This window comes from Mesorhizobium sp. M1143 (assembly GCF_040318435.1).
GTDB lineage: Bacteria > Pseudomonadota > Alphaproteobacteria > Rhizobiales > Rhizobiaceae > Mesorhizobium.
In genome coordinates this window covers 114903-161822 of sequence record NZ_JAMYMJ010000009.1, presented here as the reverse complement: position 1 = coordinate 161822, position 46920 = coordinate 114903, and the positions used below count along the sequence as shown (strand labels likewise).

The following is a 46920-nucleotide window of genomic DNA, read 5'->3' as shown; positions in this document are numbered from 1 at the left end:
AACACCACCCCCCCGCCACTTTTTTTCTTTTCGTTTATTTCTTCCCCCCCGCCCGGGCGGCGACCGCCCAAAACTAAAAACGATGGGGGGGCGCCAAGGCAGGCATGAAAATGGCCGATAAACAGCAGTTCGCGTGCGGCCAAACGTTTCCTGCCCCAAAAGCCTTCGGTCAGTTTGACCTCGTCGAGCGAAGCGTTTGAGCCGCGCTTCAACGGGAACAACTGCTTGTCGAGGCAACCGAGGACATGGGCCTTGGCGGAGTCGATGCCGCAGACCTTGCCATTGTTGTTCAGCCTGTCGGTGCGAAGCGCTGATGTCATGTGATCCGTGTTGCGCATCAGAAAGCTCACCTGGGCTTTCGAATAGCCGGTTGCCAGAAGACGGCTCGTCATCGCCAAACGGGCTTCACGATAGGACTTCGGGCTGCACTGGCCGGCGCTAAAGGCCACCGACGGTTGGGTCAGGAACAGGGCCACGCCCGTGAACACAATGACAAGCCGCATTCCGTTCATTCCGGCTCCCAAATGTGATGCTGCCTCAAAGCGCCTTCACCGCCACCTTCACCGGCTGCTCGATCTCCAGCGGGTTGCGCAGCGGCAGGCCGAAATCCCCGGCCTCGATCTCGAACACGTCGCCGGCCTGAGTCTTGATGCCGTCGGCAAAGGACAGCGTCGCCGTGCCGAACATGTGCACATGCACGTCGCCCGGCTGGCGGAAGGCCGAATATTTGAAGTGATGATGTTCGAGATTGGCGATTGTGTGCGACATGTTCGCTTCGCCCGACAGGAACGGCTTTTCCCACAGCAAATTGCTGTCGCGATAGATTCGCGATGAGCCCCTGACGTCGGCCGGCAGGTCGCCGATCAGGATTTCCGGCCCGAACGAGGCGTTGCGCAGTTTGGAATGTGCCAGGAACAGATAGTTCACCCGCTCGGTAACATGATCGGAAAACTCGTTCGACAGCGTGAAGCCGACGCGGAACGGCGCGCCGTCGTCGCCGATGACATAGATGCCGGCGATTTCCGGCTCCTCGCCGGCGTCCTGCGCAAAGGCCGGCGACATCAGTGCGGCGCCCGGCGCCACCGCCATGGTGCCGTTGCCCTTGTAGAACCATTCCGGCTGCACGCCGGTCTGGCCCTTGGCCGGCTTGCCGCCTTCGAGCCCCATGCGGAACATCTTCATGGAATCGGTAAGCTGCTCCTCGCCGCCATCGCTGAGCTTCTTGTGCATGGAATCGCGCGTCGCCGCCGAGCCGAGATGGGTCAGGCCGGTGCCGGTCAGATGCAGATGCGCAGGATCGGGATGGTTGATCGGCGACACCAGCCGGCCCTTCTTGTAGACGGCGTCGAGGTCTATCGCTTCACCGAACCCCTTGCGCTCGATCAGCGCGGCGAGGCCCGTTCCGGTGCGCGCGGCTTCCATGGCCAGCGAATAGACGCTGCGGGCGCCGTTGATGATCCTGGTCTTGCCGCCGCCATTGCGGGCGACGACGCGGATGGTCTCGGCGTCGTCGAGGATCTGGGAGATTAGCATGATGAAATCCTCTCTCATGTGCCTTGGCCGGGTTGCCCCTTGGCAAACCTTGACCTGCGCGGCTCGGACCTCGCCGCGCCACGGGTTGAACTCTTCGTCCGGATTGCGCTCGCGAGCTCCATCCCTCGGGGGACTTCTTATGCCGACAACTTGCCGGCTGCGCCGCGACCGTATGCCTCCTGCTTGCCTCGCCTGAAGCTTGTCAGGCCTTGTTCTTGTTGTAGACGTCGAAGATCACGGCGCCGAGCAGCACCAGGCCTTTGACCACCTGCTGCCAGTCGACATTGACGCCCATGATCGACATGCCGTTGTTCATCACGCCCATGATGAAGCCGCCGACGACCGCCCCGATGACCTGGCCGACGCCGCCCATCGCCGAGGCGCCGCCGATGAACACTGCGGCGATGACATCGAGCTCCGAGCCGAGACCCGCCGCCGGCACCGCCTGGCCGAGACGAGCCGCGATGATCAGGCCGCCAAGCGCCGACAGCACGCCCATATTGATGAACACCATCAGCGTCAGCCGCTCGGTGTTGATGCCCGACAGCTGCGCCGCCTTGGGATTGCCGCCCATGGCGTAGATGCGCCTCCCGATGGTCATGCGCTTGGTGACGAAGACGAACAGCGTGATCAGCACGCCCATGACCAGCAGCACCACCGGCAGGCCGCGGTAGCTGGCAAACTCATAGACCAGGAACAGCGCCAGCGCGCTGGCGACCAGCGTCTTGACCACGAACAGGGTGAAGGGCTCGGCCTCATAACCATGGCGTTCTCGTTTGCGCCGGGTGCGGACCCCGAAATAGGCATAGGCGAGCACGGCGATCAGCCCCAGCACGACCGTCGTCATGTGCAGGGTCACGCCGCTGCCCATGATGGTCTTGCCGGCTGCGTTCACGACCGGCGGGACGAGCGTCAGTGGGCCGATCACATCCGGGATGAAGCCGGAGCTGAGCATCTTGAAGTCGTCGGGAAGCGGACCCACCGACGAGCCGCCGCCAAGCAACGCCTGGCAAATGCCGCGGAAGATCAGCATGCCGGCCAGCGTGACAATGAAGCTCGGTATCCGGTGATAGGCGATCCAATACCCTTGCGCGGCGCCGATCAGGCCACCCGCGACCAGGCAGACGATCGAAACCACCAGGGGATTGCTCAGCGGTCCGAGTTGCCAGATGACCATCATGTTTGCCGCCAGCGCGCCAATGAAACCGGCGACCGATCCGACGCTGAGGTCGATATAGCCCGATACGATCACCAGCAGCATGCCCAGCGCCATCACGATGATGAAGGAGTTCTGCTGCACCAGATTGCTGAGGTTGACCGGCTTGAACAACGTCCCCGACGTGGTGAACTGGAAGAACAGCATGATGACGATCAGGGCTATGATCAGTCCGTATTCGCGTAAATTCGTCGCCAGCGCCGAGACGGCGATGCGCGGGCGCTGTTCGTCGGCGACGTTGCCCTGCGGGGCGGGGGCGCTTTCGGTGCTCATGCTGCTTTTCCTTCTCCCCGGACGATGGCGCGCATTATCTTTTCCTGGCTTGCTTCCGCCGCCGGCATTTCGCCCACCATGCGCCCTTCGTTCATGACGTAGATGCGGTCGGTAATCCCCAGCAATTCCGGCATTTCCGACGAGATGACCACGATCGCCTTACCCTCCGAGGCAAGGCGCGCGATGATCGTGTAGATTTCATACTTGGCGCCGACATCGATGCCGCGTGTCGGCTCGTCGAGGATCAGCACGTCAGGGTCGGCAAACAACCATTTCGACAGCACCACCTTCTGCTGGTTGCCGCCGGAAAGATTGCCGGTCATCTGATAGACGCTTGACGCACGGATATTGGTCTTCTTGCGATAGTCGTTGGCGACCGCAAGTTCGCGCATGTCGTCGATCACGCTGTGGCGCGACACGCCGTCGAGATTGGCCAGCGTAATGTTATGCTTGATATGGTCGATGAGGTTGAGGCCGTAGGTCTTGCGGTCCTCGGTGACATAGGCGATGCCGTGTTGGACCGCCTTGCTTACCGAGGAGACATCGACCGGCTTGCCCTTGAGCAGCACTTCGCCGGTGATGCGGCGGCCATAGGAGCGGCCGAACAGGCTCATGGCGAATTCGGTGCGGCCGGCGCCCATCAGCCCGGCGATGCCGACCACCTCGCCCTTGCGCACATTGATGTCGATGCCCTTGATCACCTGCCGCTCGGCATGGAGCGGGTGATAGACCGACCAGTTCTTCACCTCGAACACGACTTCGCCGATCTTGGGCTCGCGCGGCGGATAGCGGTCGTCTAGCGAACGGCCGACCATCGAGGTGATGATGCGGTCTTCGGAGATATCCTTCTTGGCCAGCGTCTCGATGGTGCGCCCGTCACGGATGACGGTTACCTTGTCGGCGACCCGGTTGATCTCGTTGAGCTTGTGCGAGATCAGGATCGAGGTCATGCCTTGCCGCTTGAATTCGAGCAGAAGATCGAGCAGCGCCTGGCTGTCTTTCTCGCTGAGCGACGCGGTCGGCTCATCGAGGATCAAAAGCTTGACGTCCTTGCTCAGCGCCTTGGCGATCTCGACCAGCTGCTGCTTGCCGACGCCGATATTGGTGATCAGTGTCTTGGGGTCCTCCTTGAGGCCCACCTTCTTCAACAGGGCAGCGGTGCGCGCCTCGTTGGCATCCCAGTCGATGACGCCGTATCGGGCGTTTTCGTTGCCGAGGAAGATATTTTCGGTGATCGACAGCATCGGCACCAGAGCAAGTTCCTGGTGGATGATGACGATGCCCTTGTGTTCGCTGTCATGAATGCCTTTGAACTGGCATTCCTGACCCTGAAAAATGATCTGGCCGTCATAGGTGCCGGCGGGATAGACGCCCGACAGGACCTTCATCAGCGTCGACTTGCCGGCGCCGTTCTCGCCAACCACGGCGTGGATCTCGCCTTCCTCGACGCTGAGGTTGACGTTCGACAGCGCCTTCACGCCGGGGAAGGTCTTGGTGATGTCGCGCATCTCCAAAATCGTCGAGGCCATGGGAACTACCGCTCCTTGAGAGGTTGGCAAACACTGCCGGCGAGGTCGGTAACAATACCGGGCTCGCTGGTGAACGAAAAGGGGCCCTGCGTTGCGCAGGACCCCTGATTTTGTAACCGGGATTACTTCAGTTCGTCGGCCTTGATGTAGCCGGAGTCGACGACCAGTGCCTGGTAGTTCGACTTGTCGACCTCATGCGGCGTCAAAAGGATCGAGGGAACGACCTTGACGTCGTTATTGTAGGTCTTTTCGTCGAGGCCGTCCGGCTTGCCGCCCGAGAGCACCTTGTCGACGAGCTCGACGGTGGCCTTGGCCAGTTCGCGGGTGTCCTTGAACACGGTCGAGTATTGCTCGCCCGTGATGATCAGCTTGACCGAAGCAGTCTCGGCGTCCTGGCCGGTCACGATCGGCCACGGCTGGGCGTCGGTGCCGTAACCCACGGCGCGCAGCGAAGCGGTGATGCCGCGCGACAGGCCGTCATAGGGCGAAAGAACGCCATCGACGCGGCTGCCGTCCGAGTAGTTGGCCGACAGCAGGTTGTCCATGCGCGCCTGGGCGGTGGCGGCGAGCCAGCGCAGCGTGCCGACCTTGTCCATGCCGGTCTGGCCGGACTTGATCTTGATCGAGCCGTCATCGATCAGCGGCTGCAGCACCGAGATTGCGCCGTTGTAGAAGAAGAAGGCGTTGTTGTCGTCCGGCGAGCCGCCGAACAGTTCGACGTTCCACGGCTTGGTGTTCGGGAAGCGCTCCTTGAGGCCCTTGACCAGCGAGTTCGCCTGGATCACGCCGACGCCGAAATTGTCGAAGGTGGTGTAGTAATCGACATTGGCGGTCTTCTTGATCAGGCGGTCATAGGCGACGACGACGACGCCGGCGTCAGCGGCCTTCTGCAGCGCGTCCGACAGGGTCGTGCCGTCGATCGAAGCGATGATCAGCGCCTTCGGGCCCTTGGTGATTTCGTTTTCCAGCTGGCTGAGCTGGTTGGGGATGTCGTCCTGCGCGTACTGCAGGTCGACCGTGTAGCCGAGAGCTTCGAGCTGGGACTTGACGGCATCGCCGTCATTGATCCAGCGCTGCGAGGTCTTGGTCGGCATCAGCACGCCGACAAGACCCTTGTCGGCTGCATGCGCCGAGTAGGTCATGGCAGCGATGCCAAGGGCCGCGACGGCGGCCAGTGTCTTGATGATTTTCACGTAAAACTCTCCCTGGTTGATGGACGCGACACCTCGGGGCTTCGCGGGCCGCGCAGTCGGGCGGATGCGCCAAAGCGCCGCCGCCGTCATAATCGATCTCCGGTATCCTCCCAATCGGCCCTCAGATTTAAATCGATACGATTTTGCTCGTCATCGACCGTCAAGTCTTGAGGACGCGCGAAAGTGTGACCCTTTGCCATAACTGTCAAATGCGATCTTCGGTGGTTGCTATACCAAAACCGGTATATGACTAAACCGGGCTGGAACAGCGGCGGAAGCGGGAAAAGGCATGGCGGCTTTACGAGGTCCTCAGGGAATTTCAAGCGGTTACGATGAATTGCCCGGCGATGGCGAGACACTTCTGCGCAGCGGCTTGAGCCTGCGTCACATGCGCATGATCGCAGCACTCGACGATCACGGTCGGGTGAGCGCTGCCGCCCAGGTGATGAACATCTCGCAGCCGGCGGCCTCGCGCATGATTTCCGAGATGGAAGCGGTGCTTGAGGTCAAGCTGTGCGAAAGGCTGCCGCGCGGCATCACGCTCACCCCTTACGGCAAGGCGCTGGCCCGGCGCGCGCGCTCGATCCTGCTTGAAATGCGCGAGGCCGACCGCGAAATATCGGAGCTCAAGGCCGGCAAGGGCGGCTCGGTGTTCCTTGGCGCGGTGACGGCGCCGGCGATCGAACTGGCGGTCCCGGCGATCCGCGAGATACGCCGCCTCTATCCGCGCATCGAGATTACCATGCAGGTCGAGACGTCGAATGTGCTGGCGCGCGAACTGATCGCCACGCGCCATGATTTCATCATCGCCCGTGTCCCCGAAGACCTCAATCCGCGCCTGTTCGAATCGCGCGTCATCGGCGTCGAGAAGGCCTGCCTGATCGTGCGCCGAGGCCACCCGCTGAGCAACGGCCATCCTCTAAACAATGGGAAGGCGGTGAGGCTGGAGGACACCGCCGCCTTTGACTGGGTGTTCCAGTCGGGCGGGTCGCCGCTGCGCCAGGCGATGGAGAGCAATTTCCTGAACCGCAACATCGCCCTGCCGGACCGCATCCTCAACACCTCGTCGCTGCTGCTCACACTGGTCATGGTGGCGCAGTCCGACGCCATCGCCCCGGTGTCGATCCAGGTGGCAAAATTCATCCAGAACCCCGACGGTCTCGCCGGCGCCATCGATGTCGTCCAGACCGAGTTCGACATCGAGGTCCGCCCCTACAGCCTGATCACGGTGAAGAACCGCGTGCTGTCGCCGGCAGCCAAGATGCTGCACGATTTTATCTTGCGGGAAGTGGGATAGGAACTGGAGCGGGTAGAGGGAATCGAACCCTCGCGTTCAGCTTGGGAAGCTGACAAGCTACCATTACATCATACCCGCGTCGGCCTCTCGATATCATGATGGGCATGCTTCGGGCAATCGCCCTTGGACAGCTCTTCGGAAACGGCTGTTGGAAACCCGACCGATTGCGCCGGTCCGCCTGCCTTGATGCGGGCGCAGCAAGTGCGTATTCGTGGGTTTGTACCCCGAATCCGGGCACACCAATCTGGAGGCAGCCCCTTGTCCACAGTGACGCGCTTTCTCGGTGACTCGCCCGTCAGGGTGATCGTCAAGCTGCTGGTCGTGTCGTTCCTCGTCGGCCTGGTCATGAATGCGTTCGGCTGGACGCCGATGGACGTCTTCTACCGCATCCAGGGTTTCTTCATCGATCTGTGGAACCTCGGCTTCAACGCGGTCTATCGCTTCTTGGGCTATATCCTGCTCGGCGCCGCGATCGTCGTGCCGGTGTTCATCCTGCTCAGGCTCGCGAACTACCGGAAGTGAAGCGGAGGCATGATCCCGAAAAGTGGCAACCGGTTTTCGGAAAAGATTGTGCTCAAACCGAAGGCCACTCAGGCAAAGTCCGACGCCACCTCGAACAGGATGGCGTGGCGCGCGGCCAGCGCTGCGACATCGGTCGAATAGCCGCCGCCGATGACACCGCAGACCGGGATGCCCAGCGCGCGGAAATGACCGATCACCATGGCGTCGCGGGCACGCACGCCGTCATCGCTGAGCGATAGCCGGCCGAGCCGGTCCTCGGCATGCACGTCGACGCCGGCATTGTAGAAGACGATGTCCCAGTGCGCCTTGGCCGAGAGCTCCGGCAGGAGGGCGCCCAGCCGCTCGAGATAGGCGCCATCGCCGGTGCCGTCCGGCAGCGCAACGTCGAGATCGGAGGCAATCTTGCGCACCGGATAATTGCGCTCGCCATGCATGGAGAAGGTGAAGGCGCGTGGTTCGTCACTCAGTATATCCGCCGTGCCGTCGCCCTGATGCACATCGAGATCGACGATCAGGATTTTTTGGGCGGAACCTTCGGCTAGCAGCACCAGCGAAGCGACGGCGACATCGTTGAAAGTGCAGAAGCCCGCGCCTTGCGCATGCCGCGCATGGTGGCTGCCGCCGGCAGTGTTACAGGCAATGCCGTTGATAAGCGCCAGCCGTGCGGCCAGCACCGTACCACCGGCGGCGAGTTGCGCCCTGAGCGAAACGCGCGGACCCACGGGAAAGCCGATCTCGCGCTCGATCTTTTCAGGCACCGAACACGTGATGACTTGGTCGACATAATCAGCCGCATGGGCGAGCTTCAGCCAGGAGGCCGGCGCCGGCTCCGGCATCGACAGCGCATCGGCGTGGATCAGACCACTGATATGCAAGGCCTGCATCAGCAGCGGATATTTGCTCATCGGAAAGCGATGATTGACGGCGAAGCCGGCATCGTAGTCGGGGTGATGGACGATCTGCAGGGGCATGGCTAAAGCAATTCCAGCAAAGTGTGCAGCGGTTTTCGCAGGAGAGCGCGTAGCGCTTCCCCTTGGGAATTGCTTAAAACCAATACTCGGGTCCGGCGGGCTCGCGCCAGAAGAACATTTCGGTTGGCCGTCACGGCAAGAGTGATTGCGCGGTGGCCGGAAAATGGGGCACATCGGCTGTTCGATCAAGCCGCAATCAGCAAGGCAGCAATCCCCTGGACACGGGTGCAACCCCAGCCGACGCGAGACCCTTCGCCGTCACCAACCGTTCGGTGCTCGCCATCGCCGTGCCGATGACGCTCGCCTATCTGACGACGCCGCTGCTTGGCATCGTCGACACGGCTGTGGTCGGGCAGTTCGGCGATGCCGCCCTGCTCGGCGGCCTGGCGGCCGGGGCGCTGGTCTTCGACGTCGTCTTCAGCACCTTCAATTTCCTGCGCTCCGGCACCACCGGCCTCGTCGCCCAGGCGTTCGGGCGCGGCGACGAACTGGAGGAGCAGGCGGTGTTCTGGCGCGCCGTGCTGATCGCGGTCGCCGCCGGCATCGTGCTTGTCGTCCTTGCGCCGCTGATCGCCATCGCCGGCCAGAAATTCATCGGCGGCGAGGCGCGCGTCGGCGAAGCGATGGGCGTCTATATCCACATCAGAATGCTCGCCGCCCCCTTCACGCTGATCAACTACGCCATCCTCGGCTATGTCCTTGGGCGCGGCGAGGGCGGGATTGGGCTGATGCTGCAGGCGGTGCTCAACGGCATCAACATCGTGCTTTGCATCCTGCTCGGCCTGAAGCTTGGCTGGGGCGTCGCCGGCGTGGCCTGGGCGACCGTCACCGGCGAATGTCTGGCCATGCTGTTGGGTCTCGCCATCGTTGTCTGGCGGTTCCGGGCCGCACCCCGCCTGCCGCGGCATCGCCTGCTCGACATGCCCGCTTTCCTGCGCATGCTGTCGCTCAACCGCGATATCATGATCCGCTCGTTCTCGCTGCTCGCCGCCTTCGCGCTGTTCACCCGCCAAGGCGCGCAGTTCGGCACGCTGACGCTGGCCGCCAATGCCGTGCTGATGAACTTCTTTCTCGTCGCCGGCTATTTCCTCGACGGTTTTGCCACAGCCGCCGAGCAGTTGGCGGGACGCGCGATCGGCGCACGCGCCGAGACGGCGTTCCGCCGGGCGGTGCGTCTGACCTTGTTCTGGGGGTTCGGCCTCGCCGGAACCGCCACGCTGATCTTCTGGCTCGGCGGCGCCGGCCTGATTTCGTTGATCACCACGTCGCCGGATGTTCGTGCTGTTGCCGACATCTATCTGCCGTGGGCGGCACTGACACCGCTGAGCGGCGTGCTGGCCTTCCAGATGGACGGCGTCTTCATCGGCGCTACCTGGTCGCGCGAGATGCGCAACATGATGCTGGTGTCGTTCCTGGCCTTCAGCGCCGCATTGTTCAGCTTGGCGCCGTCTCTCGGCAATCACGGCCTGTGGGCGGCGCTGCACGTTTTCCTGCTGGTGCGCGGCTTCAGCCTGCTGGCCGTCCTGCGGCTCCGGTTGCGCACGGCGTTTTAGAGCGGCCTGGCAGCCCACTCATCGAGCCGGCTGTCGCGCAGTTCGCGCAATGATTTCAGCCGCTCCTTGTCGGCAAATCGCACCATCCCGGCAAGGATGCGCCCCGGCAGCGCCGGCCCGGCATAGATCATGCCGGTGTAGAGCTGGACGAGATCGGCGCCGGCGCGGATTTTTTCCAGCGCGGTCTCGGCCGAATCGACGCCGCCGACGCCGATAATGGCGCGCTCCGGCCCGAGCAATTTGCGCATCTTGGCCAGCACGATGGTCGAGCGTTCGAACAGCGGCTTGCCGGAGAGCCCTCCGGTCTCGCTGGTGGTGCTACGCAATCCGGTCCGCGCCAGCGTCGTGTTGGAGACGATGACCCCGTCGATCTGCTTTTCGCTGACCTCGGCGGCGATGTCCTCCAGCTCGGCCTCGACCAGATCAGGTGCGATCTTGAGGAAGATTGGTGGCTGGGCCGATGCCGAGGCACGCGCCGATACGACGCGAGCCAGAAGTTCGCCGAGCTGTTCGCGTGCCTGCATGGTGCGCAGGCCGGGCGTGTTGGGCGACGAGATGTTGACGGTGAGATAGCTGGCGTATTTCGCAAAACGGGAAACGCCCAACTCATAGTCACGGACACGATCGGCGCTGTCCTTGTTGGCGCCGATGTTGACGCCGACAATGCCGACGCGTCCTTTGCGGGCGGCAAGGCGCATCTCGGCCGCTTCGTGGCCCCCATTGTTAAAACCCAGCCGGTTGATCACCGCGTCATCCTCCGTCAGCCGGAAAATGCGCGGCTTCGGATTGCCGGCCTGCGGCAGCGGCGTCACGGTGCCGACTTCGGCAAAGCCGAAGCCGAGGCCAAGCAGCGCGTCAGGCACCTCGGCATTCTTGTCATAGCCTGCGGCCATGCCGAGCGGATTGGGGAAGGCGATGCCACAGAGGCTGAGCTTCAACCTGTCGTCGCGCACCGTCCGCGCGCCGACCGGCAGACCGCATCGCAGCGCCGCGATCGACATGCCATGCGCCGTTTCCGGATCGAAGGTGAACAGCAGTTTCTGGCCGATGCGATCGAACACGATCATTCGGCCTCCAGCGCCGGGAATTGATGGGCGCCGTCGGCCCCGAGCGGCAGTGGCCGCACCCACAGCACGGCGCTCATATCGAGCACGCCATAGAGATGCGGGAACAGCGCGCCGCCCCGCGAGACCTCGTATTTCAGCGCGTCACCGAGCAGCGCCCCGTCGATGGCGATCAGCAGCAAATCCATCTGGCCGGCGAAATGCTTCGCCGCCGTCTCCCTGACCTGATCAGCGGTGGAGAAATGGATGAAGCCGTCGGCGATATCGATCGGAGCGCCGGTGAAACGGCCGTTTTTCTCGGCCTCGCGCCAAAGCGCTTCGGGCGCGATCTTGTAGATAATCTGAGACATGGTTGCGCTATAATCCGAACCGATCATGCGGGGAAGGGCAACTCGTCCGCATTTACGGCGCAAAGCTGTGATAGGTTGCGCATACTGGCTCGTGGAGGATGGAACATGCGTCTGCAGCACATACTGATCCCCGCCGCACTGGTCTCGCTGGTCGCGGCGTCGGCCTGGTCCGAAGAGACCGACCACTACCGGCTGGAGAAAACGGCCAACGGCTATGTCCGCATGGATACCCGGACCGGCGCCATGTCGATCTGCGAGGAGCGCTCCGGCCAGCTCGTCTGCAAGATGGCCGCCGACGAACGCGCCGCCTTCCAGGACGAAGTCGACCGTTTGCAGGCCTCGATGAAGGCAATGGACGAACGCGTCGCCAGGTTGGAGAATTCGCTGTCGGCCCGTCTCGAGTCGAAATTGCCGAGCGAAGAGGATTTCGACAAGACGATGAGCTATATGGAGCGCATGCTGCGTGGCTTCATGGGCATCGTCAAGGAGATGGACAAGGACAATGGCGACGGCGCCAAGCTCAACTCGCAAAAGACCTGAGCTGCCCGGCGCAAAGTGCCGTCCGGCCATTGCCGCTTGAAAACAAAGCGCTTCGCCGCATAATCGTCCGATCCCGTAAAAGCCGTCAATCGATAACGAAGTTTGGGCAACAACGGGATTTGGGGAGGAACATTTGCCGTCGGGCTACACCTTCGTCATTGCCGACGACCATCCGCTGTTCCGCGGCGCCTTGAAAGAGGCGCTTGCCGGCGTCGGCGATGTCGCCGCCATTCACGAGGCCGGCGATTTCGAAAGCGCCAAGGCCCTGGTCGTGGCCAATGAGGATGTCGACCTGGTGCTGCTCGACCTGTCGATGCCGGGCGCCAGCGGCCTGTCCGGTCTGATCGCGTTGCGCGGCATCCACCCGGCGGTGCCGCTGGTGGTGGTGTCGGCGCACGACGACCCGGTGACCATCCGGCGCGCGCTCGATCTCGGCGCGTCCGGTTTCATCTCCAAATCGGCCAGCATGGAGGAAATCCGCAGCGCCGTGCAGACGGTGCTGGCCGGCGACATCGCAGCACCCGTCGGCATCGACCTCGGCGTCGAGCGCGACCCCGAAATATCCGACCTGATCAAGCGGCTGCAGGCGCTGACGCCGCAGCAGACGCGTGTCCTCGGCATGCTGGCCGAAGGCCTGCTCAACAAGCAGATCGCGTACGAACTCAGCGTCTCCGAAGCGACGGTCAAGGCGCATGTCTCGGCCATCCTGCAAAAGCTCGGCGTCGACAGCCGCACCCAGGCGGTGATCCAGCTGTCCAAGATCGGCAGCGATCCGTTGCAGCCAGCAGGCTAAAGCGCATCGCGCTGAACGGATTCATGCGACCCGCTTTAGCTCTTGTTCGATGCATGTCGTGGTCCCAGAACCGGGGCACACTTCTGGGCGACATGCATTGAACCCTACTCGGCCGCCGATGCCAGCGGCCTGACCCTTGCCATCATGGAACGCAGCACGGCCGGCTTCAGCGGCTTGTTGATCACCGGCACGTCCAGGGCGGCGGCAGCGGCACGGACCTCGGTGGAGCGGTCGGCGGTGACCAGCACGGCCGGCAGGTCCGAACCATGGATGTCACGCAGGCGGGCGATGATGTCGAGGCCGCTTCTGCCATCGAGATGATAGTCGGCAAGCACGATGTCGGGACGATCGGCCCTGCCAAAATCCTCCGAACCCGAAAACGTGCCGATGCTGCAGCCCCAGCCCTCGAGCAGAAGCCGCATGCCGTCGAGGATGCGGGCGTCGTTGTCGATGCACATGACGCGCAGGCCGGCCAGCGAATTCGCGGTGCGGGCAGGCGCCTTCGGCTCGACCTCGCGCCGCGGCGCCTCAACCGCCGCAACCGGCAGGATAACGGAAAAGCGCGTACCCTTGCCCGGGTTGGAAAAGATCTGGATCTCGAGCCGCAGCACCCGCGCGATGCGGTCGACGATGGACAGGCCAAGGCCGAGACCTTCGGCCTCGCGCGCGCCTTCGTCCAGCCGGGTGAACTCGTTGAAGACCGTGTTCAGCTTGTCGCCGGCAATGCCGATGCCAGTGTCGATCACCTGGATTTCGGCGAGTTCGCCGCGCCGTCGCACGCCGACCAGGATGCGGCCATGGGGGGTGTACTTGATGGCGTTGGAGACCAGGTTCTGGATCAGCCGGCGCAGCAGGTTGCGGTCCGTCAACACGCTGAGCGACGAGGCTATGATCGTCAGATCGAGTTTCTTTTCGGCGGCGAGCGGCTGAAAATCATTGCCGATCTGGCGCAGCAGCCCGTCCAGGCGGAAGGCGCTGTCATCGGGTTTCATCGCGCCGGCGTCGAGGCGGGAAATGTCGAGCACGGCGCCCAGGATCGTTTCGACCGATTCCAGCGAGGATTCGATGTTGATAGCAGCCTTCCCGGCCGGGCCCTTGCCGGCCTTTTCGATCAGCGACGAGCAGTAGAGACGGGCGGCGTTCAGCGGCTGCAGGATGTCGTGGCCGGCGGCGGCGAGGAAGCGCGTCTTGCCCAGATTGGCCTCCTCGGCCAGCATCTGCGCCTGCGCCAGCTCCTCATTGACCCGGGTCAACTCCTCGTTGACCCTAGTCAGTTCGATGGTCCGCGTCTTGACCCGCTGCTCCAGCGATTCATTGGCCCGCTTCAGCGCCAAATCCTGTTCGACGCGTCCTGATATGTCGGCATAGGTGGCGACGATTCCGCCGTCCGGCATCGGGTTGGAGCGCAGTTCGAGGATACGGCCACTGGTCTTCAACTCCATCTGCCATGGGCTGACGAAGCTGGTCAGCCGGTTGAGCATCGCCACGCGCTGGTCGGCCGGAATATCGCCGCGCTCGGCGAGGTGGCGCAGGATGCGGTCGAGCGACACGCCGACCTGGCCCATCTCGTCGGGCAGGTCGAACAGCGCGCGATATTGTCTGTTCCAGCAGATCAGACGAAAATCGCGGTCGAATACGGTGATGCCCTGCTCCATCTGGTCGAGCGCGATCTGCAGCAGGTCGCGATTGTGCTGCAGCGCTTCGGTGGCGTCGTCGAGCAGGCGAAAGGCGTCCTTGGACTCGCGGTCGTTGCGGCGAAACAGCAGCGACAGGATCAGCCGCGCCGAAGACGAGCCGACCGCGCTCGCCAGCAGCTGCTCGGAAAAGCGGATGACATCCATGCTGGCCTGCTCATTGCCGTGCAGCGAGACGCCATTGCTTTTCTCGAAGGATTGGAAGGAGCGCTCGGTGCGCTCGACGCCGAGGTAGCGCGAGATGGTGTCCTTCAGCACGTTGACGGTGATGGCGGTGCGGAAGCGGCGCAGGCTGGGCATCGGGCCGGATTCGCGCGGCACGAAGATCGACGCCTGGATCCGCTCCAGCGGCACTGACGCGCGCGACAGCGAGCCGAGCACGAAGAACAGCGTGTTGACCGACAGGCTCCAGAGCACGCCGTGGTTCAACGGTTCGGCGACGGTGCCGAACAGAGCCTGCGGCCGCAGCGCCTCGAAACCGAACAACCCCTGCACGACGATGTCCGCGTCGGCTGCCGAGAGCGACGGCAAAAGCAGCGTATAGCCCCAGACGAGGATGCCGGCGACCATGCCAAGGGCCGCGCCGCGGCCATTGGCGCCGCGCCAGATCAGCCCGCCGATCAGCGCCGGCGCGAATTGGGCGATTGCCGCGAACGACATCAGGCCGATCGACGACAGCCGCGCCGAGTTGGTGCTTTCGCGGTAGTAGAGGAAGGCGATGAACAACAGGATGAAGATGGCGCCGCGCCGCACGTTGAGGATCAGCGTCGACCAATCCTCATTCTCAGAGGTCGTGGTCTTGAGCAGGCGGCGCACGAACAGCGGGATGACGAGGTCGTTGGAGATCATGATCGACAGCGCCACGCTTTCGACGATCACCATGGCGGTCGCCGCCGACAGCCCACCGATGAAGGCGGCCATGGCGAGGAAGTCATGGCCGCCGAACAAGGGCAGCGCCAGCACATAGAGGTCACTGGTGGTTTTGGCGCCGACCAGCGCCAGGCCGGCGAAGGCGATCGGCAGCACGAACAGGTTTATCGCCACGAGATAGAGCGGAAACACCCAGGTCGCGGTGCGCAGTTCGGCCTCGCCGCGGTTCTCGACGATGGTGACGTAGAACTGGCGCGGCAGCATGATGATGGCAAAGCCGCTCAGGCAAGTCAGCACCAGCCAGGTGGCGAGCGAGGTGTTGTAGCCCATGGCTTGCCGCACCTGGCTGTTTTCGGCCAGCTTGTCGATCATGTCGCCCGGGCCACCGAAGATCAGGAAGGTGACCATCAGGCCGATCGCCAGGAAGGCGGCGAGCTTGACCACGGTTTCGACCGCCACCGCCAGCACCAGCCCGTCCTGGTGCTCGGTGGCGTCGGCATGGCGGGTGCCGAACAGCACCGCAAACAGCGCCAAGAGCATGGCCACCACCAGCGAGATGTCGCTGACGAAGGGATCGAAGGAGGGCGGCGATCCCGTATAATGCTCGACCATCAGGCCTACCGAACCGGAGATCGCCTTCAATTGCAGTGCGATATAGGGCACCGCGCCGATGGTGGCGATCAGCGTGGCGATCGCCGAGACGGCAAAGCTCTTGCCGTAGCGCGCGCCGAGGAAGTCGGCGATCGAGGTGATCTTCTCGCTCTTGGCCAGCCGCACGATGCGATTGAGCAGCGGAAAGCCGAACACGAACACCAGCACCGGCCCGGTGTAGATGCCCAAAAATTCGAGGCCGCGCTCGGACGACAGGCCGACCGAGCCGAAGAAGGTCCAGGAGGTGCAGTAGATGGCGAGGCTGAGCGCATAGATGAAGGGCCGGGCGCGGCCGGGTCCCAGCGCCGTTGAACGCCGGTCGCCGAGGCTGGCGATGACGAACAGCAGCGTTACATAGGCGACCGCAATGATGACGATGAACCAGCCCTGCACGGCCCGAAAATCCTCCTAGGCCAGCTTTCACCCCGGCCTGCCCAGAGGCAATCACAGCTCTAAGGTCAAGTCCATCGCGGCTTTCCGGCGCATGGCCGCGACGCCGCCCTGTCGAACCGTGACCTAAGGTAAGGAGAAAGCGGTGTTTTCCAGCTTTTGCTTCTGTTGCAACCGCAGGTTTTTGTTATGGTGCGCACGGGCCGACGCCGGAGGGACGGCGGCAGCGCGGTCCGTCATGACAAGGAGGGTCGAATGCTGAAAGAATTCCAGGAATTCATTTCCAAAGGAAATGTGATGGACCTTGCGGTCGGCGTCATCATCGGCGCGGCCTTCAGCAAGATCGTCGATTCTCTTGTGAATGACATCATCATGCCTTTCATCGGCGCACTTGGTGGCGTCGACTTTTCCAACTACTTCATAGGCCTCTCATCAACAGTGCATTCGACCAATCTTGCCGAAGCGCGTAAGGAAGGCGCGGTGTTCGCCTACGGCAATTTTATCACCGTGGCGCTGAATTTCGTCATCCTGGCTTTCATCATCTTCCTTATGGTCAAGGCCGTGAACAACATGCGCAAGCGGCTCGAGCGCGAGAAGCCGGCCGCACCTGCGGCTCCGCCGCCGGCTGACGTCGCACTGCTCACCGAAATTCGCGATCTCCTCGCCAGGAAATAGACAAGGCCAGATTTCTGGACCAAAACCCCGGTCGTTCGCGGCCGGGGTTTTCTGTTGCCGTATCTGCTAAGAGCATCCGCCAATGCATGTCGCCCATAAGTGCGCAGCGGTTCTGGATAATGACATGCATCAAAGCAGACATCAAAACGGACCTGTTCATGACCCTGATCGATAGCTTGCGCGCCGAAGCGGTGGCCGCCCCCGAAAGCGGCATTGTCGCCGTCGTCAATTACGGCCGTACGCGCGAGGGCATGATCCCGCTCTGGGCCGGTGAAGGCGATTTGCCGACGCCTGCCTTCATTTCGGAAGCCGCCGCCAAGGGGCTCGCCAATGGCGAGACCTTCTATACCTGGCAGAAAGGCATTCCGGAGCTGAGGCAAGCGCTTTCTCGCTACTATGCCAGGCATTTCGGCAAGAGCTTCGCCGAAGAGGAATTCATCGCCACCGGTTCCGGCATGCATGCCATTCAGTTGGCATTAGCCGCGGTCGCCGGCAGCGGCGACGAGGTGGTCTATCTCTCCCCGGCCTGGCCGAATTTCGCCGCCGCCGCCGGTATTTCCGGCGCTACCCCGGTTGCGGTCACGCTCGACCAGTCGGGCAATGGCTGGTCCTGCGATGTCGACAAGATTGCAGCCGCGGTCACGCCGCGCACCAAGGCGCTGTTCGTCAACACGCCATCGAACCCCACCGGCTGGACGGCCGATAAGGAAACGCTGCAGGCGATCCTGAATCTCGCCCGCCAAAAGGGCCTGTGGATCATCGCCGACGAGATCTATTCGCTGTTCCACTACGGCCACGGCCGTGCGCCGTCCTTCCTCGACATTTCGACCGCGGAAGACCGCATCCTGTTCGTCAACTCCTTTTCCAAGAACTGGGCGATGACCGGCTGGCGCGTCGGCTGGATCAAGACCCATCCCGAGCTGCAGCAGGTGTTCGAGAACCTGATCCAGTATTCGACCTCAGGCGTCGCCCAGTTCATGCAGCGCGGCGCCGTCGCGGCGCTGGACCACGGTGATGCCTTCATCGTCGAGCAGGTGGAGCGCGCCAGGAAAGCGCGCGACCTGGTCTGCGATATTCTCGGCGCAACCGGCAAAGCGCGCTTCACCGTGCCGCAAGGCGCGTTCTATTTGTTCTTCACGGTAGACGGCATCACCGATCCGCGCCGGGCCGCTTTCGACATTGTCGACAAGGCCAATGTCGGCCTCGCGCCGGGCACCGCCTTCGGCCCTGGCGGAGAGGCGTTTTTGCGCCTGTGCTTCCACCGCCGCCTCGACCAGCTCGAGGAAGCGGCACACCGGCTGGCGGGATGGATGAGGACGGTTTGAGGTTAAATGGGCGGCGGCTTCAGCCGCCCGACTTCGGCACCAGCAGCGGCACAATCCGGTCGCTCTTGGTGACAGTGGGCCGCCCTGCGGAGCCATAGGGAATGCCCAGCGCATCCCATGTCTCGACCAGCGCGTCCTGCAGTCCCGCAATCAGCGCATCGGTATGGAACGGCGTCGGCGTGATGCGCAGCCGCTCGGTGCCGCGCGGCACGGTCGGATAGTTGATCGGCTGGATGTAGATGCCGTGCACGCCGAGCAGACGGTCGCTGGCCATCTTGCAGAGTTCGGGGTCACCGACCAGCACCGGCACGATGTGTGTCGGCGATTCCATCACCGGCAGGCCAGCTGCAGACAGAACCTCCTTGGTCCGCGACGCCTGGTGCTGTTGCGCATCGCGCTCGGCCTGCGAGCGCTTGAGGTGGCGGATGGACGTGGTGGCGGCGGCGGCGACGGCCGGCGGCAGCGCCGTGGTGAAGATGAAGCCCGGCGCATAGGAGCGCACCGCGTCGATGACGGCGCTGTTGCCGGCGATATAGCCGCCCAGCGTGCCGAACGCCTTGGCCAGCGTGCCTTCGATGATGTCGATGCGGTCGGCCAGCCCCTCGCGCTCGGTGATGCCGCCGCCGCGCGGTCCGTACATGCCGACGGCATGGACCTCGTCAATATAGGTCATGGCGTTGTAGCGTTCGGCGAGCTCGACGATCTGCTTGATCGGCGCGATGTCGCCATCCATCGAATAGACGCTCTCGAACACGATCAGCTTGGCGCGTTCGCGGCCCGCGACCTGCAGCAGGCTTTCGAGATGCGCGACGTCGTTGTGGCGGAAAATCTTCTTTTCGGCGCCCGAGCGCCGTACGCCTTCGATCATCGAGGCATGGTTGAGCTCGTCCGAAATGATCAGGCAATTGGGCAAAAGCCGCGCAATGGTTGAGATCGAGGCCTCGTTGGAGACGAAGCCGGAGGTGAAGACGAGCGCGGCTTCCTTGTCGTGCAGGTCGGCCAGTTCCAGCTCGAGTTCGACCAACGGGTTCGAGGTGCCGGAAATGTTGCGGGTGCCGCCGGCGCCCGAACCCATCTTGCCGGCCGCGTTCTGGAAAGCGGCAATGACATCGGGGTTCTGGCCCATGCCGAGATAGTCGTTGGAGCACCAGACGGTGATTTCCTCGGCGCGGCCGTTTGAACGCCAGATGGCGCGCGGAAACTTGCCGACAATGCGCTCGAGATCGGCGAAAACCCGGTAGCGCCGCTCGGCGTGGAGCTGGTCGATCGCTTCCTCGAAGAACCGCTGATAGTTCATGTCGCCTTCCCAGTTTTGCGCGGGATCATAATCGTTGGCCCATTCGTCGTCCACCGGGCCGTTTTGGTCAAAATGCCACGCCCCAAGCCTGTTCCTAACGATGCCAGATCGTGGCCTATTCCCTTGATGTGGATCAATTTTGTGTCCGTACGATGCCACAGGCCGGTGAGACTGTTACGGATTTAACATTCAGGCGTTTCTAATGGCCTTGCCGCAGGCTTTCCAGTAAGGCGGTGATTGAGACAGTTTCCGACAAATTACGAGTAAAAGAGGACGCGGATGACGGTTTTGGTAACGGGCGGCGCCGGCTATATCGGCAGCCACATGGTCTGGGAACTGCTGGATGCCGGCGAGAGCGTCGTCGTTCTCGACCGCCTTTCCACGGGCTTCGAATGGGCGGTGGCGCCGGAGGCCAAGCTGGTCGTCGGCGATGTCGCCGATAGGGAATTGGTCGGCCAGATCATCCGGGATAACAAGGTCGACGCGATCATCCACTTCGCCGGTTCCATCGTGGTGCCGGAATCGGTTGCCGATCCGCTCGCCTATTACGAGAACAACACCTCGAAGACGCGCACGCTGATCGAAACCGCGGTACGAGAGGGCGTGCCGCATTTCATCTTCTCCTCGACCGCCGCCGTCTATGGCGGCGCCGGCCTGGAGCCGGTGCGCGAGGATGCCCGCCTGGCGCCGGAATCGCCCTACGGCCTGTCCAAGCTGATGAGCGAATGGATGCTGCGCGACGCAGCGCTTGCGCATCCCTTGCGCTACACGGCCCTGCGCTACTTCAACGTCGCCGGCGCCGACCCCAGGGGCCGGACGGGTCAGTCGACGCCTGGCGCCACGCATCTGATCAAGGTCGCCTGCGAGACCGCGCTCGGCAAACGCCCCTTCATGCAGGTGTTCGGCACCGATTATCCGACGCCGGACGGCACCTGCATGCGCGATTATATCCATGTCAGCGACCTGGCCGCGGCGCATCGGCTGGCGCTGCAGCGGCTGCGCGCCGGCGGCGGCAGCCTCGTCGCCAATTGCGGCTACAGCCACGGCTATTCGGTGCTCGAGGTCATCGACAGCGTGCGGCGCGCCTTCGGCCGGGATTTCGAGGTCAAGATGGGCGACCGGCGCCCCGGCGACGCCGCCGCCGTGGTTGCCAATTCGGACCTTGCACGCGCCGAACTCGGCTGGACCCCGCAACGCGACGACCTCGACCAGATCGTCGCCGATGCGCTCGCCTGGGAGCGCATCCTCACCGGCAAGAACTCCGCGCGGGGCTGAGCCGGGCACTTCCGAGGGCTCGCAAGGCGCGCGGCGAAGCGCTATTGAAGGCATTGGCGATGCGGCGTGGAGGCGCTGCGCCGCGAAGAGCTTTGGGGGGTGGCATGAAGATAACGGTGCTTGGAGCCGGTGTTGTCGGCACCGCGGCCGCGTATTATCTGGCCGCCGACGGCCATGAGGTCACCGTTATCGAGCGCCATCCGGCGCCGGCGCGCGGCACCAGCCAGTCCAATGCCGGTCTGGTGTCGCCGGGCGACGCCACCGCCTGGGCCTCGCCAGCGGCGCTGAAGACCTTCCTGCGCGCGCTCTGGAACCATGATCTCGGCATCAAGGTCAGGCTGCGCTTCGATCCTTATTTCCTCGCCTGGAGCCTGCGCTTCCTGCGCCAGTGCACGGTGGCGCGCCTGCGCGCCAACAGCCAGGTCAAACTGCGCCTGGCGCTCTATTCGCGCGACTGCATCAACGCGCTCTCCGACGCCACCGGCATCCACTATGACGAGCGCAAGAAGGGCATTCTTTATTTCTTCCGCTCGCAGCACAGCCTCGACACCGGCACCGACAACTACCAGTTTCTGGCGAAGCATGGCCTGCCGATCGAGATCGTGGGCCGCGACCGGCTGGTCGAACTTGAGCCCGGGCTCGCGGGCGTGAAGGAAAAGATCGCCGGCGGCGTTTATTCGCCGATCGACCAGACCGGGGATTCCAGGATATTCGTCGACGGGCTCGCCGCCTATGCTGCCGAAAAGCTTGGCGTCAGATTCCTGTTCGACACCACGGTCGAGGGGCTCGACATAGAGGGCGACTGGGTACGTGCGGTCATGACATCGGCCGGCCCGGTGACGGGCGACGCCGTCGTCATCGCCATGGGCCCCGAGAGCGGCCTGATCGGTCGCCGCTACGGTATCGACCTGCCCGTCTATCCGGTTAAAGGCTATAGCGCGACCATCCCGCTGGAGGACGAGAGCAAGGGACCGACCATGGGCGGCGCCGACGAGGACCGGCTGGTTGGCTACTCCAGGCTCGGAAACCGCCTGCGCATGTCCTCGACAGCCGAGTTCACCGGCTTCGACCGCAGCTTCAAGCCCAGCGACTTCAAGTCCATGCTGAGCACCGGCAAAGACCTTTTCCCTGGCGCTTTCGACGAGAAGAAGGCGCTGTTGTGGGCAGGTCTGCGGCCGATGATGCCCAACTCGGTGCCGGTCATCGGCAAGGCGAAATACAAGAACCTTTACCTCGACACCGGCCACGGCCATGTCGGCTGGACCATGGCCTGCGGCTCGGGCAAGTTCCTGGCCGACCTCGTCGCCGGCCGCAAGCCGGAGATCGACCCGCAAGGGCTGGTCTACGGGAACTGAGGGAGCTCTAGTCGTCGTGTTGGCATCGAGTCCATTCGCCGTGCACCCATTCGGCAAGCCATCCGCGCTCAAGCTGGCCAATCTGTGCCAAGTTTTCCTGCCTGGAGGTCAAATGGCCGAGACCGATAACTTCGAAATCTCCACAGTCCGCGGGATGATCATGTTCGCCGCAGGTCAGTTGCCACTCACCATCGAAATGATGAACGACCAGCGTCACCGGCCTCTCCGATCGAAAGACGTGCCCACATACAATTGCTCTGGTTTCCAACATTGAGGCCGTCACTGCGCAAAGTTTGACAAATATCGTACGACGATCTGGAAGATGCATCTGGCTGACAGATTCTACAAACCCTGAGTGACGAAATGTCGGGACCGCAAGTCGCTATCGACCTTGGCCGCATCGAGCGCAACGCCCGCACCATCGTCGAGCGCTGCGCGCTGTCCGGCATCAAGGTGTTCGGAGTTACGAAGGGCACATGCGGCATGCCGCAAGTGGCGCGGGCCATGCTGCGCGGCGGTGTTGCCGGCATCGCGGAATCGCGCTTCGAAAACATCCGCCGGCTGCGCGACAGCGGCATCAATGCGCCGGTCATGCTGCTGCGCAGCCCGCCCATGGCGCGCGTCGAGGAGGTCGTGCGCACCGTCGACATCAGCCTGCAGTCGGAACTGACCACCATCCGCGAGATATCGCGCATTGCCGAGCGCATGGGCCGCGTCCACGACATCATGCTGATGATCGATCTCGGCGATCTCCGCGAAGGCATCTGGCCAAGCGACCTGATCCCCACCGTCGAGCAGATCCTGGAATTCAAGGGCGTGCGCATCGCCGGCATCGGCACCAATCTCGGCTGCTTCGGCGCCATAATGCCGACCCCGGAGAACCTTGGCCAACTCGTCGCCCATGCCTACAAGACCGAGCGCCTGTCCGGCAAAAGCCTCGACTTCATTTCCGGCGGCGCCTCGTCATCGCTGACGCTGCTGCTCGAAGGCAAGCTGCCGCCCGGCATCAACAATCTGCGCGTGGGCGAGGCGATCCTGCAAGGCGGTGTCGAAACCTTTCGCGACGTGCCGTGGCCCGAACTCGAACCCGATGCCTGCCGGCTGACCAGCGACATCATCGAGGTCAAACTCAAGCCTTCGCGGCCGATCGGCACATCCGGCTACGACGCCTTCGGCAACCAGCCGGTCTTTGCCGACGAGGGCGACCGGCTGCGCGCCATCGCCAATATAGGCCGCGAGGACGTGCTGGTGGAAGGGCTGACGCCGATCGCCAAAGGGGTGAGGGTGCTCGGCGCTTCCAGCGACCATCTGCTGCTCGATGTGCAGGATGCCGATCCGCGACCCACCGTCGGCGACCGCGTCGCCTTCCGCATGAATTATGGCGCCATGCTTCTGGCGATGACCTCGGAATATGTCGAGAAGGCGCCGATGCACGACGTCGCGGATTTCTCCGGCCGCAAGATGGTGTCGATCTCGGCCGAACCGGGAGCCGGCGGGATTATCGCCCGCGAGGGAACCGGCGCGCGGCTGGAGGCAATGAATTTCGACGTGGTCGAACTCGCCGACGTCGAGCGGCCGCCCTCGGGCCTCGTCCGTCTCGCCGCCGGCGCAGATCGCCGTATCGCCCACAAGGCGCTGACCGCAACGGCGCGCGCCACGCATTCCTTCGGCCTGATCTGGATCGATTCCCTCGCCGCCCTGATGCCCGAGGACGAGGAGGCCGAAGACATGCCTGAAGTCTCGGTGCTGGCCCGCGCGCTCGGTCTCGATCACAAGCCCGGCGCGCTGCAGCCGCAGCTGTCGCCGGAAAATGTCGTCATCGTGGGCCTGCGCCATGCCGATCCGGCGGAGGCAAGGGTGCTCAAGGATTCGCGTGTCTCGGCCTTCACCATGACCGACATCGACGCCATGGGCATGCGCGACCTCATGCACGAGGCGATCCGCATCGCCACCTCGGGCACGCAAGGCTTCCATCTCAGCTATTCGCCGACGGCGACCGAATTCGCCGGCTGGGCTGCGGGCTCGGGCGGGCTGACGGTGCGCGAGACGCATCAGGCAATGGAGGCGATCTCGCTGTCCGGCGGTCTGCTGTCGATGGATGTTTCCGGGCTGACCGCCGGTCTGGAGCCGCGGATCGGCGCCGACGCCATCAACTTCGTCATGTCGGCCTTTGGCAAGCGGATTTTGTGATCAGCCTTGCGCGTCGACTGCCGCGCGCCACGCGGTGACATAGGCCGCCCAGACCGGGTCGGTCTGCGGCTCAATTCTTTCGCCCTTGCCGTGCGTCACTGGCTGATCGGATGCGAGCAGTGCCGCGCCGATGCTGGTGCCGGTGGCCGCCTCGGAGGCGATGACGATGCGCGCGGTCGCTGCCGCCAGCATGCCGACAAAGAGCCGGTTGCGAGCAAACGGTCCTTCCACGGTGGTCGGGCCGTCGGCGCCGATCAGCTCGAGGCAGGTCGCCGTCATCAGTGCTAGATAGAAGGAAATGGCGGCGAACCGCTCGCCTTTGCTGATGCCCTCGGCACCAAGCCATGCCGCGGCATGGTGCGGGAACGGTCCTGATCCCTGCTGGGTAGAAGGCAAAAGCAGCATCTTTTTTGTCAGAACGGCCAGCACCTCGCTGCCGCTGCAGTCCTGCGGCTTGTCCTTGGTCAGCTGGGAAAACTCACGGCCACCCATGAAACGCGCCGAGGGCACGGGGTCGCCCAGCGCGCTGACATTGACCAGCGTGTCGCGCGCAGCATCGAGCGCAATCTCTCTGCCGCCGACCGCCATCGATACCACCCAGGTGCCGGTCGAGACGACCGAGAAGGGCGGCTCGTCGGACAGAAGATGCGGCAATAGGGAGGCGTTGGAATCGTGCAGTCCGCAGAAAACCGGGGTCTGCGGATCGAGCCCGGTGCGCGCGGCAAGCGCCGGCAGGATCGGGCCGAGCTGGTCCCTGGCCGGCCGCACCGGCGCCATCAGCCTGCGCCAATCCAGCCTGTCGACCATCGAGGAAAAGTCCGCCTCCCAAGGGCTCCACAGATCGGTGTGGCAGCCGAGCGAGGTCACCTCGTTGGCGGCAACGCCGGTCAGGCGCAGCGCCCAGTATTGCGGATACATCAGCATCGCGGCGGCCCTGGCGAATTCGGTGGGAAAACGCTTCTCAAGCCAGAAGAATTGCGCACCGAGATTGAGGCCGAGCGGCAGGCGCGGCGTCCCAGTCTCAATGAAGGGCGGACGGATCGCACTATACTCTGTAGCCAGCCTGTCGGGGCCGTCGAACTCATAGTCGAGGACAGGCAGCACCAGTTCGCCCGCTGCGTCGACCAGCACGCCGGTCGCACCATGCGTGGTGATCGAAATCGCTTCGATACGCTGTTCGCGGTTGAGGCTGGCAAGGCTGTTGAGGATGAACCTCCACAGCGACTCGACATCGTGATGCGGGTAGGGCGCTTGCCGCAGCGGCGCGTTCGCCATGCGGCGCAACCCCACTTCGCTCAGCGTGACGAGATCGACCAGCGCCACCTTGGCGTTGGTCTTGCCGATGTCGATGACGGCGATGTGGCGCAGCGCACTCATGCCATATGGAACATTGTTTCCAGGGGGATGGCCATTGGTTGGTTGTCCGGCCTGGTCTCCATGATGTCGGCCATGTGCGCCCACCAGCGCTGCATCACCGGGTGCTTCGGCAGGTCGGCCATGCCATGGTCGTCGCGCCGCCACAGCACGCCGAACAGGATGTTGGTGTCTTCATCGAGATGGATCGAATAATCGGCGACGCCGGCCTCTCTCAGCAGCGCCACCAGCGACGGCCAGATCTCATCGTGGCGCTTTTTGTACTCGGCTTTCATGCCGGGTTTGAGCTGCATCTTGAAGGCGTATTTCTCAGGCATCAGCCGTTACCACGCAGCCGCCGCCAGACGATCGGCAGCGCGATGACGACGATCAAGAGCAGGCCGATGAAGATCGACATGACGATGCCGGGCACGTTGAGCAGGCCGAGGCCGAAGGTCACCAGCCCCATGATGAAGGCGGCGAGCACGACGCCTAAAATGCTGCCGGAGCCGCCCAGAATGCTGACGCCGCCCAGCACCACCATGGTGATGACCTCAAGCTCGTAGCCCTGCGCGATGGACGGTCGCGTCGAGCCGAGCCGCGAGGTGATCAGCACCGAGGCGATGCCGGCCATCAGCCCTGTCAGGCAAAACAGGATGAATTTGATGCGGCCGACACGAACGCCGGAAAACTGTGCCGCGACCGGATTGTTGCCGATGGCAAAGACACGGCGGCCGAAGCTGGTGCGATGCAGCAGGAACCAGTAGGCGACGGCCGCGATGAGGAAGAGCACCAGTTCGAACGACACCACCCACCAGACATAGCCCTGGCCGAAGAAAGCAAAACTCTCGGGATAGCCCTTGTAGGCCTGGTCACCGAGGATGATGAAGGCAATGCCGCGAAACAGGCTCATCGTGCCGATGGTAACGACGATGGACGGCAGGCCGAGCCTCGTCACCAACAGGCCGTTGAAGGCGCCGCAACCGAGCCCGACGACGATGCCGATAGCCACCAGCACCGGCGTGTCGGCGCCGGCCTGTACCGCCATGCCCATCATGGTCGAGGCGAGCGCGATGATGGCGGCGACCGACAGGTCGATCTCGCCCGAAATGATCAGCAGCGCCATGGCGAAGGCGATCAGGCCTTTCTCGGTGAAATTGAAGGTCAGGTCCGACAGCGAATAGGCATCGAGGAAATAGGGCGATGCGAAACTGTTGATGGCGAAGATGGCGACCGCCACGACGACCAGCAGCGCTTCCCAGGAAAAGATCGCTGAAGAGAGCGGCTTGTCGAGCCGGTCTGGAATGTGGCGCGGGGCGGGGGTGTCGGTCATGCCGCCTCCGCCTTCCTCAGAATGATCCGCCCCTGCTGGCGTTCGCCGCGCGCGTTGAGCACGACGGCCAGGATGATGGCGCTGCCTGAAATCGCCATCTGCCAGAATGGCGAGATGTTGATCACCGGCAGTGCGTTGGAGATGATGCCGAGGAACAGCGCCCCTAACACCGCGCCCCCGACCGAGCCGATGCCGCCGGCAATCGAAATGCCGCCGATGACGCAGGCGGCGATGATATTGAGTTCATAGCCATTGGCGACCTCGACCGAGGCGATGACATAACGAGAAATCCAGAGATAACCGGCGAGCCCGCCGATCATGCCGGAAATGCAGAAGACGATGAATTTGGTTCGGCCGACATCGATGCCGGCATAGACCGACGCCGTCGGGTTGACGCCGATGGCATAGATCGAACGGCCAAGCGCGGTTCGCGTCATCACCACGAAGAACAGCGCGATGACCAGTATGGCGATCCAGGACAGAACCGGAATGCCCAGGAAAGCTGCGCGCTGGAAGCCGATGAAGTCCGGGCTCATCTTGTCGGCATTGACCCAGGCGCCGCCGGAGAGGACGAAGGTGGCGCCGCGATAGATGGTGAGCGTGCCCAGCGTCACCACGATCGACGGAATGTTCAGCCGCCACACCAGCAGCCCGTTGATGGCGCCGAGCACCAGTCCGACGGCCAGCGCAATGACGATCAGCAGCGGGATAGGGATCGCCGGATTCGCGGCGTTCAGCATCGCCACCACCATGCCGGTGAAGCACAGGTTGGAGGCCATCGACAGGTCGATCGAGCGGGTCAGGATGACGACCATCTGTCCCAGCGCCAGGATCATCAGGATCGAGGTGTCGTTGAACACCTGGGCGAGATTGCCGGGGTCGGCAAAGGCCGGGAAACGCGTCGAGATCAGAGCAATCAAAACGACGATCGCCGCTGCCAGCCAGATCTCGCGGTATTTAAGGAGAGCCTTCATGCCGCGATCCCCGCTGCCGTCCGGACCAGCGTTTCGGCGTCCAGCCCCTTATTATCGTAGACCGCCGCAACCAGCCCTTCGCGCATGACGACGACGCGGTCGGACATGCCCAGAATCTCCGGCAGTTCCGACGACACCATGATCACCGACAGGCCCTGCGCGACGAGCTCGGCCATGAAGCCGTGCACGGCGGCCTTGGAGCCGATGTCGATGCCCTTGGTCGGCTCATCCAGGATGATCACCTTGGGCGCCGTCGCCAGCCATTTCGCGATGACGATCTTCTGTTGGTTGCCGCCCGACAGCGTGCCGACATCCTGGCTGAGCGAGGAGGCCCTGAGGTCAAGCCGCTCGGTGTAGGAGCGGGCGAGCGCGAATTCTTCCGACAATCGCAGCAGGCCGGATTTGGAGGTGCGCTTCAGCGAAGGCAGCGAGACATTCTGGAAGATCGGCAGGCCGATCACCACGCCCTGCTTGCCGCGCTCTTCCGGCACATAGACGATGCCGGCTTCGATGGAATCCGCCGCCGATTTCGGCGTGATCGTCTTGCCTTCCAGCGTGATCGTTCCACCCGATATGCGGGTGATGCCCGATATCGCCTGCATCACCTCTGACCGCCCGGCGCCGACAAGGCCGTAGAAACCGAGGATCTCGCCCTTGTGCAGTTCGAAGCCGATGTCGTTGAATTCGGTCGGGTGCGAAAGGCCAGCGACCGACAGCACCGGCGCGCCGATCTCGGCGTTGCGTTGCGGAAAGATGTGATCGACCGAGCGGCCGACCATCATGCGCACGATCTGGCTCTGGCCGGCATCCTTGATAAGGCCCTCGCCAACCATCTCGCCGTCGCGGAACACGGTGTAGCGATCGGCGATCCGATAGATCTCGTCGAACTTGTGGCTGATGAACAGGATCGCCTTGCCTTCCTCCTTGAGGAATTCGATCAGCAGGAAAAGCTCCTCGATCTCCTTCATCGAAAGGGCTGCGGTCGGCTCATCCATGATGACGATCTGCGCATCGATCGACATCGCGCGAGCAACCGCTACCAGATGCTTGTTGGCGATGCCGAGGTCTTTCAGCCGCGCATCGGCGTCGATATGGCCGGCATGCATGGTGTCGAGCACTTCGCGCGCGTGTTTTCGCATGGTGCGCCAGTCGATGGTGCCTAGCCGCGTGCGCGGCGCATGGCCGAGAAAAATGTTTTCGGCGACGCTCAGATCGTCGAACAGCACGGTTTCCTGATGAATGGCAGTGACGCCGTGGCCGAAGGCGGCATGCGCGCTGGGCAGGGTGACGGCCTGGCCGTCAATGCTGATCGTGCCGGCGTCCGGCTGGTAGATGCCGGTCATGATCTTGACCAGCGTCGACTTGCCGGCGCCGTTTTCACCGATCAGCGCCGTAACCTGGCCGGGGTAAAGCGACAGGCTGACATTGTGCAGCGCGCGCACGCCGGGAAAGCTTTTGGAGACGCCGGACAGCGTCAGGCGCGGGGCAGGACCCGTGGGCTCCTCCTTCGCAATGCCGTGCTGGGCTGTCGTGTCCATATCCGTATCAAGCCCTGAAACAAGGTCCGTTTAAAGTCGCGGCGGGATTTTGGTCCCGCCGCGCTTGGTCCGAGACGTCCGAGATCAATAGATCTTGGAGAACTTTTCGATGTTGGACTTGTCGAACTGGAAGGGCGGAGCCATCGCAGCCGAGTTGCTGTCATCGAGCGTGACCTTGCCGACGCGGCCGATCGACAGCGTTGCGCCCGGCTTTGCCTCTTCCTTCTTCACCGCCAGATCATGAGCGAGGTAGACGGCGGAGTAGCCGAGGTCGATCGGATTCCAGAGGGCAACCGCCTGGCTGGAACCGTTGTCGATGAACTTCTTGAACTCCGACGGCAGCGCGAGACCGGTGACATTGACCTTGCCGATCAGGTTCGCGTCGGTGACGACCTGGGCAGCGGCAACGACGCCGACGGTGGTCGGCGCGATGATCGCCTTGAGGTTCGGATAGGATTTCAGCAGGCCCTTGGCTTCGTCGGTGCTCTTGGCCGAATCGTCATCGCCATAGACGGTGGCGACGAGTTTGATCTTGGGGAATTTCTCCGGCAGGATCTTCTTGGCCGCGTCGATCCAGGCGTTCTGGTTGGTCGCGGTCGACGAAGCCGACAGAATGGCGACTTCGCCGCCTTCCGGCAGATAGTCGGCGGCCAGCTTGATGATGGTCTCGCCGATCAGGCCGGTGTCGGACGGGTTGAGATGCAGCTGGCGGCCTTCCTTGGCGACGCCCGAATCCCACGAGATGACGGTGATGCCGCGCTCCATCGCCTTCTTCAGCACCGGCACCAGCGCGTCAGCGTCATTGGCCGAAATCGCAATGGCGTTGACCTTCTGCGCGATCAGCGAATTGACCACTTCGATCTGCGCTTCGGCGGTCGCCTTGGTCGGGCCGGTGTAGATGATATCGACATCGCCGAGTTCCTTGGCCGCCTCTTCGGCGCCCTTGTTGGCGGCGTCGAAGAAGCCGTTGCCGAGCGACTTTACCACCAGCGCGATCTTGACGTTCTCGGCATAGGCGGCATTCACGAACATGGCGGCCGAGAACGCGGCCGTCACCATCAATTTCTTCAGAAAGCTCATCGTATTTCCTCCCTTGAGCGTTGCATTCCATCGTCGCTGCGGTTGGCCTCAGGCCTGCAGCGAGGATTCTTCCTTCGCCGATCTGCGGGCGACGATCAGCGTCACACCCGCGGCCTCCAGCATGTTGGCTTCGCGATCCTCGATGCCGTCATCGGTGATGACGGTGGCGATGCGCTTCAGCCCGCACAGGATCAGGCTCGAGCGCTGGCGGAATTTCGATGAGTCGACCAGCACCACCAGTTCGTCGGCCTGGTCGATCAGTTTCTGCTCCGCCTGGATCAAAAGCGGATCGCCTTCCATCAGGCCAAGCGGCCCCAGCCCTTGAGCGCCCATGAACATGCGGCGCGCGTAGAAATTACGCGTCACGTCATTGTCGAAGGGCGAGAGGATGATGTTCTGCTCGCGGTAGATGGTGCCGCCCGACAGCATGACGGTGTTCTTCGAATGCTTGAGCAGGTGCTCGGCGATGGGGAACGAATTGGTGAAGATCGGCATGCGGCGCCCGGTCAGGAAATGCACCATCTGGAAGGTGGTGGTGCCGCCATTGATGATGATCGGTTCGCCGTCCTTGCACAGCTCCACCGCTTCGCGCGCAATCGCGCGCTTCTGCGAAGCATTGAGCGTTTCGTTGACGGAAAAGGGCCGGCCGGCGAGGCCGATGAACTGCGGTGGCGAGATCGCCTCGGCGCCGCCACGCACGCGACGCAGGCGCTTTTGCACATGAAGAGCCGCGATATCGCGCCGGATCGTCGCCTCGGAGGAGTCCGTCAGGTCGACCATCTCCTGCACCGTCACCACAGGCTTTTCCTGGACGGCGGACAGAATGATCCTGTGGCGCTCTTTTTCGTGCATGGTTCCTCCCTGCATGGTCATGAGGCACTAGAAAACCACCAGTGTCAATCATTTCCGCTCATATAATTTCATTGTGCAGTGCAATATGATCGATCTTGATCGTTTATGATTGACAACCGAGATGCTTGCGTAGACATTTCCGGCAAAATGGACCGCGCCTTTTGCGTCCCAGGGAGGATAATCATGCTCGACAAGCGCTCCGGCTCGCGCCTTGCCAACCTTTGGGACGATGCTAAAGCCAAGGGGCTGAGCGAGCCTGAGCTTCTGGTCTATCGCTCCAACACGCTCGGCTCCGACAAGCGTGTCACCAATTATGGCGGCGGCAACACCTCGTCCAAGATCCGGCAGAAGGACCCGCTCTCTGGCGCCGAAGTCGAAGTGCTATGGGTCAAGGGCTCGGGCGGCGACAGCGCCTCGATCAAGCTGGACGGTTTCGCCACGCTTTACATGGACAAACTGCAGGCGCTGAAAGGCCTTTATCGCGGCGTCGCGCATGAGGACGACATGGTGGGCTATCTTCCCCACTGCACCTTCAATCTCAACCCGCGCGCGGCCTCGATCGACACGCCGCTGCACGCCTATGTGCCGAAGCCGTTCGTCGATCACATGCATCCCGATGCCATTATCGCGATTGCCGCGGCCAAGGATTCCAAGGCGTTGACCAAGGAGATATTCGGTGACGCCATCGGCTGGCTGCCGTGGAAGCGGCCGGGCTTCGAACTTGGCCTCTGGCTGGAGAAATTCTGCGTCGAACACCCCGAGGCCAAGGGCGTCATCCTCGAAAGCCACGGCTTGTTCACCTGGGGCGACACACCCAAGGAGTGCTATGAGACGACGATCTCGGTCATCAACCAGGCGATCGAATGGTTCGAGCGCCGCTCCGAGGGTCTCGCCATCTTCGGCGGCGAAGTCGTCAAATCGCTCGACGCCGCTGAGCGCCGCGCCATCGCGGCGAGACTGATGCCGAGGATCCGCGGCCTGATTTCGGAGAAGAGCCACAAGCTCGGCCATTTCGACGATTCCGCCGCTGTGCTCGAATTCGTCAACTCCAGGGATTTGCGCCCGCTGGCGGCACTCGGTACCTCATGCCCGGATCATTTCCTGCGCACAAAAATCCGCCCGCTGGTTATCGAGTTCGACCCAGCGAAGCCCGACGTCGAAGCCGTGATTGCGCGCCTCGCCGACGATATTGCTGAGTACCGTGTCGGCTACCAGGCCTATTACGACAGCTGCAAGCATCCGGACTCGCCCCCGATCCGTGACCCCAACGCCGTGGTCTACCTGATGCCCGGCGTCGGCATGTTCACCTTCGCCGGCGACAAGGCCACCGCCCGCATCTCTGGCGAATTCTACGTCAACGCCATCAATGTCATGCGCGGGGCCTCGACCGTTTCGTCCTATGTCGGCCTGCTGGCGCAGGAGGCCTTCGACATCGAATACTGGCTGCTCGAGGATTTGAAGCTGCAGCGCATGCCGAAGCCGAAGTCGCTCGCCGGCCAAATCGCGCTGGTCACCGGCGGCGCCGGCGGCATCGGCCGCGCCACCGCCAATCGCCTGCTGCGCGAAGGCGCCTGCGTCGTGCTGGCCGATATCGACGAGACCGCACTTGCCAACGCCAACGACGAACTGGCGAAAGCCTATGGCAAGGACTTCGTCCGGCCGGTGCTGATCAACGTCACCGCGGAGGAGCAGGTGATTTCCGGCTTCGCCCAGACAGCCGTCGAGTTCGGCGGCATTGATATTCTCGTCTCCAACGCAGGCCTCGCCTCCTCGGCGCCGATCGAGGAGACGACGCTGGCGCTGTGGAACAAGAACATGGACATATTGTCGACCGGCTATTTCCTGGTCTCGCGCGAAGCCTTCCGGCTGTTCCGGGCCCAGAAGATCGGCGGCAATGTCGTCTTCGTCGCCTCCAAGAACGGTCTTGCCGCGTCACCCAATGCCGCCGCCTATTGCACCGCCAAGGCGGCCGAAATCCATCTCGCCCGCTGCCTGGCGCTGGAAGGCGCGGAAGCCCAGATCCGGGTCAACGTCGTCAATCCGGACGCCGTGCTGCGCGGTTCGAAGATCTGGACCGGCGAGTGGAAGGAACAGCGCGCCGCCGCCTACAAGATGTCGACCGACGATCTGGAAGAACACTACCGCTCGCGCTCGATGCTGAAGCGCTCGGTGTTTCCCGAAGACATCGCCGAAGCGATCTATTTCCTGGCGTCCGACATGTCGGCCAAATCCACCGGCAACATCATCAACGTCGACGCCGGCAACGCGCAGAGCTTTACGCGCTGAGTTAAGGGCGGAGCGCTTCTCTTCTCCCCGTCACTATACGGGGAGAAGGTGGCCCGAAGGGCCGGATGAAGGGCAGCGCTGACTGAACGCATTGGGAGGAATAGCACTTGTCCGAAACCATCATCGCCGCCGATCTCGTCTCCAGCCACAACGCCCAGCGCAAACCCGACCTCGAGCGCGACTACGCGTCGCTCGGCGAACGCCTCGACCGCCGCGGCATCGCCATCGATGCCATCCGCGACAAGGTCGAGAAATTCGCCGTCGCCATTCCGTCCTGGGGCGTCGGCACAGGCGGCACGCGGTTTGCCCGCTTTCCCGGCGCCGGCGAGCCGCGCGACATTTTCGACAAGATCGAGGACTGCGCCGTCATCAGCCAACTGACACAGGCGACGCCGACCGTCTCGCTGCATATACCGTGGGACAAGGCCGATCCGAACCGGCTGAAGCAGGCGGCCTCGCGCTTCGGCCTCGGCTTCGACGCCATGAATTCCAACACCTTCTCGGATGCCAGGGACCAAAAACTGTCCTACAAGTTCGGGTCGCTGTCGCATGCCGATGCCGGCACGCGCCGCCAGGCGGTCGAGCACAATCTGGAATGCATCGAGATCGGCAAGACGCTGGGGTCCAGGGCGCTAACAGTGTGGATCGGCGACGGCTCGAATTTCCCCGGCCAGGTCAATTTCGCCAAAGCCTTCGAGCGCTATCTCGACGCGATGAAGGAGATCTATGCCGGACTGCCCGCCGACTGGAAACTGTTCACCGAACACAAAATGTACGAGCCGGCTTTCTACTCCACGGTCGTGCAGGACTGGGGCACCAACTACCTCATATCCAAGGAGCTGGGCGACAAGGCCTACTGCCTAGTCGACCTCGGCCACCATGCGCCCAACGTCAACATCGAGATGATCGTGTCGCGGCTGATCCAGTTCAAGAAACTCGGCGGCTTCCACTTCAACGATTCCAAATATGGCGACGACGATCTCGATGCCGGCTCGATCGATCCCTATCGGCTGTTCCTGGTCTTCAACGAACTGGTCGATGCCGAGCTGTCCGGCGCCGAGGGTTTCGATCCCGCCCACATGCTCGACCAGAGCCACAACGTCACCGATCCGATCGAAAGCCTGATGCTGTCGGCGGTCGAGGTGCAGCGCGCCTATGCGCAGGCGCTGCTGGTCGACCGCAAGGCGCTCGAGGGTTTCCAAGACGGCAATGATGCGCTGATGGCGACGCAGACGCTGAAAGCTGCCTACCGCACCGATGTCGAGCCGATCCTTGCCATGGCGCGGCTGAACACAGGCGGCGCCATCGATCCAGTCGCCGCATATCGCGCGGCGGGCTACCGGGCGAAGGTCGCGGCGGAACGGCCGGCGGTTGTGGGCGGTTCAGGCGGGATTGTTTGAGATTGGCTAATCTCCACCACAGGGGGGAGATCAGCTTGCCTCTGCCGGCAGGCGAACATCAATATGTGTTCGCTCATATTGATGATGGACTCGGCCGCTCCATGTAGCTCTTCTAGGCACCGCACTTGGAGCACCGCCATGCCCTTGACCCGCCGGACGCTGATTGGCGTCACCCTTTCGCTCGCAATTGCGCTCGCGCCATCCGGCGCGCTCCATGCCGCCTCGCCACAACCGGCGAAGGGCGAGCACGGCATGGTCGTCACCGCCCAGCATCTGGCGTCGGAAGCCGGCGTCGAGGTGCTGAAGAAGGGCGGCAATGCCGTCGATGCGGCGGTCGCCGTCGGCTATGCGCTCGCCGTCGTCTACCCTAATGCCGGCAATATCGGCGGTGGCGGGTTCATGACCATCCGCTTCAAGGACGGCAAATCGACCTTCCTCGATTTCCGCGAGCGCGCGCCGCTGGCGGCAACCAAGACCATGTATCTCGACAAGGACGGCAATCCGGTGAAGGGCGCCAGCCTTGATGGCTACCTTGCGGTCGGCGTACCGGGTTCCGTGGCAGGGTTCGAGATGGCTCGTGAAAAATATGGCACGCTGCCACGCCAGGATTTGATGGCGCCGGCAATTGCCTATGCCAAGGATGGCTTCATCCTCGACCAGGGCGACGCTGCTTCATTCGCGAGCAATGCCGCACGGCTGGCGAAGGACCCTGCCGCCGCCGCCATCTTCCTGAAGCCGGACGGCAAACCCTATGGCGCCGGCGAGCGTCTCCTCCAGCCCGATCTTGCAGCCTCGCTCGCCGCCATCTCCGAAAAAGGCGCCGACGCCTTCTACAAAGGCGCCATCGCCGACGCCATCGTCAAGGCGAGCGGCGCCAAGGGCGGCATTCTGGCCAACTCAGACTTCGAGCAATATAAGGTACGCGAGCTGCAACCGGTGAGCTGCACCTATCGGGGCTATGAGATCACGTCCTCGCCGCCGCCAAGCTCCGGCGGCGTCATCATCTGCGAAATCCTCAACGTGCTGGAGGGCTACCCGCTGTCTTATCTCGGCGCCCGCTCGGCCGAGACCGTGCATGTCATGGTCGAGGCGATGCGCTACGCCTATGTGGACCGCAACTCGGCGCTCGGCGATCCCGATTTCGTCGACAATCCGGTCTCGAAACTGCTCGACAAGGGTTACGCCAAGGAGATCCGCGACAAGATCGACCCGTTCCGCGCCGGCGTCTCGCAGGATTTGATGCCGAAGGGCTTCGGCGAGTCGAAGGAAACGACGCACTATTCAATCATCGACGATGACGGCAATGCGGTCGCGGTCACCTATACGCTGAACGGTTCGTTCGGCGCCGGCGTGGTCGCCGACGGCACCGGCATCCTGCTCAACAACGAGATGGATGATTTCACCCAGAAGCCTGGCGTGCCCAACCTCTACGGTCTCGTGCAGGGAGAGGCCAATGCCATCCAGCCGAAGAAGACGCCGCTGTCATCGATGAGCCCGACCATCGTCGCCAAGGACGGCAAGCCGTTCATGGTTATCGGCAGCCCCGGCGGCTCGCGCATCATCACCATCACGCTGGAAGCCATCGTTAACGTCATCGACCACGGCATGAACATCCAGGAGGCGATCGACGCATCGCGCATCCACCATCAATGGCTGCCCGACACGATCTATGTCGAACCGTTCGGCCTGTCGCCCGACACTGAAAAACTGCTGGCCGGCATGGGCTACCACCTCGATCTCGCGGATTCTACCTGGGGTCAGGCGGCCGGCATTCTTGTCGGCGGCAAGAGCCTGGCGGAAATCGAGAAGGGCGGCGGCGCCCGCTACAACGGCGCCATCGACAGCCGCGCCGCATCCGGCGAGGCGATTGGCTACTGATCAAAACAAGAGATTGATCAGAGGACGAGCGTAAGCGTCGACCCGACGAGCATCAGCGCCGCGATCACGACGAACGCCGCGTAGATGCGGGGACGGTCGAGGAGCAGCGCATTGCCCGATATCCAGGCCGCGGTTGCGCCGCCAAGCGCAAACAGGAAGCCGTTCCGGTGACCAAAGGTCATGGAAGCGGCCATCAGCCCGCCAATGATCAGCGCGCCGAAGACGATGATCACGGCAACGGCGTATTTCTCGAAGTCGTTGCCGCCGCCCATGGCCGGGCCGATCGCGTTCAAATTCGTCAGATCGTCCGGATCGAACGGGTTGGTCGATCCATATTCATCTTGACCGACAGGTTCTCGCATCATTCATTCTCCGCTGACCGGCAACAAATCATCAACATCTGCCGAGCGCAACCGGATCGCGCCGTGCCGAAGGCCGCCGATGCGGTCTTCAACACTTTCTGATGCCGACTTGCCACGGTTTTTTTGCGCCGGTTCACAAAATCTACCCTGCTTTCGGGTCCACACGCCTGAATACCTGGAAAATGAATTACCTGGAAAAATCGCTGCGCACGATGCGGTGCCGCTGCAGCTTGTCGTAGAAGGTCTTGCGCGGAATGCCGAGCGCTTCAATCGTGCGCCGGACATCGCCGTCATTGCGGCCAAGCGCCTCGCGGATGACATTGGCTTCATAGCGTTCCAGCCGTTCCGGCAGTGAGCTGGCGTCATCCGGCTCCGCCGGGGCGGAAGGTGGCGCTTGCGCCGCTTCCTCGAGTCCCAGCACGAAACGCTCGGCGAAATGCGCGAGTTCACGCACATTGCCCGGCCAGTCGTGCTGGCTCAGATGGCGGTGCACTGAGGCAGGCACGGCTGGCATTTGCCGGCGGAAGCGGCCGGCTGCACGCTCGGCGAAGTAGAAGAACAGCAGGGCGACGTCGTCGCGGCGTTCGCGCAGCGGCGGGATCGAGATCGTCACCACATTGAGCCGGTAGTAGAGATCCTCGCGGAAGGCGCCGCGCCGGCTGGCGTCGCCGAGATCGACCTTGGCGGCGGCGACGACGCGCAGGTCGACCGGCCGGATTTCATTGGTGCCGAGCGGCGTCACCTCGCGCATTTCCAGCACCCGCAGCATCTGCACCTGGGTCGAGGCCGGCATGCTTTCGATCTCGTCGAGGAACAGCGTGCCGCCGCTCGAATGCTCGATCCGGCCGATGCGCTTCTTCTGTGCGCCGGTGAAGGCGCCGGCCTCATGGCCGAACAGCTCGCTTTCGATGACCGTGTCCGGCAGCGCGCCGCAATTCAGCGCCACGAAATTGCCCCTGGCGCGGCGGCTCCAGCGATGCAGCAGGCTCGCCACCACCTCCTTGCCGGAGCCGGTCTCGCCGGTCACCAGAACGTCGACATCGGTATCGGCGATTTGCCGCAGCGTCCGGCGCAATCGCTCCATCGCCAGCGTCTGCCCGATCAGCGGCAGGCCGTCCTGCGCCTGTTCGGCGCTTTCGCGCAAGGCGCGGTTCTCCATCACCAGCCGGCGCTTTTCCGCCGCCCGTGCCACACTTTGCGCCAGCCGGTCGGCGGCGAAAGGCTTGGTGATGAAGTCGTAGGCGCCATCCTTGATCGCCTTGACCGCAACCGCGATGTCGCCATGCCCGGTGACCAGGATTACCGGAATGTCGGCATCAAGCTGCAAGACGCGGTCGAAGAGCTGCAGGCCGTCAATGCCGGGCATGCGGATGTCGGACACCACCACGCCGGGAAAATTGGCGTCGAGCCCGGCCAGCGCCTCGTTCGCCACCGCAAAGGCCGAGACGGAAAAACCAGCGAGTTCCAGCGTCTGCCGCGTGGCCCTCCGCAATTCGCTATCGTCGTCGATCAATACGACCGGTGCGGTGTCCATCATGCTGCCCTGGCGAGGTGAATGGTAAAGCGCGTGCCGGCCTGGTCGCTCGCCACCTCGATGCGTCCGCCATAGTCGGCGACGATGTCCTGCGAGATGACGAGGCCGAGCCCGAGGCCTTTTTCCTTCGAGGTGTTGAACGGCGTGAACAATGACTTGAGGATGGCAGGCGAAATGCCCGGCCCATTGTCGGCGACGGCAAGCGCCACGCCGTCGGCCGTCTCCTGGGCCGACACCTGCACCCTGGCGCCGTCGCGCCCGTCCAGCGCTTCCAGCGCATTCTGGAACAGGTTGATCAGCACCTGTTCGAGCCGCAGCCGGTTGCCCATCACCTTGAGCGTTACCGGCGGAAGCGTGATATCGAGTGCGTCCAGCCGACCGGCAAAGCGGCTTCTGAGCAGCACCACGGCGCCCTCGATGACGCCGCGCAATTCGACCGGTTCGGCTGCCGTGCGCCCCTTGCGGGCAAAGACCTTCAACTCTTCGGTGATGCCTCCGATGCGCTCGGTCAGCGCGGCAATCGCGCCAAGGTTCTCCTCGGCCGAGGCGGTCTGCTTGCGCTCCAGGAACACACGCGCATTGTCGGCATAGGCGCGGATCGTCGCCACCGGCTGGTTGATCTCATGCGCGACCCCGGCGGCAACCTGGCCGAGGGTAGCAAGACGGTTGGCCTGCACCAATTCCTGCTGCATGACCTGCAGCTTGGCTTCGGTGCTGCGGTGATCGGTGATCTCGGCCTGCAGCCGGTCGCGCGCCAGGCTGAGGTCATGCGTACGCTCGACGACGCGGCGCTCAAGCTCGATGCGCGCTGCCTGTTCGGCAGCGATGCGCATCTGCGCCGACTGACGGCGCCACAGGAGATAGCCGGCCAGCGCCAGCAACGGCACCACGACGCCCAGCGCCAGCAGCCGCATCTCACGCACCGCAGCCGCGATCGGCGCTTCGACCGGCACGAGATAATCGAGCCGCCATGGCGTCGATTGGACCAGTGTCGAAAGCCTGAGATATTCGGCATCGCTGCCGCCCGGTGTTATCGCATGCACCATCGACACGTCAGGGCTCAATGCCTCGGGGCGTGTGATCGGCAAGGGGATCAGCGGCGCGTTGCCGAATTGCTGGCTGCTCCGGATGGCGGCAGCCACCGGGCCGGTCAGCGGCGCGGTGGTCATGAAGCGCCAGGACGGCACGCTGGTGATCAGCACGACGCCGTGGTCGTCGCTGACATAGGCCGGCCGGTTGGCCTCATGCCAGTCGGCTTCAAGCTGGTCGAATTCCATCTTAACGACGACGACGCCGAGCGGTGCCGCCGCATTGCCGACGCGACGCGAAATATAGAGGCCCGGGCGCTTGCTGATGTTGCCCAGCGCAAAATATTCGGCCGTTCTCGATTGCATGGCGCCGGAGAAATAGGCGCGGAAACCATAGTCGTTGCCGACGAAGCTGGTTGTTTCGCGCCAGTTGCTGGAGGCGATCGCAAACCCGTCGACGCCGGTGACGTAAAGCACCGAAGCCTTGGTGCCGGAGACCAGCCCTTCGAGCTTGCGGTTGAGCACGTCGATCGTGACAGCGCCCTTGTTCTGCAGGGCGTCATGCACCTGCTGGTCCTCGGACAAGAGCAGCGGCAGCGCCCGCGGGCTTTCCAGCACGGCGCGCAGCAACGCAACCTTCAGATTGGCATCGGTGCGGCCTTGCGCCGCCAGTGCCGCGACCTCGGCGCGGCGCGCGTAGAGGCCGGCGCCGGTGAGCGCCGTGGCAACGATCACCAGCGCGATCGCCGCAAACAGCAGCCAGGCGCGACGCGCGCGTTTGCCGAGTTGCTCGGGCGTCGGCGACAGGACCGCGGCAGGGCGTTGCAGCATTCCCTATTTGTGCATGATTTCGCACAAAGCACAATTCAGTCATGCGGATGTCCGCACTTGCGTTGAGCGGCAGCAGCCTCGATCGGACGAATACCCAACAAAATCAACGGCTGCGGTATGCCGCACAGTCTGGCACGGCAGTTGCAGTGACCAATACAGCAGTCGCAAGGCTGCGGAAAACAACTGCCCCGGGAGGTCGAGCTTTCGATCGGGGCGCCATGGAGGACGTCATGCAGCCAGCATTCGCTGCCGCCGAACCGCGCGGCAAGCTACCCTTTTACCGTCATCTCTACGTGCAGGTCCTGACGGCGATCGCCGCCGGCGTGCTGCTCGGTCATTTCTATCCCGAACTCGGTGCTTCGCTGAAGCCGCTCGGAGACGCCTTCATCAAGCTGGTCAAGATGGTGATCGCGCCGGTCATCTTCCTGACGGTGACGACGGGCATTGCCGGCGTTTCCGACCTGAAAAAGGTCGGCCGCGTTGCCGGTAAGGCGATGATCTATTTCCTGGTCTTTTCGACCCTGGCGCTGATCGTCGGCCTGGTCGTCTCCAACGTCGTCCAGCCCGGCGCCGGCATGCACATCAATGCGGCGACGCTCGATCCCTCGAAGGTCGCGACCTTCACCGAGAAGGCGCATGACACGTCCATCGTCGGCTTCCTGCTCAACATCATCCCCGACACCATCACCGGCGCCTTCGCACAAGGCGATATCCTGCAGGTGCTGTTCTTCTCGGTGCTGTTCGGCATCTCTCTCGCTCTGGTCGGTGAGCGCGGCCGCCCGGTCGTCGATTTCCTGCAGGCGTTGACCTCGCCGATCTTCCGCCTGGTCGCCATTCTGATGAAGGCCGCCCCCATCGGCGCGTTCGGCGCCATGGCCTTCACCGTCGGCAAATACGGCATCGGCGCGATCGCCAACCTCGCCTTTCTGATCGGCACCTTCTACCTGACGTCGCTGCTGTTCGTGCTGGTCGTGCTCGGCACCGTCGCCTGGTACAACGGCTTCTCGATCCTCGCTTTGATCCGCTACATCAAGGAAGAGCTGCTTTTGGTGCTCGGCACCTCGTCGTCCGAAGCGGCACTTCCCGGCCTGATGGCCAAGATGGAGCGCGCCGGCTGCAACCGTTCGGTGGTCGGCCTGGTCATCCCGACCGGTTATTCCTTCAACCTCGACGGCACCAACATCTACATGACGCTGGCCGCTTTGTTCATCGCCCAGGCGACCGACACGCCGCTCACCTATGGCGACCAGATCCTGCTGCTGCTCGTCGCCATGCTGAGCTCCAAGGGGGCGGCCGGCATCACCGGCGCCGGCTTCATCACGCTGGCCGCGACGCTCTCGGTCGTGCCTACGGTGCCGGTCGCCGGCATGGCGCTGATCCTCGGCGTCGACCGCTTCATGTCGGAATGCCGGGCGCTGACCAACTTCGTCGGCAATGCAGTGGCGACCATCGTGGTGGCGCGCTGGGAAGGCGAACTCGACCAGACCAAGTTCGCCGCCGCCATGGCCGGCACATTGTCCGAGGAAGCCGACCTGGCGCTGTCGGGCGATCTGCAGCCCGCCTGACCGCTCCGGGCACTGACGTTTGAGCACAAGGCCGCAGCCGATTCGGTTGCGGCCTTTCCTTTTCCGCCTGCACGTGGCTGGCGCTGGCCGGGCCCTCCCGGGTAGGGTGCGGACGTAAAACCGAAAGGCCGGCGCATGAGCAATCCGTACCCCGAAATCTACCTCGTCCGTCACGGCGAGACGGAGTGGAGCGCTTCGGGAAAACACACCGGCCGCACCGACATACCGTTGACGGCAAAGGGCGAGGCGGCAGCTCGCGGCGTGGCGGACCGGCTCAAGGATCTGTCCTTCCAGGCGGTGTGGTCGAGCCCGTCGCAGCGAGCCTTCAGCACCTGCACGCTTGCCGGCTTCGGCGCTGCTGCCGTCAAGAAGGACGACCTGCAGGAATGGGACTATGGCGCCTATGAGGGCGTTAAGACCAAGGAGATTCTTGTGCAGCGCCCCGGCTGGCAATTGTTCCGTGACGGCTGTCCCGACGGCGAGTCGGTAGCGGATGTTGGTGCCAGGGCCGACAGGATCATCGCCGGGCTGCGGGCAATCGAGGGCAATGTGCTGGTGTTTTCAAGCTCGCATTTCCTGCGCGTGCTGGCCGCGCGCTGGCTCGGTCTGCCACCCGAAGGCGGTGCGCACTTCGTGCTTGATACCGCGAGCCTCAGCATCCTCGGCTATGAGCACGATCTGAGCGAGCCGGTGATACGCAGGTGGAACCAGAAGTAGGGTTTCGCGGCAAGCCTGCCTCCTAACGCGCGAGCACCGCCAATTCCTCCGATGTCAGATGCCGCGCCTTGCCCTTGGCGAGCTCGCCGAGCTGCAAACCGCCGATCGCCACCCGAACCAGCCTCAGCACCTCGATGTCGAATGCCCCGAGCAGGCGGCGGATCTGGCGATTGCGGCCCTCGTCGAGCACGATTTCCAGCCAGGCAGTGCGGCCGCCGCTGCGCAGCAGTTCGATCGAACTTGCGGTCAGCAGTTCGCCGTCGACGATCGCTCCGTCGCGAAAGCGCGCCAGCATCGCTTCGTCGGGCGCGGTGCCGATCTGGACATGATAGGTCTTGGCGACATGCGAGGCCGGATCGAGCAGGCGGTTGGCCCAGCGCGTGTCGTTGGTCATCAGCAACAGGCCTTCGCTGGCCTTGTCGAGGCGGCCGACCGGCGACACGAAAGGCAACTCCAGTTCCACCAGGCAGTCATAGACGGTGCCACGATCCTGCGGGTCATCGCGCGTGGTGACCTGTCCGCGCGGCTTATTGATCATCAGGTAGACTTTTGCCTTGCCGACGATCTGCTCGCCGTCGACAGCGATGCGGTCGCGGCCGAGATCGACACGCAGCGACGGATCGCGCACCACCTTGCCGCCAACCTGCACGCGCCCTTCGGCGATCAGCAGCTCGGCCTGCTTGCGCGAACACAGGCCGAGTTTGGAAAGCGCCCGGTTCAGGCTGACGCCTGCGCTCGGGGCCTGGTGTTGGGCGATGTCTGGTGGCCGTGCCATGTCCTGCTTGCCATCCCAATGATCGGCATCGACAAATGCCACGCCCCGCATTGGCTTCGCAACCTGCCGCGGCACCAACATCACGGGTCGCGGGAGCGGGGCTGTTCTCAAATACGATGTGTCAGGGGGTCGGGCTCAACAGCCGGCCAGGGAACGCTGCCCCGCGACGGACGTTGTTGCCGACGAGCGATTTGTCGCGAAAGGCACCGCCATGAAGAAAATCTACCAAAAACCGACGCTCGTGAAGCGAGGCAGGCTCACCAGCCTGACGGCTCAGATCGTCGCTTCTGGGGTCATTCTGGGTGAATAATCCCCAGATAACGGAAGGGATAAATCGATGAGCGAGCGCGGCGTTGATTTCCTGCAGGGCTGGATCCACGAGCACCTGCCGGGCGAACTGCCTGCCGACAAGGCAACGGCTCGAACCCTAACCACGCGAGCTGCCCTGGATGCTCGGCATTTAGGCCTTGAGGTCAGCGAGATCGAAGAGGATCTCGGTCCGCTGGAACGGGTGATTTTCGAGGCGCTGGATCAGCCCGATATCTGAGCCCCGACATCTGAGCCCCCGATATGAGGCCATTGCAGGCGATATTGGCCCATCGCCATCTTGGCGGGGGCTTTTCCGTGATGGCATCCGTGGGTGCGCAGCCCTAGGCAGCCCGCGCAGCTGACGCTCCCCGTGCCGGCGGCAATTCGAACACAGTGGCGCCGTTCTCTCGGCCGCGTTCGACATAACCGATGACACGGAACCATTTGCCGACGTCGGCCCGCTGCAGCCAGCTGCGCGAGTGGATGGGAAGGTTGCCGGCCAGCGCCTGAATGTGGCGGATGTGGCGCCTGCAGAAGCGGACCGTCGCGGCGCTGAAGAAACCCTCCTGCGCAGCAAACAGCGTGTCGGCGGCGTCGCTGTTCTCGTGCCAGGCGACGATCGCCACCGTCTTGTCGCCCTCGACCAGCGCGTGCGCTCGGCCTTCCTTCAAATTCATCATCAGATTGTCGTAGGCGACCTTGCTGTCCTTGCCGGCGGCCACATACTCGTCCGACATCCGCGTGGACAGATCACGGAAGACACTTTCGAGATCGCCGATCGTAGCTGCGCGTGCTCGCATTTCTCCTCCTGCAGCCCCGGCAGGCAGTTTGCCCCAGGGAGAGGCGATCACCAAGCAAATCAAATCCGCCATTTGGCCGATGCGCGCAAAGTGATTTCAGAAGGCGGTTTATTGCGTTGGCAAATCGCTCCCGTGGAACCGAACTTGCCTCCCCCGAATTGACTCGCGATCGCGTTCGGGAGGGGAAGCATGCAAGATCAGCATTTCGATGAGCCGGTTCGCGTGGCGCTCGGCAGGTCCAGAAACACGATCTACAAGGTGGAGCGTGTCGCGCAGGCCGCTGACATCCTCATGGACCGATGGCCCGTGAAGACAGGCGGCTATCACGTCGCCGCCCGCAAAGCCTGCCTTGGCGTTCTGGAAGGCCTTCAAGAGGCGCGCTATGCCCGCGCCGCCTTCGTCAACGCGGCGATCGAGGCCGATATACTGGTCGAGCGCGACCGCGAGGGTTGAGCGGTCCATCGCCTCTTTGTTTGGCGTGGGGTAAACTGGCAGACCGGTCGGGAGCCTTCCATGTGCAACGACTATGAGCAGCATATTCTCTGGGCTGAATATTGCCGGATGCTGGAGTCGCTGGCACTCGAGATCCCGACCCATCAGACCGAACTTGACCTGCCGCGGGTTGATGACATCCATATCAACGATCCAGCCCCGATCATGCGCGCCGCCGGCGACACTGGCGTTGTTGAACTGACGTCGATGACGTTTGGATTTCCGCCGGCCGGCCCGAAAGGCGGACCAGTGTTCAACTTCCGCTCCGAAGGCCGGCAATTCGCCGGCAGCAAACGCTGCCTCGTGCCGGCATCCGCCTTCTTCGAGTTCACGGGCACGAAGTATCCGAAGGCAAAGCATCGCTTCACGCTCAACAGCTCGCCGTTCATGGCCATCGCAGGGCTTTGGCGTGAAGCTGCCGGCAACAAGCCGCCAACCTTCACCATGCTGACAACCGAGCCTGGACCGGATATTGCGCCCTATCACAGTCGGCAGGTCGTGGTGCTTCGGCCCGGCGATTGGGCGGCTTGGCTCAGTCTGACGAAGCCGGAAGCCGAACTGCTGCAGCCGCTTCCAGCCGGCTCGCTGCGCGTGGAGACCGTGCGCCCCGAAAGTTCATAACTCGGTTGCGCAGGCTTGCCGGCACAGCCGGCAGGCCGAAATCAGGAAGCCGTCGGTGCGGCGCCAGGAAGTCAAGCCCTTGATGTTCAGAGAAAACTGGTGCCCAGAGGCGGATTCGAACCACCGACACGCGGATTTTCAGTCCGCTGCTCTACCAACTGAGCTATCTGGGCCTCGCCGGCAAAACGAGACATCGCCTGACCGGATTTCAGGAAAGCGCCGTGGGGCACCCCTTGAAAGCGCGTGGGTTATAGCACGGGAATCCGGCCTGTCCAGCGCCTAAGCGCTGATTTTCCGGGGCAATTGTCGCAGACAATACCGACGCCGGCAAAGCAGCAATTGCGTAAGGTCGGCGAAGTGGAATTGCGCGGCCGGCACCGCCCAAACCCTAGTTCGGCTCGTCGCTCTCGTCCTCGTCATCCCGCGCGGTGATGACATAGGCGCCCTTCAGCCAGCGGTTGAGGTCGATGTCCTTGCAGCGCTTCGAGCAGAACGGATAGGTCTCGCGCGCCGACGGCTTGCCGCATTCGGGGCAGGGGCGCTTCGGGCGCAGTGGTGTGACCTTATCGTCCAGGCTCATGGCCGCGCGGTATGCCAGCTGGTGTGGACCTTGAAGCCTTCGCCCGAAAGCAGCGC

The 46920-nt window shown here is 63.3% G+C and carries 44 protein-coding genes and 2 tRNA genes (1 of these 46 cut by a window edge); 19 read left to right on the top strand and 27 right to left on the bottom strand.

The window, feature by feature from the left end:
• From NKH35_RS10245 to chvE, 5 genes are all read right to left on the bottom strand, one after another.
• Window positions 1-512 (bottom strand): hypothetical protein (locus NKH35_RS10245; protein ID WP_352914351.1); only part of this gene is annotated, 512 nt, incomplete at its 3' end.
• 25 nt (window positions 513-537) lie between these two features.
• Complete coding sequence (araD1, locus tag NKH35_RS10240; protein WP_023669636.1) at window positions 538-1533, bottom strand: AraD1 family protein; 996 nt, start codon at window positions 1531-1533, stop codon at window positions 538-540.
• A gap of 202 nt (window positions 1534-1735) precedes the next feature.
• The gene (mmsB, locus tag NKH35_RS10235; protein WP_023669637.1) at window positions 1736-3022 is read right to left on the bottom strand and encodes a multiple monosaccharide ABC transporter permease; all 1287 of its coding nucleotides are present in this window, start codon (window positions 3020-3022) and stop codon (window positions 1736-1738) included.
• Window positions 3019-4551: a multiple monosaccharide ABC transporter ATP-binding protein gene (gene mmsA / locus NKH35_RS10230; RefSeq protein WP_023696689.1), complete on the bottom strand. Its 1533-nt coding sequence runs from the start codon at window positions 4549-4551 to the stop codon at window positions 3019-3021. The genes mmsB and mmsA overlap by 4 nt, the downstream gene beginning before the upstream one ends.
• Window positions 4552-4673: 122 nt before the next feature.
• Complete coding sequence (gene chvE, locus NKH35_RS10225) at window positions 4674-5744, bottom strand: multiple monosaccharide ABC transporter substrate-binding protein (RefSeq protein ID WP_023681943.1); 1071 nt, start codon at window positions 5742-5744, stop codon at window positions 4674-4676.
• A gap of 289 nt (window positions 5745-6033) precedes the next feature.
• Here chvE and NKH35_RS10220 point away from each other — a divergent pair, with 289 nt between their 5' ends.
• A complete protein-coding gene (locus NKH35_RS10220) occupies window positions 6034-7041 on the top strand; it encodes a LysR family transcriptional regulator (protein ID WP_023681942.1) in 1008 nt (335 codons plus the stop codon).
• 4 nt (window positions 7042-7045) lie between these two features.
• On the opposite strand, the gene NKH35_RS10215 is transcribed toward NKH35_RS10220, so the two are convergent.
• Window positions 7046-7119, bottom strand: a tRNA-Gly gene (locus tag NKH35_RS10215).
• 180 nt (window positions 7120-7299) lie between these two features.
• On the opposite strand from NKH35_RS10215, the gene NKH35_RS10210 reads away from it, so the two are divergent.
• On the top strand, window positions 7300-7563 hold the full coding sequence (locus NKH35_RS10210) for a DUF6460 domain-containing protein (RefSeq protein ID WP_023696688.1): 264 nt from the start codon (window positions 7300-7302) through the stop codon (window positions 7561-7563).
• A gap of 68 nt (window positions 7564-7631) precedes the next feature.
• Here NKH35_RS10210 and NKH35_RS10205 read toward each other — a convergent pair whose 3' ends face one another.
• On the bottom strand, window positions 7632-8534 hold the full coding sequence (locus NKH35_RS10205) for a histone deacetylase family protein (RefSeq protein ID WP_023732406.1): 903 nt from the start codon (window positions 8532-8534) through the stop codon (window positions 7632-7634).
• Between the two features lie 215 nt (window positions 8535-8749).
• On the opposite strand from NKH35_RS10205, the gene NKH35_RS10200 reads away from it, so the two are divergent.
• Window positions 8750-10087, top strand: a complete 1338-nt coding sequence (locus tag NKH35_RS10200; RefSeq protein WP_352521692.1) for an MATE family efflux transporter — start codon at window positions 8750-8752, stop codon at window positions 10085-10087.
• Here NKH35_RS10200 and NKH35_RS10195 read toward each other — a convergent pair.
• A complete protein-coding gene (locus NKH35_RS10195) occupies window positions 10084-11154 on the bottom strand; it encodes a quinone-dependent dihydroorotate dehydrogenase (RefSeq protein ID WP_352914348.1) in 1071 nt (356 codons plus the stop codon). The genes NKH35_RS10200 and NKH35_RS10195 overlap by 4 nt on opposite strands.
• Window positions 11151-11501 carry a DUF952 domain-containing protein gene (locus tag NKH35_RS10190; protein ID WP_023669645.1) on the bottom strand — a complete coding sequence of 117 codons (351 nt, stop codon included), beginning with the start codon at window positions 11499-11501 and terminating at the stop codon, window positions 11151-11153. The genes NKH35_RS10195 and NKH35_RS10190 overlap by 4 nt, the downstream gene beginning before the upstream one ends.
• Window positions 11502-11606: 105 nt before the next feature.
• Between NKH35_RS10190 and NKH35_RS10185 the strand changes: the two genes are divergently transcribed.
• Both NKH35_RS10185 and NKH35_RS10180 read left to right on the top strand, forming a co-directional pair.
• On the top strand, window positions 11607-12041 hold the full coding sequence (locus NKH35_RS10185; RefSeq protein ID WP_352914346.1) for a hypothetical protein: 435 nt from the start codon (window positions 11607-11609) through the stop codon (window positions 12039-12041).
• A 133-nt stretch (window positions 12042-12174) separates the two neighbouring features.
• On the top strand, window positions 12175-12834 hold the full coding sequence (locus NKH35_RS10180; RefSeq protein WP_023806886.1) for a response regulator transcription factor: 660 nt from the start codon (window positions 12175-12177) through the stop codon (window positions 12832-12834).
• A gap of 104 nt (window positions 12835-12938) precedes the next feature.
• On the opposite strand, the gene NKH35_RS10175 is transcribed toward NKH35_RS10180, so the two are convergent.
• A complete protein-coding gene (locus NKH35_RS10175; RefSeq protein WP_352496853.1) occupies window positions 12939-16442 on the bottom strand; it encodes a PAS domain-containing hybrid sensor histidine kinase/response regulator in 3504 nt (1167 codons plus the stop codon).
• Between the two features lie 252 nt (window positions 16443-16694).
• Here NKH35_RS10175 and mscL point away from each other — a divergent pair, with 252 nt between their 5' ends.
• Both mscL and NKH35_RS10165 read left to right on the top strand, forming a co-directional pair.
• Window positions 16695-17114: a large conductance mechanosensitive channel protein MscL gene (gene mscL, locus NKH35_RS10170; protein WP_023726824.1), complete on the top strand. Its 420-nt coding sequence runs from the start codon at window positions 16695-16697 to the stop codon at window positions 17112-17114.
• 158 nt (window positions 17115-17272) lie between these two features.
• Window positions 17273-18439 (top strand): pyridoxal phosphate-dependent aminotransferase, encoded by a 1167-nt coding sequence (locus NKH35_RS10165; RefSeq protein ID WP_023669650.1) that lies wholly within the window; start codon window positions 17273-17275, stop codon window positions 18437-18439.
• 19 nt (window positions 18440-18458) lie between these two features.
• Here NKH35_RS10165 and hemA read toward each other — a convergent pair whose 3' ends face one another.
• The gene (gene hemA / locus NKH35_RS10160; RefSeq protein WP_023827393.1) at window positions 18459-19736 is read right to left on the bottom strand and encodes a 5-aminolevulinate synthase; all 1278 of its coding nucleotides are present in this window, start codon (window positions 19734-19736) and stop codon (window positions 18459-18461) included.
• A gap of 279 nt (window positions 19737-20015) precedes the next feature.
• Between hemA and galE the strand changes: the two genes are divergently transcribed.
• Together galE and NKH35_RS10150 are read left to right on the top strand one after the other, a co-directional pair.
• Window positions 20016-21011: a UDP-glucose 4-epimerase GalE gene (galE, locus tag NKH35_RS10155; protein WP_023669652.1), complete on the top strand. Its 996-nt coding sequence runs from the start codon at window positions 20016-20018 to the stop codon at window positions 21009-21011.
• Between the two features lie 104 nt (window positions 21012-21115).
• On the top strand, window positions 21116-22366 hold the full coding sequence (locus NKH35_RS10150; RefSeq protein WP_023669653.1) for a D-amino acid dehydrogenase: 1251 nt from the start codon (window positions 21116-21118) through the stop codon (window positions 22364-22366).
• A gap of 7 nt (window positions 22367-22373) precedes the next feature.
• Here the strand turns inward: NKH35_RS10150 and NKH35_RS10145 are convergent, their stop codons facing one another.
• On the bottom strand, window positions 22374-22583 hold the full coding sequence (locus NKH35_RS10145; protein WP_031203497.1) for a hypothetical protein: 210 nt from the start codon (window positions 22581-22583) through the stop codon (window positions 22374-22376).
• A 146-nt stretch (window positions 22584-22729) separates the two neighbouring features.
• Between NKH35_RS10145 and NKH35_RS10140 the strand changes: the two genes are divergently transcribed.
• Window positions 22730-24556 (top strand): alanine racemase, encoded by a 1827-nt coding sequence (locus NKH35_RS10140; RefSeq protein ID WP_352914343.1) that lies wholly within the window; start codon window positions 22730-22732, stop codon window positions 24554-24556.
• Here the strand turns inward: NKH35_RS10140 and NKH35_RS10135 are convergent, their stop codons facing one another.
• The 7 genes from NKH35_RS10135 to NKH35_RS10105 form a co-directional block, all read right to left on the bottom strand.
• Window positions 24557-25933 carry an FGGY-family carbohydrate kinase gene (locus tag NKH35_RS10135; protein ID WP_023681928.1) on the bottom strand — a complete coding sequence of 459 codons (1377 nt, stop codon included), beginning with the start codon at window positions 25931-25933 and terminating at the stop codon, window positions 24557-24559. It abuts the gene before it with no gap.
• Window positions 25930-26247: an L-rhamnose mutarotase gene (gene rhaM / locus NKH35_RS10130; RefSeq protein ID WP_023696675.1), complete on the bottom strand. Its 318-nt coding sequence runs from the start codon at window positions 26245-26247 to the stop codon at window positions 25930-25932. The genes NKH35_RS10135 and rhaM overlap by 4 nt, the downstream gene beginning before the upstream one ends.
• A complete protein-coding gene (locus NKH35_RS10125; RefSeq protein WP_023750005.1) occupies window positions 26247-27242 on the bottom strand; it encodes an ABC transporter permease in 996 nt (331 codons plus the stop codon). Before NKH35_RS10125 ends, rhaM begins: the two co-directional genes overlap by 1 nt.
• Window positions 27239-28216, bottom strand: a complete 978-nt coding sequence (locus NKH35_RS10120) for an ABC transporter permease (RefSeq protein WP_023696673.1) — start codon at window positions 28214-28216, stop codon at window positions 27239-27241. Before NKH35_RS10120 ends, NKH35_RS10125 begins: the two co-directional genes overlap by 4 nt.
• Entirely contained in the window at window positions 28213-29754 is a 1542-nt protein-coding gene (locus tag NKH35_RS10115; RefSeq protein ID WP_352459166.1) for a sugar ABC transporter ATP-binding protein, read from the bottom strand. Before NKH35_RS10115 ends, NKH35_RS10120 begins: the two co-directional genes overlap by 4 nt.
• An 84-nt stretch (window positions 29755-29838) precedes the next feature.
• Complete coding sequence (gene rhaS / locus NKH35_RS10110; protein ID WP_023669661.1) at window positions 29839-30834, bottom strand: rhamnose ABC transporter substrate-binding protein; 996 nt, start codon at window positions 30832-30834, stop codon at window positions 29839-29841.
• Window positions 30835-30882: 48 nt separating this feature from the next.
• The gene (locus NKH35_RS10105) at window positions 30883-31686 is read right to left on the bottom strand and encodes a DeoR/GlpR family DNA-binding transcription regulator (protein ID WP_352914338.1); all 804 of its coding nucleotides are present in this window, start codon (window positions 31684-31686) and stop codon (window positions 30883-30885) included.
• A 183-nt stretch (window positions 31687-31869) separates the two neighbouring features.
• Here NKH35_RS10105 and NKH35_RS10100 point away from each other — a divergent pair, with 183 nt between their 5' ends.
• The 3 genes from NKH35_RS10100 (at window position 31870) to ggt (ending at window position 37250) form a co-directional block, all read left to right on the top strand.
• Window positions 31870-33972 carry a bifunctional rhamnulose-1-phosphate aldolase/short-chain dehydrogenase gene (locus tag NKH35_RS10100; protein ID WP_023736114.1) on the top strand — a complete coding sequence of 701 codons (2103 nt, stop codon included), beginning with the start codon at window positions 31870-31872 and terminating at the stop codon, window positions 33970-33972.
• Between the two features lie 107 nt (window positions 33973-34079).
• A complete protein-coding gene (gene rhaI, locus NKH35_RS10095) occupies window positions 34080-35372 on the top strand; it encodes an L-rhamnose catabolism isomerase (RefSeq protein WP_023669664.1) in 1293 nt (430 codons plus the stop codon).
• A gap of 138 nt (window positions 35373-35510) precedes the next feature.
• Window positions 35511-37250, top strand: coding sequence for a gamma-glutamyltransferase (gene ggt, locus NKH35_RS10090; protein WP_023669665.1), 1740 nt, complete (start codon window positions 35511-35513; stop codon window positions 37248-37250).
• Window positions 37251-37267: 17 nt separating this feature from the next.
• Here the strand turns inward: ggt and NKH35_RS10085 are convergent, their stop codons facing one another.
• The 3 genes from NKH35_RS10085 to NKH35_RS10075 all read right to left on the bottom strand — a co-directional run bounded on the left by NKH35_RS10085 (window position 37268) and on the right by NKH35_RS10075 (window position 41005).
• Window positions 37268-37615, bottom strand: a complete 348-nt coding sequence (locus NKH35_RS10085) for a hypothetical protein (RefSeq protein WP_032885862.1) — start codon at window positions 37613-37615, stop codon at window positions 37268-37270.
• Between the two features lie 184 nt (window positions 37616-37799).
• Complete coding sequence (locus NKH35_RS10080) at window positions 37800-39149, bottom strand: sigma-54-dependent transcriptional regulator (protein WP_023669667.1); 1350 nt, start codon at window positions 39147-39149, stop codon at window positions 37800-37802.
• Complete coding sequence (locus NKH35_RS10075; RefSeq protein ID WP_023692505.1) at window positions 39146-41005, bottom strand: sensor histidine kinase; 1860 nt, start codon at window positions 41003-41005, stop codon at window positions 39146-39148. Before NKH35_RS10075 ends, NKH35_RS10080 begins: the two co-directional genes overlap by 4 nt.
• A gap of 230 nt (window positions 41006-41235) precedes the next feature.
• On the opposite strand from NKH35_RS10075, the gene NKH35_RS10070 reads away from it, so the two are divergent.
• Window positions 41236-42570 carry a dicarboxylate/amino acid:cation symporter gene (locus tag NKH35_RS10070; protein ID WP_023745318.1) on the top strand — a complete coding sequence of 445 codons (1335 nt, stop codon included), beginning with the start codon at window positions 41236-41238 and terminating at the stop codon, window positions 42568-42570.
• A gap of 135 nt (window positions 42571-42705) precedes the next feature.
• Window positions 42706-43287, top strand: coding sequence for a histidine phosphatase family protein (locus NKH35_RS10065; RefSeq protein ID WP_023711385.1), 582 nt, complete (start codon window positions 42706-42708; stop codon window positions 43285-43287).
• Window positions 43288-43309: 22 nt separating this feature from the next.
• Here the strand turns inward: NKH35_RS10065 and NKH35_RS10060 are convergent, their stop codons facing one another.
• Window positions 43310-44062 carry a pseudouridine synthase gene (locus NKH35_RS10060; protein ID WP_352914356.1) on the bottom strand — a complete coding sequence of 251 codons (753 nt, stop codon included), beginning with the start codon at window positions 44060-44062 and terminating at the stop codon, window positions 43310-43312.
• Window positions 44063-44273: 211 nt separating this feature from the next.
• On the opposite strand from NKH35_RS10060, the gene NKH35_RS10055 reads away from it, so the two are divergent.
• Together NKH35_RS10055 and NKH35_RS10050 are read left to right on the top strand one after the other, a co-directional pair.
• Complete coding sequence (locus NKH35_RS10055; RefSeq protein ID WP_196813729.1) at window positions 44274-44372, top strand: putative RiPP precursor; 99 nt, start codon at window positions 44274-44276, stop codon at window positions 44370-44372.
• A 27-nt stretch (window positions 44373-44399) separates the two neighbouring features.
• On the top strand, window positions 44400-44609 hold the full coding sequence (locus NKH35_RS10050; protein ID WP_023669673.1) for a DUF768 domain-containing protein: 210 nt from the start codon (window positions 44400-44402) through the stop codon (window positions 44607-44609).
• Between the two features lie 103 nt (window positions 44610-44712).
• Here NKH35_RS10050 and NKH35_RS10045 read toward each other — a convergent pair whose 3' ends face one another.
• Window positions 44713-45171, bottom strand: coding sequence for a hypothetical protein (locus NKH35_RS10045; RefSeq protein WP_023669674.1), 459 nt, complete (start codon window positions 45169-45171; stop codon window positions 44713-44715).
• Between the two features lie 189 nt (window positions 45172-45360).
• Here NKH35_RS10045 and NKH35_RS10040 point away from each other — a divergent pair, with 189 nt between their 5' ends.
• Together NKH35_RS10040 and NKH35_RS10035 are read left to right on the top strand one after the other, a co-directional pair.
• Entirely contained in the window at window positions 45361-45624 is a 264-nt protein-coding gene (locus tag NKH35_RS10040; RefSeq protein WP_352914334.1) for a DUF982 domain-containing protein, read from the top strand.
• Between the two features lie 60 nt (window positions 45625-45684).
• On the top strand, window positions 45685-46284 hold the full coding sequence (locus NKH35_RS10035; protein WP_352914332.1) for an SOS response-associated peptidase: 600 nt from the start codon (window positions 45685-45687) through the stop codon (window positions 46282-46284).
• A 97-nt stretch (window positions 46285-46381) separates the two neighbouring features.
• Here NKH35_RS10035 and NKH35_RS10030 read toward each other — a convergent pair.
• The 3 genes from NKH35_RS10030 to NKH35_RS10020 all read right to left on the bottom strand — a co-directional run.
• Window positions 46382-46457: transfer RNA gene (locus NKH35_RS10030), tRNA-Phe, on the bottom strand.
• Window positions 46458-46672: 215 nt separating this feature from the next.
• A complete protein-coding gene (yacG, locus tag NKH35_RS10025; RefSeq protein WP_352914329.1) occupies window positions 46673-46864 on the bottom strand; it encodes a DNA gyrase inhibitor YacG in 192 nt (63 codons plus the stop codon).
• Window positions 46861-46920, bottom strand: the 3' portion of a protein-coding gene (locus NKH35_RS10020) for a Maf-like protein (protein WP_352914327.1). Its footprint extends 567 nt past the window's final position; 60 of the gene's 627 nt are visible here — the last part of the coding sequence; its start codon lies beyond the right edge, outside the window; it ends in the stop codon at window positions 46861-46863. Before NKH35_RS10020 ends, yacG begins: the two co-directional genes overlap by 4 nt.

Excerpts from the sequence above, each read along its gene's own strand:
- araD1 (WP_023669636.1), bottom strand. The coding sequence starts at position 1,533 with ATGCTAATCTCCCAGATCCTCGACGACGCCGAGACCATCCGCGTCGTC.
- mmsB (WP_023669637.1), bottom strand. The coding sequence starts at position 3,022 with ATGAGCACCGAAAGCGCCCCCGCCCCGCAGGGCAACGTCGCCGACGAA.
- mmsA (WP_023696689.1), bottom strand. The coding sequence starts at position 4,551 with ATGGCCTCGACGATTTTGGAGATGCGCGACATCACCAAGACCTTCCCC.
- NKH35_RS10220 (WP_023681942.1), top strand. The coding sequence starts at position 6,034 with ATGGCGGCTTTACGAGGTCCTCAGGGAATTTCAAGCGGTTACGATGAA.
- NKH35_RS10205 (WP_023732406.1), bottom strand. The coding sequence starts at position 8,534 with ATGCCCCTGCAGATCGTCCATCACCCCGACTACGATGCCGGCTTCGCC.
- NKH35_RS10195 (WP_352914348.1), bottom strand. The coding sequence starts at position 11,154 with ATGATCGTGTTCGATCGCATCGGCCAGAAACTGCTGTTCACCTTCGAT.
- NKH35_RS10190 (WP_023669645.1), bottom strand. The coding sequence starts at position 11,501 with ATGTCTCAGATTATCTACAAGATCGCGCCCGAAGCGCTTTGGCGCGAG.
- NKH35_RS10185 (WP_352914346.1), top strand. The coding sequence starts at position 11,607 with ATGCGTCTGCAGCACATACTGATCCCCGCCGCACTGGTCTCGCTGGTC.
- mscL (WP_023726824.1), top strand. The coding sequence starts at position 16,695 with ATGCTGAAAGAATTCCAGGAATTCATTTCCAAAGGAAATGTGATGGAC.
- NKH35_RS10165 (WP_023669650.1), top strand. The coding sequence starts at position 17,273 with ATGACCCTGATCGATAGCTTGCGCGCCGAAGCGGTGGCCGCCCCCGAA.
- hemA (WP_023827393.1), bottom strand. The coding sequence starts at position 19,736 with ATGAACTATCAGCGGTTCTTCGAGGAAGCGATCGACCAGCTCCACGCC.
- galE (WP_023669652.1), top strand. The coding sequence starts at position 20,016 with ATGACGGTTTTGGTAACGGGCGGCGCCGGCTATATCGGCAGCCACATG.
- NKH35_RS10150 (WP_023669653.1), top strand. The coding sequence starts at position 21,116 with ATGAAGATAACGGTGCTTGGAGCCGGTGTTGTCGGCACCGCGGCCGCG.
- NKH35_RS10140 (WP_352914343.1), top strand. The coding sequence starts at position 22,730 with ATGTCGGGACCGCAAGTCGCTATCGACCTTGGCCGCATCGAGCGCAAC.
- NKH35_RS10135 (WP_023681928.1), bottom strand. The coding sequence starts at position 25,933 with ATGAGTGCGCTGCGCCACATCGCCGTCATCGACATCGGCAAGACCAAC.
- rhaM (WP_023696675.1), bottom strand. The coding sequence starts at position 26,247 with ATGCCTGAGAAATACGCCTTCAAGATGCAGCTCAAACCCGGCATGAAA.
- NKH35_RS10125 (WP_023750005.1), bottom strand. The coding sequence starts at position 27,242 with ATGACCGACACCCCCGCCCCGCGCCACATTCCAGACCGGCTCGACAAG.
- NKH35_RS10120 (WP_023696673.1), bottom strand. The coding sequence starts at position 28,216 with ATGAAGGCTCTCCTTAAATACCGCGAGATCTGGCTGGCAGCGGCGATC.
- NKH35_RS10115 (WP_352459166.1), bottom strand. The coding sequence starts at position 29,754 with ATGGACACGACAGCCCAGCACGGCATTGCGAAGGAGGAGCCCACGGGT.
- rhaS (WP_023669661.1), bottom strand. The coding sequence starts at position 30,834 with ATGAGCTTTCTGAAGAAATTGATGGTGACGGCCGCGTTCTCGGCCGCC.
- NKH35_RS10105 (WP_352914338.1), bottom strand. The coding sequence starts at position 31,686 with ATGCACGAAAAAGAGCGCCACAGGATCATTCTGTCCGCCGTCCAGGAA.
- NKH35_RS10100 (WP_023736114.1), top strand. The coding sequence starts at position 31,870 with ATGCTCGACAAGCGCTCCGGCTCGCGCCTTGCCAACCTTTGGGACGAT.
- ggt (WP_023669665.1), top strand. The coding sequence starts at position 35,511 with ATGCCCTTGACCCGCCGGACGCTGATTGGCGTCACCCTTTCGCTCGCA.
- NKH35_RS10085 (WP_032885862.1), bottom strand. The coding sequence starts at position 37,615 with ATGATGCGAGAACCTGTCGGTCAAGATGAATATGGATCGACCAACCCG.
- NKH35_RS10080 (WP_023669667.1), bottom strand. The coding sequence starts at position 39,149 with ATGATGGACACCGCACCGGTCGTATTGATCGACGACGATAGCGAATTG.
- NKH35_RS10075 (WP_023692505.1), bottom strand. The coding sequence starts at position 41,005 with ATGCTGCAACGCCCTGCCGCGGTCCTGTCGCCGACGCCCGAGCAACTC.
- NKH35_RS10070 (WP_023745318.1), top strand. The coding sequence starts at position 41,236 with ATGCAGCCAGCATTCGCTGCCGCCGAACCGCGCGGCAAGCTACCCTTT.
- NKH35_RS10065 (WP_023711385.1), top strand. The coding sequence starts at position 42,706 with ATGAGCAATCCGTACCCCGAAATCTACCTCGTCCGTCACGGCGAGACG.
- NKH35_RS10060 (WP_352914356.1), bottom strand. The coding sequence starts at position 44,062 with ATGGCACGGCCACCAGACATCGCCCAACACCAGGCCCCGAGCGCAGGC.
- NKH35_RS10055 (WP_196813729.1), top strand. The coding sequence starts at position 44,274 with ATGAAGAAAATCTACCAAAAACCGACGCTCGTGAAGCGAGGCAGGCTC.
- NKH35_RS10050 (WP_023669673.1), top strand. The coding sequence starts at position 44,400 with ATGAGCGAGCGCGGCGTTGATTTCCTGCAGGGCTGGATCCACGAGCAC.
- NKH35_RS10045 (WP_023669674.1), bottom strand. The coding sequence starts at position 45,171 with ATGCGAGCACGCGCAGCTACGATCGGCGATCTCGAAAGTGTCTTCCGT.
- NKH35_RS10040 (WP_352914334.1), top strand. The coding sequence starts at position 45,361 with ATGCAAGATCAGCATTTCGATGAGCCGGTTCGCGTGGCGCTCGGCAGG.
- NKH35_RS10035 (WP_352914332.1), top strand. The coding sequence starts at position 45,685 with ATGTGCAACGACTATGAGCAGCATATTCTCTGGGCTGAATATTGCCGG.
- yacG (WP_352914329.1), bottom strand. The coding sequence starts at position 46,864 with ATGAGCCTGGACGATAAGGTCACACCACTGCGCCCGAAGCGCCCCTGC.